This window comes from Bordetella sputigena (assembly GCF_965137885.1).
GTDB lineage: Bacteria > Pseudomonadota > Gammaproteobacteria > Burkholderiales > Burkholderiaceae_B > Bordetella_C > Bordetella_C sputigena.
Genome location: NZ_CBCSCA010000020.1, coordinates 1 through 57419, shown reverse-complemented (window position 1 = coordinate 57419; position 57419 = coordinate 1). Strand labels below are relative to the sequence as shown.

The window sequence follows — 57419 nt, the reverse complement described above, 5'->3', positions numbered from 1 at the left end:
CCAGCGGCAAGGCAAGCCCGGAAGCGCGCGCGCCCGGCGCCGATTCCGCCATGCCGGGCACCGTATCGCCGGCATCGCGCGAAGCGCCGCCTACCCTGTTGCCGGGGGACAAAGGCGCTCCTCGGCCCTAGTGCATGCCGGCGACGACCTCACGCCGCGCCGGTAAGCCGGCTCGCTGCCCCCAAAAGGGGGCTTTATTTCCCTTTGAGGCGGCCCAAAGCAAAAAAAGCGCGCCGTTTCAGCGGCGCGCTTCATTCTTCACCAGAGCCGCCGCGTGCCTTTACGGCGGCACGGCCATCTCTTCCAGGGCGCGGATACCGTCCAACGCGGCATCGGTGGGCGTACGGAATACGAACTGGGATTGAATCACCTGGGGCACCGTCGTCTTACCCGTGTCGACGACTTCGACTTCCCAGCGGAAGCCCCCCTGCATGGTGGGCGCCAGCCATAGCGTCGCCCGGGAGTGGGGGGTTTCCTTCGTCAAGATCTTCATTGCATTCCGATCCCCGCCGACGTGTGGTCAGGCTAGATGTGCCACGGTGGCGATTTCTTCCTTGCGTTGCTGCATTTTCTTGGCAATGCCGCGCAGGTCGACGTTCAACACCACCAGCTTGGGAAAGAGTTCGCCTTCCTCTTCTTCGATGTGGTGGCTGATGTAGTCGCCCAGCACTGATACGCGGGCGTGGAACAACGGATCGTCGCTGGTCATGCCCTGGATCTGCGCGATCAGGTTGCGTGCCACGCCGTGTTCGACGACGGCCTTGTCCAGCAGGCGGCCGAAGGCGGCCGGATTCTGAGCACGGACGTAGGGATAGAACAATTCTTCTTCGATCTGAGCCAGGACGGTCAGAGTCATGCAGGCTTCGTGGGCGATCGACTCGCGGATTTCCGGATCGGCCGTTTTCCCGAAGTCCTTGAAGAGCTTCTTGATCGTGGCGTGATCGTCCAGCATCAGGGTCAGGGCATCGCGTTGCGCGAGAGGGATTTCCGCCTTATTCATACTATTCTCCTGGTTCACGGGGGGCCGCAATGGCGCGGCGCGGCATCAAAGCAAGCACCGTGCCCGGGATCGCTTCGAATCTAACGTTTCTGGCCCGAACGATTGTCCACGGGCGGCGCTCCGGGGGTCTGCCGGCCCGGATCCCTGACGTCGGCCGCGTCGACGCCCGGGGGAAATGTCTTTTCCGCCGTGGAGTTAGGATCGATCGGGCGGTTCTGCAGCGAGCGCGCGGGTGGCTCTGAACGGGGTCCTGTGTCGGGACGTAAAACTGCGTGATCTTGTGCGTCGCCGCTGTGGTCGGTGGCGGCCTTTTCGGCGGGGCGCCGCTCTGTGTCGCGCTGCGTCGTCATGGGATGCTCCTGGCATATCGCGGTGGTGGATCTGGCCTTAGCGCAGGCCCCGTGCCTGTCCGTCCGTGCGTCCTGTTGGCAAGAATTGCGCATCATGGATGAGTACGGCGTCCTCAGCGCTTACCGGTCCGCCCGCGACCAACCGGCGCTGGCGTTCCACTTCTTCCGGTATGCACTTGCGGCGGCGCAGGATCCAGGGCGTGCCGGCCAGCGCCGCGCGCAGCACGCGGAAGGCCTCGCCACGCGGGCGGCAGGCGCGCAGCACGGCGCGCGTTTCGGCCAAGGCGGCACGCGCGGGCAGGCGCAGCCACGCCGTCCAGATGGCGTTGCGGCTGAGCAGGCGCACCCGGCCCGGCCGGTCACGGTTGGGCGATGGGTGATGCCACGTAGCAATATGCCCGGCATAGAGCATGTCCCATCCCAGCGTCGCGAGGTCCAGCGTCAGCAGCGCTTCTTCGCCGCCGATGAAGTAGCGAGGCTCGTAGCCGCCGGCCTGCAGATAGGCCTGGCGCCTGACGATACAGGCGCCGGCCATGAAGCCCAGCAGACGCATGGTACCCAGGGGACCCGGACCCAGCGGGCTGCGCGCCATGATCTCGCACGTCGGGTCCGGTCTGCCTTCAGGGCCGACGCGCACGCAGGCGCTGATAATGCCGGCGCGCGGCGCGGCGTCGAGCAGGCGCTCGGCTTCCGCCAGGGCGCCGCTTTCCCAGCAGGTGTCGTCATCGCAGAAGGCGACATAGGGCGTGGTGGCGGCCGCGACGCCAAGATTGCGGCCGGCGGCGCCCAGGTTGCCGGGCGCTCGCACCAGTGTCACGGAGGGAAACGCCGCGGTCACGGCATCCGCGGTGCCATCGCGCGAGCCGTTGTCCACCACGATGACCGGAATGCCGGGGTGCCGCCGGAGCAATCGGCCCAAGTTGCCGAGCAGCTCTTCGCGCCGCTCGTACGTCAGGACGACGATGGACACGCGGGAGGATGTTGCGTTCATGGCCGTGGCGGTGTCGTGGCCGGCCGCGCCGGGCCAGCGCTGGTGCGCTGCCCCTCGGCTGGCCGCTCCCCGGTCGGCTGCCCGGTACCTGGGTTTCCCCCTGCCGCCCCTACGGATTCGGGGGCCTGCTTGATCGATTCGCTCAATAGCCAATACCGCTCGGGCGCCGTCGTGTCGCCTTCGTTGCGCGTGATGCCCAGTTCCGGCATCTGGCTGCCATAGGCCGACATGGCGGTCGCCTTGCGGTGCGCGTTCGTATTGGCGAACGCCACGGGCGTCAAACTGATGCCGCGGGTATAGAACTGCACCAGCCTGGCGTGGAGCAGCCCCGGCTTGGTGCGGTACAGCGCGTCTTCGTAGGCGATCCAGCGCCGGGCGGGCCGGGCGGTGAACATGTGCAGGACGGCGTCGGACACCAGCGTGTGGTCGGAATGGAAGAGGCCCAGCGGAAACAGCACCGTGCGGGCGCCGGCTTTCTCCAGCGCGGTGTCCAGGGCTTGCGCCACCTTATCCACCTTGGGCGTGGCGCGCGCCATGGCGCGCAGGTACTGGTCATCCAGGAAAGGCATCCGCACGGGATGGGCCTTGAGCAGATGCAGGGCCTTGTCGTCCTCCGCCAGGCGCCACTTCATGGCCGAGGTGCCGTCGCCGAAACCGCAGCGGCGGTCCCAGTCCGTCAGCGGCGCCGACGCGTCCGGCACCCCGGCGAACACGGTGATGACGGTGCTGCCGGGCGCGCCTGCCAGCACGGCGCCGCAGCCGGCAACCGCGTCGTCCAGATGCGGCGATATCGCCGCGATCGATCCAGGATCATCGATGGGTTGCACCATGGCCTCCCGCGCGTCGCGCGCCTACAGCGGGACATCGGCACGCGCCGGCGCCCGCACGATATCGGCGTTCACGAACTGGCTGAAATAGCGGATCGTGTGACGCAGCCCCTCATCCACCGGCACGCTGGGCGCCCAGCCGAGCTCCCGCGCCGCCAGGCCGATATCGGGGCAGCGCTGGGTCGGATCGTCGGGCGGCAGCGGCTGGAAGTCCAGCGGCACGTGGGTACCCGCCAGTCGCTGGATGCGCTGGGCGATGTCCAGCACCGTCAGCTCCTGCGGATTGCCCAGATTGATCGGGCCGGTCACATCATCCGGGCTTTCCATCAGACGTTCCAGGGCGTCCACCATATCGTCGACATAGCAGAACGCGCGCGTCTGGCTGCCGTCGCCGTAGATCGTGATGGGTTGCCCTTGCAATGCCTGCAGGATGAAGTTCGAAACGATACGGCCGTCGTTCGGCGCCATGCTCGGACCATAGGTGTTGAAGATGCGCGCGATCTTTATCTTCACGCCATACACGCGCGCGTAGTCGTGGAACAGGGTCTCCGCGCAGCGTTTGCCTTCGTCATAGCAGGATCGTATTCCGATCGGATTGACGTGGCCCCAGTAGCTTTCGCGCTGTGGATGCACCTGCGGGTCGCCGTAGACCTCGCTGGTCGATGCCTGCAGGATGCGCGCGCGCGTCCTGCGAGCGAGCTCCAGCATGTTCATCGCGCCCAGCACGCAGGTGCGCAGCGTATGCACCGGCTGGTTCTGGTAATGGATGGGCGAAGCAGGGCAGGCCAGGTTGTAGATGCGGTCGACCTCGGTCTCGAAGGGATCGACGACGTCATGGGTGACCAGGGTGAAACGGGGATTGGTCTTCATGGGCTCGACGTGCTGCACCTGGCCGGTATAGAAATTGTCCAGGCAGATGACGGTATGCCCCTTGTCGAGCAGCCGCGCGCACAGATGCGAGCCGATGAAGCCGGCGCCGCCCGAAACGAGCACGCGCAAAGGACGAGAACGAGCCTGGATCATTGCGTATCTCCCATTAGCCTTGCGAACAGGGCTGTCCAATCCCCCACGAAGCGGTCCATGCCGTAGCGCTCCAGTGCCGTTTTTCTTGCTTCCGCGCCCCAGTCGGCGGCCAGGCGCGGTTCATCTATCAGGGCCTTCATAACATCGATGAGCTGCTCCGGATCGGTATCGATATAGCCGTTGCGGCCATTGACGATGACCCGCGCCAGCTCGGTGGCCGCGAAGCCCACCACCGGCAAACCGGCCATCATGGCCTCGATCAGGGCCAGGCCCAGGCTGGTGTAGCGGATAGGGCTGTAGAAGAAGCGGTAGCGCGATACGAAGGCGCCCACCTCCATATTGGGGATCTCGCCCAGTCCGCCCATGGATGGCGAGTCCATGCCGATCAGGTCCAGCGGCACCTGTTCGCGCGCCTGCTCGAACAGGTCCGCGCCCATGCGGCGGCCGCGCCGGCGCAGGTGATTGATGACGGTGATGCCGCGCGCCACGCTGCCGGCTTGCGGATCGATGCGCGGCGCGGGAACGCCATGCTCGATGACGGCCGTGCGCACCGTGCCGTTGTTCCAGGCCGCGCGGTTGTAGTGCGTGACGTGTACCAGGATGCCGCGCTCATGCCGGAATCCGTGCCCGGTGTCCGTGGGATGCGGCATGGGCGGATCGTGTTCGATGTAGGCGCAGGGCAGCGCAAGCTGCGCCGGCGACAACAGCCGTTCGCGTTCCTCGTAGATGGCGCGCGATTGGTACACCACGCAATCGAATTGCGCGTCGCGGATCGCGTCGGCGTCGATCTCGCGCACGTGCGCGCCCCACGGGATGCGGTTGCCCAGCGCGCCGTAGCCGGGCGGGCTGCCCGCGCGCACCGGCACGATGAATTCGTGAGGCACGCGCGTCAGCGCGTACAGGTAGTTGCCGTGCACGTGCCAGGTCAGGATGCGCAGTGGGCGCGACGGGTCGGAACTACGCGGCATGGCTGGTCCTTGCTTCCAACAGGCTGAGCTTTTCGTCGACGGCGCGCATGACCGCGTCGACCGATACATTCAGGGCGCAGACGTGGCCGATAGGGCAGGTTTCGTGCGCGCAGGGGCGGCAGGACGGATAGTCGGCCAGGACGGTGTGGCGCGCCTGGTCCAGCGGCGCCCAGCGCCTTGTGTCGCTGCCGCAGGCCACGATCACGCTGGGCGTGCCCACCGCGGCGGCGATGTGCGACACGCCGGTGTCGTTGCATACCAGCAGCGGCGCGCGCGACAGCAGCGCGGCCAGGCCGCCCAGCGACGTACGGGCCGTCAGGTCGACGGCGTGCGGCCCCGCCGCTCGCAGGACTTCCGTCGTCAGCGCGCGCTCTCCGGCGCTGCCCGTTACGGCGACACGCCAGCCCAGCCCGGCCAGCCCGGCCAGCCTGGCCGCCACCGCGCCGTAACGGGCAGCGGGCCAGCGGCGTGATCGCAGCCGCGCGCCCGGGTGGATGAAGATGGTGCGTTCCGGCGCGAAGCCGGCTTCGGCGGCGATGCGCCCGGCGTCCGCGTGGTCTTCCGCGGTCAAGGGCATTTCCAATGCGTCGCCATGCACCGGCACGCCCATGAATTGCATCAGCGCGGTATAGCGCAACGGTTCGGGCAGGTCGTCCGGCCAGGGCATGAGGCGGCCCGGCCGCGCCATGCCGGCATGCGGCACGAAGCCAGCATGCGCGCGCGCGCCCAGCGAACGTACGATGGGTAGCGACATCGTGCCGCTGCCGTGCATCTGCACGGCAAGGTCGAACTCGCGCGCCTGCGCTTCGCGATAGAACGCCGGCAGCGCTTCGGGCCGCGCCGCCTGTTCCGGAAAGCCCGGAATACCGGGAAAGGGCAGCAGCTCGTTGAAGTAGCGGTAATAGCGCCGCACGAACGGCCGCGCATTGTCGAGCCCGATCAAGGTAATGTGGGCCTCCGGGCAGTGCTGGCGCAGGGCGCGCAGCGCCGGGATGGCGCACAGCATGTCGCCGAGCTGCAGCGCGCGGAAAACGGCGATGCGGCGTGGCCGTGGATGCCAGAGATCGTCCATCATGGAAAGCCCGCCTTGTAGCGCAGCGACCCGACGATGCGCCAGAAAATCGACAGCGGTGGAATCGCGGCGGACGTCATGAAGATCTCCGCGATATGGTCGGGCGTGCGCCGCGTACCGCGCAGGCGGCGCAGGCTGAACCAGCCCGTCAACGCCAGCCAGGCCAGCAATGCGGCGCAGCCCGCCGCGAACCAGCCCACGGCGAGGGCGGCGACCGCCAGCAGCAGCATGGCGGTCACGGAAAGATAGAACCACGGCGGATGCGGCCGGATCCGCTCCCGATACAAGCGCGGATGCTTCTTGTACAGCAGGGTATCGAACACAATTTTGCGCTGCATGCCTATGCCGACGCCGAAGGCGCCCGGGCGGATCGGATGCACGACAATGGCCTGCGGCGCGCGCGCGATGCGCAGGCCGTGTTCCATCAGGGAAAAATGCAGGTCCGAGTCCTCGCGCCAGGCCAGCTGGAAGCGCGGGTCGAAGCCGCCCACCCGTTCCAGGGCGCCACGCCGCAGGAAGACATTCGCCGTGGCGAACTCGGCATCCTGCAGGCGGCTGGCGTCCAGCTCGTAGTCCGTGGGATTGGGCGGCAGCGGCATGATGATGCGGCCCGACAGCGCATCCACATCGGGCGCGAAAGCCGCGAGGCCGGCGGCCAGCCAGGCGGGGTCGGGCACCGTATCGTCATCGGTAAACGCAATCAGCTCCGCCCGCGCGCGCCGCCATCCGGCGTTGCGCGCCCCCGCCGGTCCCTGCGTGCCCGTGACGGGAACGTAATGCACCGCCGGCCCGCCGGCCACGGGCATCATTTTGCGCACCACTTGATAAGCGGCATCGCTGGGGCCGTCGTCGCAGACGATGATCTCGTAATCGTTCGGGTTCAGCGTCTGGCGCAGCAGGGCGCCCAGGCAACGTTCGAGCAGATCGGGGCGGCGGTAGGTCGGGACCACCACGGAGATCCGCGGTCGGGATTGAGCAATCATCGGTTCATCCTGATCATTGGTCCTGGTCGGTCTGGTGTTTTGCGGTTGTGCCGGCGGGCACCGTTCAGACCGGCTTCTCCACCACATAGCTGCCGATCACCAGCGCATCCAGCGGCGACGTCCAGAACGATTCCAGCGCGTCGCGCGGCGAGCAGACCACCGGCAGGCCGCGCGTGTTGAACGAGGTGTTCACCAGCACGGGCACGCCGGTGCGGCGTTCGAAGGCGGCCAGCAGGTCGTAGTACAGCGCGTGCTGATCGCGGCGGACCGTTTGCACGCGCGCCGTGCCGTCGATGTGCTTGACCGCGGGTATCTGCCGTTCGCGATGCGGCAGCACGTCGTAGACGAACAGCATGAAGGGCGCGCAGATGCCCGTTTCGCCGCGCGCGTCGAACCATTCGTGCGCGCGCTCTTCCATGACGACGGGCGCCACCGGGCGGAAATCCTCGCGGTCCTTCAGGCCGTTCAGCCGTGCCTGCATGGCGCTATCGCGCGGCGATGCCAGGATGGAGCGCGCCCCCAGCGCGCGCGGGCCGAATTCCATGCGACCCTGGAACCAGCCCAGGATTTTTTCCTGGGCCAGCAGTTCCGCGGCTTCTTCCGCCACATTGTCCAGCCGCCGGTACGCCAGGCGCGAGCGGTCGAGCAGGCGCTCGATGTCTTCGTCGGCATACTCGGGGCCCAGATAGGCGTGCTGCATGGTCCAGCGCCGGCCCGGCGACTCGCGGCGTTCGTAGTCCACCCATAGCGCCGCGCCCAGCGAGGTACCGGCATCGCCCGCGGCCGGCTGCACCCATACGGAGTCGAACGGGCCCTCCGCCGCGATGCGCGCGTTCATCACGCAGTTCAACGCCACGCCGCCGGCCATGCTCAGATGCCGCGCCCCGGTCTGTTCGTGCAGCCATTTGCTCATGTGCAGGGCGGTGTCTTCCAGCACCTGCTGCAGCGAATGCGCGATATTCATGTGGCGCTGCTCGAAGGGCGTGCCGCGCTTGCGCGCCGGACCGAACTGGCTGGTCAGGTTCACCGGCTCGATCGCGTAGCCGCCTTCCTTGTCCAGCCGTACGATCTTGCGGAACAGGTCCACGTATTCGGGCTTGCCGTAGGAGGCCAGCGCCATCACCTTGTATTCGTCCGAGGACCGCAGAAAGCCCAGGTAGTCGGTGACGTCCTCGTAAAGCAGTCCCAGCGAGTGCGGCAGATCGATCTGCTTGATGCGCCGATAGCGTCCGTTCGAGAAATAGCCATAGCTGGTGGTGGCCCGCTCGCCGCGGCCGTCCATGGTCAGCACGGCGCACTCCTCGCAGGGGGCCGCCAGGAAGGCGCTGGCCTCGTGCGACAGATGGTGCTCCACATACTGCCAGCGGCCCAGCAACTGTTCCAGCGTCAGCCCCTCGAAGCGCGTGCGCAAGTGATGCGGGGCGCCGCCTATCAGCTGCCGCGGCGCGTTCACGATATAGGACAGGAACAGCGGATCCCAGGGCGACTGGCCGTCCGGTCCGCGCGGTTGCCGCGAAGGCTCCAGCGGCAGCGTGATGGTTTCGGGCAGCGAGCGGCCGCTCGCGAGCAAGGCCGGGTCGAAGGAATAGGCCACGTGATCGACGTCGTACAGCGTGATGCCGGCGTGGGCCAGGCAGTAGTCGATGGCGTGATAGGGCAGTTGCCATGCGGTGAAGGGCACGGGACGCTTGCCGTGCTTGATGCGGGTGAAGCGTTCTTCTTCCGCGGCCGCCAGCACCTCGCCATCGCGTACCAGCGTGGCGGAACAATCGTGGAAGGCGGCGTTGATGCCCAATGTGTACATGACGTTGTCCTTTTCGTTGCCTGTGCGTTGTCGCGGGCTGCCTGCTTTGCTTCAGGCAGCCTTGATCATGATGGGCGGCCGTGTGCCCGCCTGGCTTTCCAGCAGTTCGAATGCCGCCTGCGCCACCTGCGACGGGTCGACCGCGCTGAGGCAGGCGTGATGGCCCAGCGGACAAACGCTGCGATAGCAGTACTTGCAGGGAACGTCGCGGTACAGCAGGCGATGCGGCACTTCCCACGGGGTATGTTGCGGATTGGTCAGCGCATAGAGATCCACGATGGGCGTACCCAGGGCGGCGGCGATATGCACCGGACCGCTGTTGTTGGACACCAGCAAGCCGGCGCGCGCAATCAGCGCGCCGAATTCACCCAGCGTCAGCGCCCCCGCCAGGTTCACCAGCCGGCGCGGATCGCAGCTGCGCGCCACGACTTCGTCCACCAGCGCTTTCTCGTCGGGCGATCCGGTCAGGATCACGCATTCGCCGGCGCCGGCCAGCATGTCGATGGCTTGCGCGAACAAGGCAGCCGGATAGCGGCGGGATTCGGCGGTCGCGCCGCAGTGGGCGAGCACCCAGCCATGCGGCAGCGATACGCCATGCGACCGCAGCGCCCGGTCCAGGCCCGCGTGGTCCGCGTCGTGGACTTTGAACGACAGGTGCGTGTCGGCCGCGTGCGCCCCGATGGTCGAGACCAGGTCCAGCTGGCGCCGCACTTCGTGACGCGGCTCGGGCAGGGGCTCGATTTCCCGCGCCCAGTCGCTGATCAGGTGATACGGGTTTTCGCGGCTATAGGCCAGTACGCGCGGAATGCCGGCGGCATGGCACATCAGGGCCGCGGGCAGGGCGCTCTGGCTATAGACCGTAAAGATGACCGCGCCGTCGAAGCGGCGCTCGCGCAGCCGCTCCACCGTCGCGTGGAAGGTCGCGGGCGGGCTGCCGGCGGTCTTGACCCAGGCCGCCTCGTAGACGATCAAGTCGTCGATTTCGGACACGTGGGGCGCGATTGCCGCGCCCGAGCGCGACGCCAGCAGCGTCAGGCGCCGATCCGGTCGCGCGGCTTTAAGCGCGCGCAGGGCCGGGGTGGTCATCAGCACGTCGCCCATGTTGTCGAGACGTATGCAAAGCAGATTGCGGGCCTCATGCCAGCCTTGCGCCGCGGCGGCGGACGCCGTGCCGCCGTCGAAGCTCGATGAAGCGGTCATGCCGTCTCCTTCCCGCGCAGCGGCGCGCAGCGCAGTTTCTGGGCGATCAGGCGCGCCGCCATGAACATGTCGGGCAGCGTTTCGTCCGGCGTGCGCCAGCGTCCGCGCACCCACTCGGTTTCATGGCCGTTGTCCAGCAGTACCGTGTGACAGCCCGCGCGGGCCCCGGCCTCGACGTCGTTGAGGATGTCGCCCACGAACCATGAAGCGTGCAGATCGATGCCGTGGTCGGCCGCCGCCCGGCGCAAGAGTCCGGGCATGGGCTTGCGGCAGATGCACGACACGGCATATGCGGGCTGCGTGCCGTCCGGATGGTGCGGGCAGTAGTAGAAGTCCGCCAGTTGCGCTCCCTGGGTGCGGAACATGGCTTCCAGGCGCCGGCGCATGGGATCCAGGGCCGCTTCGTCGAAGCGGCCCATCGCCACGCCGGACTGGTTGCTGACGACGATCAGCGGATGGCCCAGCTGGCCCAGCAGCGTAACGCCTTCGCGCGCGCCGGGCGCCCACACCATCCGCGACGGATCGACGTTATAGGGAACGTCGACCAGCAGCGTGCCGTCCTTGTCCAGGAAGATGGCGGGCTTCATGGCCAGGAGGTCTCGCGCATGGGCAGTACCATCACTTCCGGGATGACGGTCTCTTCCGGCTGGGTCAACACGAAGCGCACCGCCCGCGCCACATTGGCCGGATCCTGCAGCGTGCCGGCGTCGATATCGGGAAAGCGATCCAGCAGGAAAGGCGTGCGCATGCCGCCGGCGATGACCGCGGACACCTTGATGCCCTTGGGGCGCAGTTCGGCATGCAGGGCATGGGACAGGCCCATGAGGCCGTACTTGGTGGAGTGGTACACCGACGCATTGGGCCAGGCGCGCCGGGCCGCGGTCGACGCGATATTGACGATGTGGCCGCCCTTGCCCAGGTGCTCCATGCCGTACTTGCAGACCATGAACGGACCCGTCAGGTTGGTGCGGACCACCCGCTCCCAGGCGGCCACGCTGAGTTCTTCCAGCGGCGCCGTCACATCGACCCCCGCATTGTTGATCAGGATGTCGAGCCGGCCGTAGCGTTCGGCCGTCTGCCGCAGCGCATCGCGCACCTGCTGCTCGTTGCCGACGTCCAGATGCAAGGCCAGCCCGCGTTCGCCCGGCAGCGACCGGGCGACACGTTCGGCGGCGTCGACGTCGTAGTCCGCCACCACGACGTCGACGCCGTCCGCGGCCAGGGCTTCGCAGATGGCCTTGCCCAGGCCGCTGCCGCCGCCGGTGACGATGGCCACGCGGCCGGACAGGGTCGATGTATCGGTATCACGCATTCAATCTGCTCCTCAGGCAATGGCGCGAGCCGCGGCTTCCGCGGGCGCCGGGACGACGTCGGGCACGGTGGCCGGCGCCATGATTTCTTCGAAGACGTCCAGCAGTTGGCGGCTGACGCCTTGCCAGGTGAAGTGCTTGCGCGCCCGTTGCAGGCCGGCTTCGCCCATGCGATGGCGCAGCAGGCTGTCGCGCGCCAGCATGGCCAGGCGGTCGGCCAGCGCATCCGGGTCCTTGGGCGGGACCAGCCAGCCGGTCTCGCCGTGCCGCACCGAAAACCGGATGCCCCCGGTATCGGAACCCACCACCGGCCGCGCGCAGGCCATCGCTTCCAATGGCGTGATGCCGAAGGGCTCGTACCACGGCGTGGTCACGAAGACATCGCTGGCGCAGTAATAGGCGCGGAGCTGCAGCCGATCGCGCCGGCCGGTGAACTCCACGTGCCGCAGCACGCCTTCTTCGCGCGCGATGGCGCGCAGGCGGGCCAGCTCGGGCGTGGCGTCTTCCGAAGGCGTGGCGCTATTGCCGCCCACCACGCACAGGCGGGCATCGACGCCGTGGCGATGCCGCAGGCGGCTCAAGGCGCGTATCACGTTGTCGACGCCCTTGCGCGGGACCATGCGGCCGAGCTGCAGCAGCGTGAAGCGGTTGTCGTTCCATCCGAGTTCGGCGCGCGCGCGCGTCCGGTCCATGGGCATCATCTCGGCGGGGTCGTAGCCGCAGGGCACGATGGACATGCGGCCGGGATCGGCGCCGTACAGCTCCACCATGTCCCGCTTGTCCTGCGGGCATTCCGCGATGATGCGGTCGGCGCGCGCGATGATGTCGTCCTCGATGTCGAAGCGGCATTCCGGGAACAGATCGGCTTCTTTCTGGAACCTGCGGCGCACGCGGCCAAGCGCATGAAAAGTGACCGCGATGGGAATGCCGCATGCGCGCGCGGCCGGCAGCGCGGCCAGCGCCGACATGAAGAAGTTGGCGTGCACGATGTCGTAGCGCCGCGGCTGGCCGCGGAAGTAGCGCAGCAGGAAATCGCCGAAGGCGTCCATGTAGGGCAGCAGCTGTTCCTTGGGGATGTCGCGCGCCGGCCCGGCGGGAACGTGGATGACCCGGACGTTGTCTTCCCAGGTCACCTCCGCCGGCAGCCGCTGGCTGTCGGCTCGCGTGAATACGTCCACCTGGTGGCCCAGCCGCGCGAAGTGTCTGGCGATCTGCGCGACGTAGATGTTCTGTCCGCCGCTATCGACGCTGCCCGCAAGCGCCAATGGCGATGCGTGTTCACTCACGATGGCGATTCTTCGCATAGTTCTCTCCATACCGGTCGACGTGTTGGCCGCTCATTCGAGAACTAAGCTACGAGTCACACGTATTGATCCACGTGTGAATTCCAGGCTCATCCTCTGCTCGGGCAGCGCTGGACTGCAAGCTACGTGCCGGTATGTCCGCACGCGTGTAACGGTTCTCCTGTAACGGTTCAAGGATGAGAACGCGAGGTCGCGCCACCGTTGGGCAGCCCTTACAAGCGATGGAACTTCTCGCTCATGAGCTTCGCGGTCGTGTTGACCAAAGCATCGACATCGGCGGGTCGCGCGCAATGGGTCTGATATCCCGCCATCAATGCGCGCAGCCTTCCTTCCGATGCGGAGTGCCCGGATATCGCGATGGCGGGAATCCGGTTGGCCAGGCCGACGCCGCGCGCGGCCTCGAGCTGTCGCACCGCGCCCACCATCGCGTACCCGTCCATATCGTCGAGCGTGACGTCGCATAGCAGCGCATCCGGCCAGGCGTCCGCGGGCGCGTCCCGCAGCACGTCGAGCAGCGCGCCGCCGGTCTTGAAATGCCGCACGGTGGCGCCCGCGCGTTGCAGGGCGCCGCCCACGCGGGCGCGCTCTTCTTCGCTGTCGTCCACCAGGAATATGCGCGCGCCGTGCAGCGATGCCTGTTGCACCGGCCCGACGAACGGCAGCGCGGGCGCGCTGGGCGCGCGCAGCGGCATCTCCAGCCAGTAGGTCCGGCCGGGACCCATGGGCGATGTATCGCTGCCGAAGCGTCCGCCGAATTTCTCGATGTCGGCCCGTGCATGCGTGGCGTCCAGCGGAGGCCGGTCGGCCAGCACGGCGTTCATCTGATCCGCGACGTCGAGCGCCGCGGCGTCGGCGGGCGGCAGCCGCCCGTCGGTGACAGCCAGCCGCGCGCTATCCTGCGCGCGGCGCAGGCTCAGTTCGATGCGGCCGCCGGCCGGCGTGGCCGCGATGGCGTTCAGGCACATGTCCCAGACGGTCTGCTGCAGCACGCCGGGGTCGCCCGTCACCCGCGCGTTCTCCATGCTCAGTTCGGTGTAGAGATGGATGCCTTTTTCGTCGATGACCTGGCGTATGCCATCCAGGACGCCGGCGACCAGCGCCGCCAGGTTGACGGGCTGCATGGACTGTCGCGAACCGGTCTTCTCCAATTCGTTCTGCTGCCGCTGCAAGGTCCACATCTGCGCATACATGCCATCCAGGGCCAGCAGCTCCGCATGCTTGCCGCGTTCGACGATGCGGCCGTGTTCCAGCACGACGATCTCATCGGCATCGACCACGGTGGACAGGCGATGCGCGATGATCAGGGTGGTGCGGCCTTGGGATATCCGGTCGAGCTCGGTCTGGATCGCGCGTTCGGTGCGCGTATCCAGCGCGGATGTCGCTTCGTCGAATAGCACGATGGGAGGATTCTTGAGGATGGCCCGGGCGATGGCGATGCGCTGCCGTTCGCCGCCCGACAGCTTGACGCCGCGTTCGCCGACCACCGTGTCGTATTGCGCCGGCAGGCTTTGCACGAAGTCGTGCAGGCGCGCGCCCTTGGCCGCCTCGATAATGTCCGCCAGCGATGCGCCCTGCCGGCCGTAGCCGATGTTGTACGCGATGGTGTCGTTGAAGAGCATCGTATCCTGGGGCACGATGCCCAGGTAGCGGCGCAGGCTGGTGGGGTCCACCGTGCGAATATCGACGCCGTCCACGGTGATGCGGCCGGACTCCGGCTCGTAGAAGCGGAAGAGCAGGCGGCCCAGTGTCGATTTGCCGGAGCCGCTGCCGCCCACCACGGCCAATGTGCCGCCCGGCGGAATATGCAGGCTGACGTCCCAGAGTATCTGCCTGCCCGGTTCGTAGCTGAAGTTGACGTTCTCGAAGCGCAGCTCGCCGCGTGACGGCTGGAAGGCCGGCGCCGCGACCGCGGGATCGCTTTCCGGCGGCAGCCGCAGCAGGGAGCAGACCTGTTCCGCGTTGATCATCGCCTCCTTGGTCTGGCGGAACACCAGTCCCAGCGTATTGAGCGGCAGGCATATCTGGATGATGTACGCGTTCACCAGCACGAGGTCGCCCACCGTCATCGCGCGACCGGTGACCTGCACGCCCGCCAGCAGCATCACCGCGCCCACCCCCAATGCGATCACCGCGCTCTGCGAAATATGCAGCGTCGACAGCGCGCGTTGGTTATCGATGCCCACGGCGCGCCAGCGGTCCAGCAGTTCGCGCAGGCGCCGGGATTCGGCGGCCTCGTTGGTGTAGACCTTGACCGACTCGTAGTTGAGCAGGCTGTCGACCATGCGTCCACCCGCGGCCGAGTCCAGCTCGTTGATCATGCGCTGGTAGAAGATGCGCCGCTTGGTCAGCACATAGGTGACGGTGGCGTAGACGACGAATGTCGCGGCGACGATGCCAGCGAACCGCAGGTCGTAGGCGCCGACCAGGATCACCACCACCGATCCGATTTCCACCAATGTGGGCAGCAGTGTGAACAGCGCGGTGCCCATCAGGAAGCCGATGCCATTGGTGCCGCGCTCGACGTCGCGCGCCAGCGTGCCGGTCTGGCGATTGGCATGAAAGCGCGCGCCCAGCCGGTGCAGATGTTCAAAGATGCGCAGATTGAAGTCCGCCACCGTGGCCTGGGCGACGGGGGAGAAGACAATGTCGCGCAGTTCCGTGAACAGCCCGCCGGCAAAGCGCAGCAGCGTATAGCCGATGAGCAGGAATACGGGCAACACCAATTCCGGTCCGGGCAGGCTCAGCTGGTCCACCACCATTTTCAGGGCGACAGGGACGGCCACCGCGAAGGCCTTCGCCAGGATCAGCAGCGCCAGGGCCGCCCCGGCGCGTTTGCGGTATTTCCAGAGCGACCGCCCCAAAGTATGTAGGACTTCTGCCCGGGCGTAGCGGGGTGCCTCGTCTTTCATGCCTGCTCCCAAGGATGAGATGACAGGCGCGACGCGGGCAAGGCTTGTGCCTCCGGATGGGAACCCCCGGCGCGCGATGTTCCTTATGGGCTTTCCTCCAGCGACGGGAGCTCGTATGAAAATCACCCCAAGTCCGACCGACGGCGCCATGGACGCGGCAGAGTCCTCCGCTTTGGCGCTACAGGCGCCATCCGCCACGGATGACGACGTTGCCAGAATCGATCTGGAGCGGGGACTGACGCATGCGGTCTGGGCGCTGCGCGATGTGGCTTACGATCGTCTGGCGCTGGAGGCATTCGCCATTGCCATCTTGAAAGACGCGGGGGTGGCGGGCAGGGGCGCATGGGCCGGCGCGGACGCGCCGCTCGCGGCGGACCCCTTGCACCAGGCGCTGGCGCGGTTCCTGCGGCCGCTGCTCCATTCCGCGGCCGAGCCCGCGCGGGACATGGACGCCGTGCACAAGGCGGAACGGTTGCTGGAGGACCGCCGAGCCCTGGGCCGACGGCTCGAGACCATCGACCCCTGCGCCACAGTGCTGGAAGTGCCGCCCGCGCGCAGCCTGTATCGCAACCTGCCCGCCATCCCGGCGGTGAGCTGGATAGCGGAGCCCAGGCATCCGCCCGCCGTGGTCGCGCTATGGTCCGGCCAGATGGCACGGCGCCTGGCGGATGGCACATGGTTTACGCCGGCGCCGGGCGCCGCGCTGTTGCGTTTTCTGGATCGCAGCCTGCGTACCGATGCGGAGGCGCTTCCTGCCGCCTTGCTCCAGCCATTCCGGGAGCTGGCGCGCTTGGGCCTCCTGGACTGCGTCGCCGGCAAGCCGGGCTTGCCCACGCTCGATGGAATAGGCATAAGCCTGGAGCGAGGACTGGTCCCGTTCCATTGCTTCCGGCAGTGGGTTGCCACCTGCGCCGCCGAACTGTCGCTGGCGCCTTCGGGCGCGGCCGGGGTCGCGGACGGTGTCGTGGATCCGGCTTCGCCGCGAGCGTATTGGGAGATCACGCTAGGCGCATTGTTCTCGCCGTTGGCGCGCAATCTGCTGGGGCGCGGGCCGGGCATGCTGGAGGCACTGTGTGCGTGGGTAGGCATCGACGCGCGCACGCGCGGCGTCCATGCTCCGGGCGATGCCTTCGTCGACGGCCCCTTGCCTGGTTGTGCCACGCGCGTTGCGCATCTGCTGGCGTCGATCCGGGAAGACGAATTGCCGTCGCGGCCCGACGCGATCGAAGCGCCGGACGTGATCCCTTATCTCGCCTATGGCTACGTGCCGCTCGGCGGCATCGCTTGCATGTTGTCCGCCGCCGGCACCGTCGAGTGGCACGCGATGGAAGAGGTCATGGAGTCCATGACCATTCTGTATCGCACCACCATAATGGCGCTGGAGTCGCCGGCCAGCAGCGACGCCGCGCTGGCCGAACAGCGCTTCGCCTTTTATTTCGGTCCCGAGCCCCGGTTGCGCGCCCAGTGGGAGAGCATCCAGGAGCTGGGACGCCTCCATGCCGAGCATCTGCTGCTGGCGCAAAGATACTTCGAGGCCGTCAAGCATCATCCCCGGCTGACGTCCTGGACGATGGCGGTGTCTCGCCGGAGCAATGGCGACCCATTCCTGGACTGGCGCGCCGTGCCCGCGGCCGCGCTTTACGCGTCCTGGCGGACCAGGCTCATCGACATCGATGATCGCGTCTGGATCGCCAGATTGATGATGCAGGGTTTCGACGAAGCAGCCGCGCGCGACCTCGTATCGTGGGGCATGGACCGGGATAGCCCGGCGCCGCTTGCCCGCCTCGATGGGATGGTCGATTACGATGCGGCGCTGCCTGCTAAGGAGCGCTACGAAAGGCTGTCGGCATGGTCGGGCCACGGAGCCATCGAGGACCTCGCGGGATTGCTGGACGACGGGATGAAGGCGGCCGTGGGGCGCTGGCTGCGCGATCCGCGAGTGAGCGGCGCGACGCTGGCCCTGGTCCCGGCCATGATCCGTACCGGGCTCGGTCCTGCCCAGATCGACGATCTGCTTTACGGCGATCCGCCTTTGAGCGCCGATGTGCTGGCGGATATCTTCAATGCCGACGCCGGCGTCCCGCGGCTCGTTTACCACGGCCTGATGTCCCTGGACGAACTGTGGCGAAAGCTGGCCGATCAACGCTGCTTGCCATTTTCCACGGAGGCGTCGCCGGCGGTGCCGGCGAGCGCGGGGATTTCGGCCCCGCGTGCCGCCATCGCCAGTGTGCTTGCCGGCCTGCGTAGCGCCCTGCATGCCCTGGAAACAGTGCGAAGCCTGACCGCGCCGGGCAGCGAACATGCCCACCGCTGCGAGGCCTTGCGGCAGGCGTGGCAGGATGCCGCGACGCGGCTGGAGGGCATGCTCGCGCATACGCTGGAAGACGACATCGGTCGGGATCCCCGAGGATTCGAAAACGCGTTCCTGCATTTGCGTGAACAGTTGGGCCGGAGCATGCGGGCCTTGACTGGCGGACCCGGTGCTTATGGTGCCTATGGTCCTTATGGTCCTTATGGTCCTCATGTGGGCGACGGCGTTTTCCGCGTGTAGTCCTTGCTCCGTCCAACGCGCCCTATGTCCGAACTCCGCCGTCTCCGAACGGGGGCGTGGCGGTGGGAACCGTCGCCGGGGCATGTTCCTAATGGGCTTTTCCAATGTATGGAAACCTCATGCCGGACATCCTCGACTCTTCCGCGGTCCATGCGCCATCGTGTTCCTCGATGGCGCCGATTCCTCCTGACGCACCGGCCGGTCCGTGCAACCCGGGGCTCGACCAGGGACTGATGCAATCGGTCAGGCAGGTGCGCGACGCCGCTTTCGACCAGGCGACTCTGCAGGCTTTTGCCCTTTCGTTGTTGAGCGGCGCGCCAGGCGCCTTGGGCGATACCGGCGCCATGGCGCTGGCGGAACTGCTGCGGCCCTGTCCGGAGCCGCCACATGAAACCTCGTATCCCGCCGGGCGTTATGGGCCTATCCCCAGCGAGCTGATTCACGCCATAGGCGGCGACGAACTGCTGAGCGAACTCAGGCCACGGCGGCCAACGGAGCCGGGCGCATCCAGCCTGCCTTACGCCGACGCGCTCAGACTTCAGCTTATCGATACGCGCGGCTTGTGGCGCGACCATGTTTCCTGCGACCGGGGCGAAGGCGAACCCAGGTACGAGCCGGAACCCAGCCTGTCCTTGCTGCGGTTCGTCAAATCGCGGCTGGATCGCAATCCCGCGCTCGACAAGCGCGGCTTCTTTCTGCCGTTTCGGCAGTTGGCGGAACGCGGCATGCGCGTTATCGACGCGCAGGCGCGCCTGGAGGCCTTGCCATGCCTGCTGGGCGATGGCCTTGAAAGCGGCCTGATTCCGTACGAGGATTTCGCGCAATGGGCGCAGGCCTGCGCGCGCGACGTTCCGCCCGCGACGTCGGCGCAGCTCGAGCCCGGACCGCAGAATTACGCGGCCGGCGGCACGCGCGACTATTGGGATCTGACCTTGATCGCGCTGTTCTCGCCCATCGCCCTGGGCCTGTTGCAGCACAAGCGCGTATCGCTGGATACCTTGATGGCCTGGACGGGTCTGGATGCGCGTTTGCGCGCTACGGAGAAGACGCCCGCGCCGAAAACGGCAACTCGTACAACCTGCCTGCTGGCGTCGACGGCGGTGAATCGTGCCACCCATTGTCCCGGCGCCCTGGTGCATCCCGAGGTGATCCCGCGCCTGGCCGAGGCCGCGGTCGCCTCGCAGCACGCCATGCTGCTGCTGGCGTCCGCGGGCGTCGTCGACAGCGAGGTCCTGAGGGACGAGATCGCTTCCGTCGCTGCGTTCTACCGCGAGAACACCGTCGAGCGGCAAGGCATGGTCGTCGCGCGCGATTACTCCCAGTACTATCTGCGCCCGCAGCAATGGGGCCATGATTCCCCGCTCGCGGCGTTGATGGAAGCATCGCGGCGGCGCCTGGACCCCTATTGGCACCTTGGGAAGACCAGGAGCCACGCCCGCCTGGACGGCTGGCGCGTGAGCGTCGATACCGGGCCGGATGGGTCGGCGCGCCTGATGTGGTCATCACGCCCCGCGCGGGAATTGTTCTCCGCATGGCAACGCGAGCGGATTCCGGTAGCGGAGCAGATCATGCTGAGCCGCGTCATGATGCAGGGATTCGACCAGGCCTGGGCCCGCGAGGCGGTCCTGTCCGGCACCGTCCCGCCGGCGCGGGTGCGGGCCTGGTTCAAGGATGCGGAGCGGACCGACCTCAGCGCATTCCTGGATGACGCCATGCGGAATGCCGTGATGCGCTGGCTGCGGGATGACGGTATCGACGCCGATTTGTTATGGACGGGGCCGGCGATGATACAAAGCCGCCTGGACGTCGATCGCATCGACCGCATCCTGCACGCCGAATCCGCCGTGTTGCTGCCCATGGCGCCGCTGCTGTTCGATCCCGCCAACGATGTCCCGGCCAGGGTCCACTACGGCCTGGTATCGCCGTCGGATGTGGCGCGCCGGATCGACGACGGGTCCGCGCTGGCCTACGCCAACGCGTTGAAGGCCGCGCCCATCGCCGGCCTGGAAGCAATTTCGCCGCTGCGCCGCGCCCTTGCGGACACCGTGGAACATCTGCGCCGCGCGGTCGTGCTCGTCGAGCGCATGCGGCCGGCGCTTCCACCGGATGGCCCCCATGCCCGGGACTGCGCGGCCCTGGTGCAGGCGTGGCGCGATGCGGTCGGCCGTCTCGACAGCGTGCTGCGGCCTTCCCTGGAGGAGGATCTGGCCGAAGACGCCGCGCGCATCGACGACGAACTGTCACGGCTGAGGCAAGATGTGGCGGCCGGACTGCCCGGTCCGGCCGGTGCCGTGCCGACGGCGGACCGGCGCCTATGGGGATGAACGCGGCCGTCCCGGCTTAGTTCGTTTGGAGGAGCGCCAGCGGGCCTCTACGCCAAGCGCCGGAATTGTGGGCATGCTGCGATGCGTCTAAGGTAATTGCATTGCAGCTCCCATGCCGCCATGTCCGTGACGACGACCCGGCCGCCGCGCGCCGATCCCGCCTCCTTGGGTGATGACTATCCCAGGCCCACGCCCGGGCAGGCATCGCGTTTCCTGGCGCAGGCCACTTTCGGCCCCACACCCGCGGAAATCGATCGCGTGGTGCGCATGGGCTATGCGGCATGGCTGGACGAGCAGCTGGACATGCCGCCTTCGCAGACGCACTTCGACTGGCTGCTTTCGATACGTGCCGATAACGAGGCCAACAAGGGCAACGGTATCAATGCGCCGCTGGAGTCCACGCTGTGGCGCAAATTCATCGCCGCGCCCGATCAGGTCCGCACCCGGGCAGCCTTTGCGCTATCGGAGATCTTCGTGGTGGGCGTGTCGGCGATCACGACGAATTGGCCGCTGTTCGGCGCGGCGTCATTCATGGACACGCTGGCGGAACATGGCCTGGGTGATTTCCGTACGCTGCTGGGCGCCGTCACGCTGAATGTCTCGATGGGATGCATGCTGACGTATCGCGGCAACCGCAAGGAAGATCCGCGCACCGGCCGTGAGCCTGACGAGAACTATGCGCGCGAGGTCATGCAGCTGTTCACCATCGGCCTGTACCAGCTGAATGCCGATGGCACGATCAGGCTGGACAACGGCAAGCCGATCGAAACATATAACAATGACGATGTGCGCGGCCTGGCCAAGGTGTTCACCGGCTGGGACCTGAACGGCAGCGAAGAGAACGTGGCGTTCCATCGCCGCCCCATGGCGCTGAATCCCGCCTTGCACTCCATGACGGAAAAGCGCTTTCTGGGCGCGGTGATCCCCGCGGGGACCGGCGGCGTGGCATCGATGAACAAGGCGCTGGACGTGCTGTGCAACCATCCCAACGTGGGTCCGTTCATCGGCACGCAGCTGATCCAGCGGCTGGTCACCAGCAATCCCAGCCCGGCCTATGTAGGCCGCGTGGCGGCGGTGTTCGCCGACGACGGCCGCGGCCGGCGCGGCAATCTGCGCGCGGTGGTCAGGGCGGTGCTGCTGGATCCGGAGGCCCGCTTCCCCGATCTGGCGTCGCCGACCTGGGGCAAGGTGCGTGAGCCCATCGTGCGCTTCGCCGCCTGGGCGCGCGCCTTCGGAGCGAGCTCGACCAACGGCAAGTGGGCCATGCCGGATACCACCGACAACACCATACGGCTGGCGCAGAGTCCCATGCGGTCGGCATCGGTGTTCAACTTCTTTCGTCCCCGCTATACCCCGCCGGGCAGTCCGGTCGCGGAGCGCGGCATGGTGGCGCCCGAACTACAGATCACCGATGAAACCAGCGTGGCGGGTTATTTGAATTTCGTCGCGATCTATGTCGATCGCGGCTGGGAAGATCTGCAGACCGCCTACGCCGCGGAGGTCGCGGTGGCGGGCGACACGCGGGCCCTGGTCGATCGCATCGTGCTATTGATGGCCGGCGATGCCTACGATCGCGGCACCGCCGGCGAGATCGCGCGCGCGGTGGCGTCCATCCCCGCCGAGCGCCCGCTGGACCGCGTGCGCGCCGCGATTACGCTGGTGGCGGCCACGCCCGACTATCTGGTGCAGCGATGACGACGTCCGCTTCTCGCCGCGAGTTCGTGCGCCGCGTATCGGCGATCGGCGCGGCCGGTGTCGCGGGCGCGGCGCTGCCGCTGGCCGTGCGCCTGGCCGCGGCGGGCGAGGCCGCCGCGCAGGCCGCGCCCGGCGCGGACGACGATTACAAGGCCCTGGTCTGCGTCTTCCTGTACGGCGGCAATGATCCCTACAACACCGTCGTGCCCTATGACGTCGACAGCCATGGTCGCTACTTCCGCACGCGATCCGATATCGCGCTGGCGCGCGACAAGCTGGACGGCACGGTGCTGCGCGCCGCGGCGCGCAAGGATGGCGGCGCGGCGGGCGACGGTGCCGGCGGCCGCGTCTACGCCCTGGCGCCGGCGCTTGCGCCGCTCACGCCCCTGTTCGAGCGCGGCGTCCTGGCGGTGCAGTTGAACGTAGGGCCCATGGTGGTGCCCACCACCAAGGCCGAATACATAGGCGGGCGCGTGCCCATGCCCCCCAAGCTGTTTTCCCACAACGACCAGCAATCGTATTGGCAAGGCCTGGCGCCGGAGGGCGCGGCCTCGGGTTGGGCGGGCCGCCTGGCGGACCTGTTCGCCGCCGGCAACGGCAACAGCACCTTCGCCAACGTCACGGCGGGCGGTACGGCGCTGCTGCTGTCGGGCCGCCACGTGTCCGCCTACCGCGTCAGCCCGGCGGGCTCGACGCCCATCGAACTGCTGCAGCGGGACACCTACGGGTCCACGGCCTGTACCGACCTGCTGCGTACGCTGCTGACCCGTCCCGGGCCGCATCTGTTCCAGCAGCAGATCGCCGCCACGCTCGCGCGCTCCATCCGCGCCGATGCGCAACTGCGCGCGGCGCTGGACGGCGTGTCCGTACCGGGCGGTTTCGGCACGCCGCTGGGGGCGCAGTTGAAGATCGTCGCCCGCATGATTGCCGCGCGGCAGGCGCTGGGCGTCAAGCGCCAGGTGTTCTTCGTGTCGCAGAACGGCTATGACAACCATGATGGTCTGAACGGCACGCACCCCGGCCTGCTGCGCGAGCTCGGCGGCGCGCTCGCGGACTTTCAGCAGGCCATGGCGGCGCTGGGCATCGAAGACCGTGTCACCACCTTCACCGCCTCCGAATTCGGCCGCACCCTGGTATCCAACGGCGACGGCTCGGATCACGGCTGGGGCGGCCATCACTTCGTCCTGGGCGGCGCGGTGCGCGGTGGCCGCTTCTACGGGACGCAGCCGGAATGGGATATACAGGGTCCCGGATACGTCGATCATGGGCGACTGCTACCCAGTACTTCCGTCGAGGAGTTCGGCGCGACGCTGGGCGCCTGGTTCGGCGCCGGCAATGGCGCCCTGGATGACGTGTTCCCCCATCTGCGCAATTTCGGCACCCGTGACGTCGGTTTCCTGCGGCGGGCGTAAGGCGTGGCCGCGCGGGCCGCGGATGCCGCCCCGCGCGCGGCGTCCCCCCGCGAACCGCCTTACGCCGCGCGGCGGGTCTGCCGCATCCGATGTGGCGTCCAGGGCGGCCCGCCCCGCCATGCGCATTAATGCTCCCCTCGATGTACTAAGGCGTCCAGGGAGAAGACAGCGCGCGCCGCCGTGCCCCAATATCGGGGGCCGGGGGAGAGACCGGGCGGCGCGACGGGTGACGGCGCGCCTGCGTACAGGGGCCGCGGCAGCGCGGCAGGCCACCGCACACGCAGATCACCATGACGACACAATGGCGAACCAGCGCGGAAAACGATGGGCCACGATGGCTGTTCCCGGCCGCCATGGCTCTGCTACTGGCGCTGGCGGCAGGCTCGGGACGGGCCTGGGCGGGCGAGACCTACCGCTACAAGGATCCCTTCGGCAACTGGCGCAGCATGACCGTGGACAAGGGCATGGCCAAGTACTACCAGCGGGCACAGGCGCGCGCGGCCGCCCGTTGCGCGACGTGCGCGCCGCGCCTGCGGGTCAGCGGGCCGGCCGGCGCGCCGGCCACCGCCGCGGCGGTGCAGGCCGACGCGGCGCGCGTCGCCGCGCTCAGCACGCATCGCGGCCTGGACGATTATCGTGGCGTCATCGCCAAGGCGGCGGCCGATTACGGCCTGGACAGCGCCTTGCTGGGCGCGGTCATCGCCATCGAATCGGGATTCCGCAAGGACGCCCGCTCGCCCAAGGGCGCGCTGGGGCTGATGCAGCTGATGCCCGGCACGGCCGCGGCCTTGCTGGCCGATCCTGACATCGAACGCGCGCTGGTGGATCCGGCGACCAATGTGCGGGCCGGCTCGCGCCATCTGCGCAGCCTGATCGACCAATATCCGGGACGGCTGGATCTGGCGCTGGCGGCCTACAACGCGGGACAGGGCGCGGTGCAGAAATACGATGGCATCCCTCCCTATGCCGAGACCCAGCAGTACGTGCGCGACGTGATCGCCCTGTATGCCCGCTACAAGGCGGGCTGGTAATGCCGGGATTCAAGGCCTGGCCACGAGGCTGGCGCCGCGCCGGGCGCGGCGGAGGCCGATCGGGCAGGCGGACCCGTGGGCAAGATGGGGGATAGCCAATCCGCCCGCGATATGCTCCCATGGAAGGCTTGAATCATGGGTATCCGCGGAGTTGGCATGCACGGTTTCTGGACCTTGGTTTCGGCGATGGGCGAGTCGCGGCTGGTGTTGCCGGCGGCGCTGATCGCGATGTTGTTCCTCGCGATGTCGCAACGGCCGCCGTTGTTCAACTGGCTGTGGGCATTCGGTATCGCCGGGGCCGCCGTACTGGTATCCAAGCTGGCCTTCCTGGGCTGGGGCATAGGTTGGGCGGCCATCGACTTCACCGGTTTCAGCGGCCATTCCATGGTATCGGCGGCGGTCTATCCGGTGCTGGGCTACGCGCTGGGCAACCGCCATTCGCGCCGCATGGCGACGTGGCTGGCGTGGACGGGCGCGGCGTTCGCGGTGCTGGTGGGCATCTCGCGGCTGGCGCTGGGCGCGCATTCGGTTTCGGAAGTCATACTGGGCCTGGCGGTGGGGGCGATGGTGTCCGGCGTCGTGCTGGCGCGCTGGCCCGTCGGGCGCCTGGGATTGCGCATGGGCGCGGTCGCGCTGGCTTTCCTCTTGTCCGCGGCCGCCAGCTACTCGGTCGCGCCCAAGGTACGTACCCATGATGTGGTGGTCGCCCTGGCCCTGGCGTTGTCGGGGCAGGACGCGCCTTTCACGCGCGATCATCTGCATCGCGGCGTATCTTCCGGGGTATGAGGCGGTGTTGCCGCGGGGCATGACGCGACGTGCGCGGTAGGGGCGCGGCCCGCGGCACGATGGGCCCGCGACGGGGGCATCAGCCGGGACGCCACGCTCGGTTGCTGACGAAAGGCTGAATATTTGGCGTTGAATGGGATGTCATAATCTCGCTCCATTGCCGACCCTTCGTCCGTTTTTTCGCCATGCCGCTTGCCATCGGTGCGTTCATTGTCCCGCTCATCGTGGCTTGCGCGTTGTTCATGGAAAACGTCGACGCGACGGTGCTGGTGACGGCGCTGCCGTCATTGGCGCGCGACCTGGGCGAAGATCCGATCACCTTGAAGCTGGCCGTGACGAGCTATGTCGTCGGCCTGGGTGTCTTCATCCCCATCTGCGGCTGGGTCGCCGATCGCTTCGGCCCGCGCAGCGTATTTCGCGCCGCCATCGGCGTGTTCGTGGTGGGCTCGCTGCTGTGCGCCGCCGCCGATTCCCTGTTCACCTTCGTGCTGGCGCGCTTCGTGCAAGGCGTGGGCGGCGCCATGATGGTCCCGGTGGGGCGCATCATCATCTTCCGTTCGGTGGCGCGCGCCGATTTCGTGCGCGCCGTGAACTACCTGACCGTGCCCGCGCTGCTGGGGCCCGTGGTGGGGCCGCTGCTGGGCGGCTTCATCACCACCTATCTGCACTGGCGCCTGATGTTCTTCATCAACGTGCCCATCGGCCTGCTGGGCATCTATCTGACCAACCGCTATATCGACGACGTGCGCGACACCGAGCCGGGGCATCTGGATTGGCCCGGCTTCGTGCTGTCGGCGGGCGGCGCATCGCTATTCATGCTGGGCATGTCGCTGGTCGGCAGCGACGTCGTCAGCGACCGCGCGACGGCGGTCATGTGCGCGCTGGGGATCGTGCTCTCGGGCTTGTACGTGCTGTATGCGCGGCGTGCGAAGAACCCTTTGCTGGACTTGCGGTTTCTGCGCATCCCGACTTTCCACACCAGCGTGATGGGCGGCTCGCTGTTCCGCATCGGCCTGGGCGCGGTGCCTTTCCTGCTGCCGCTGGCGCTGCAGGAGGGCCTGGGCATGACGCCGTTCGAGGCCGGCACCATCACGTGCGCGTCGGCCTTCGGCGCGCTGTTCATGAAAACCCTGGCGCAGCCGCTGCTGCGGCGCTTCGGCTTCCGTCCCGTGCTGATGGCGAATGCCGCCTTGTCCGGGCTGGCGCTGGCCAGCTATGGCGTGTTCCATCCCGAGATGTCGCGCGCGGCAATCTGGGTCATCGTTTTGTTCGGCGGCATTTTCCCGTCGCTGCAATTCACCGCCTTGAACGCGCTGGCCTATGCGGAAATCGATAGCGGCGACGTCGGGCGCGCGACCAGCGTGGCCAGCGTGATCCAGCAGATGTCGCTGGGACTGGGCGTGACCGTGGCGGGAATTGTGTTGCAACTTTCCCATTATGTGCAGGGCCATGCGCAGATCGTGTGGACGGATTTCTGGCCGGCGTTCCTGGTGCTGGGACTGTTTTCCGCCGCTTCCATACCCGTGACGGCGCGCATGCCGCGGGGGGCGGGTAAAGAGTTGACGCGCGGGCGTTGATGCCGCCGGCTTGTCCGGCCCGTCATCGTTGCTCGGCGCGGGTCCTTACAGGAAGGACTTGGCCTGCTGCAATACCACGTCGCAGGCCTGCTGGGCGATGGTCTTCTTCAGGCCGCCGCCGCTAAGGTCGACGCTATTGCCGGAGCCTGTCTGCAGTATGCCCATGGCGCCCGACAGATAGCCGCTGTCCTTCTGCGCGGGTTGGCCGTTCGCGCCGCCCAGCTTGCCGAGCAGGCGGTCCTTCAGGGAACTGGCGTTGCCATCGGGCAGGTATTTGTTCTTGACGCAGTACTCCAGGATGCCGGCGGCATTGCCCAGGCTGGCGGACGTCAATCCGCCGGCATCGGGCGTCGATCCTCCGCCGAAACCGCCCAGGCCGTCCAGCGCCCCTTTCAGGCCCAGGCCCTGGGCCGACGCCGGCCCGGCCGCCACGGCCGTCAGCATGCCGGAGAGCGCGGCGGCAAGCGCATGGTTGCGTATCTTCATTGCTATCACTCCTGTTTGAACTCCTATGAGGTAGGACATGTCGTGGATCCCGGGATAATCGGGCGATAATGTCGGCGCCGGCGCGCCATGGGCCGCGTGTCGCGCGAACCCCGCACGCATCGGCGTACTGATGCGGCCGCTCCGCAGCCGGCGTAAGAATAGGCGGGTGGGGAGCCATTCCAGGTAACGATAGGTGCCATAACCCTAGCCATCATGACGATACGTATCTTGCTTTCCCGCGGTACCGCCGAACGTTTGCGCGAGCCTATCGCACAGGTGATGAATGGCCGTCCCTACGAATTGCGCATCGCCGAGCCGACGCTGGGCCATGCGCATGACGACGTGGACATCGCTTTCATCTCGCGCGAAGTGACCGGCGCGTCGACCAAGCACGTGATGATGGAGTCCTTGCAGGCCTTCTACGAATCGCTGCGCGCATCGCCCGGCCTGCGCTGGGTGCACGTGCATTCGGCGGGTCTGGACCGGCCGATCTTTCCGGAACTGAAGGCGCGTGGCGTGGCGGTCACCCCATCGGCTGGCGCGAACTCCGAGCCGGTCATGCAGACGGCATTGGCCGGTCTGCTGACATTGAACCGCCGCCTGCACGTGCTGCGGGATGCCCAGCGCCAGGGCCGCTGGCTGTCGGCCACCGAACTGGAGGTGCCGCGCGACCTGTCGGGGCAGACGGCGGTGATCGTCGGCTGGGGCGGCATAGGCCAGCGCCTGGGCGCCGTGCTGCGGCTGTTGGGCGTGAACGTCGCGGTGGTGCGCAGCAGCGCCGAGCCGGTGGACGCCGATACCGAGACGGTGGCGTTCGAGGATATCGGCAAGCTTTTGCCGCGGGCGGATTGGCTGATCCTGGCCTGCCCCTTGAGCGACCGTACGCGCGGCCTGATCGATGGCAAGGCGCTGGCCATGCTGCCCGCCGGCGCGCACCTGATCAACGTGGCGCGCGGCGAGGTCGTCGTGGAAGCCGACCTGATCGAGGCCTTGCGCGGCGGGCACCTGGGCGGCGCCTATCTGGACGTCTACGAACACGAGCCGCTGGATGCCGGCTCGCCGCTCTGGCATATGCCCAACGTCATTGCCACGCCGCATGCGGCGGGCCATTCCGACGGCAACGCGAAGCGCGTCGATGCGATCTGGCTGCGCAAGCTGGAGGAATGGGTGGCGGAGAACGGTCAGGCGCCGCAGCCCGCGGGATTCACTCCTGCAGCGTGATGCCGGTTTCCTGGATGACTTTGGCGAACTTCGCTGTTTCCGCGCGCCGGAAGGTGTCGAAGTCGCCGCGCGACGATGGCGCGGGTTCGGCGCCCTGGTCCTTCAGCGCTTGCAGCAGGCGTGGATCTTTCATGGCTTGCAGCGCCGCGCCATTGAGCTTGTCGAGGATGGGCGCCGGCGTCGCGCCCGGGGCGAACAGGCCGAACCAGTTGACGACCTCATAGCCCGCAAGCCGCGGCGTTTCCGACAGTGCCGGTACGTCGGGCAAGGCTTCGACGCGATGCGACGAGGTCACCGCGATGGGACGCACCTGGCCGCTCTTGATGAAGGGCATCGCCGCCGCCACGCTGGTGAACGTCATCGTCACGTGCCGCGCCACCACGTCGGCGATCTGCTGCGCGGCGCCCTTGTAGGGAATATGGCGAACGTCGATGTCCGCCATGCGATCGAGCAGCTCACCCGAGACATGCTGCAGATTGCCTATCCCGCTGGAAGAGAACGTCAGCTTGCCCGGTTGCGATTTTGCGTAGGCCAATAGTTCGGCCGGCGTTTTCACCGGAACGGAGGGGTTTACCACCAGCACGTTGGGAATCCGGGCGACCAGCGTCACGGAGGCCAGCTCGCGCTCCGGGTTGAACATCATCTTTTCCTTGTACAGCGATGGGTTCACCACGATCTCGCCCGCTGCCGACAGCAGGATGGTATAGCCGTCCGGCTTGGCCTTGGAAACATAGTTGGCGCCTATCATGCCGCTGGCGCCCGGCTTGTTTTCGACGATGATCGATTGGCCCAGCGTGTCGTGCAGGCGCTCGGCCATCAGGTGCGCGATCAGGTCCACGCCGCCGCCGGCGGTGTAGGGCACGATCAGGCGGATCGGCATGGCGGGATACGGATCCGCCGCCTGGACGGCGAGCGGCACGGAAAGCAGCGCGGCGATGCCCAGTGCGGCACGCAGGCGTGGGGTCGGGTATTTCATCTCGGGTCTCCTCGTGTTTTCTAATTCAATGCGGGACATCGTCGGGCCCGTGGCGAGTCATCGCCACGGGCGGTAGGGGCCGGCGCCGACGCTGGGCGCGGCTCAATCGCCAAATACCATGCAGACGGGGCTGCCCGTCGCCGCGGCGACGCCGGCATCGGCCAGTGCGCCGGTGTCGGGGTCGACCTGGAATGCCATGATGGTGTCGCTGTCTTCGTTGGCCGCGTATAGATGGCGGCCAGTCGGATCCAGGGTAAAGAAGCGCGGCGTGCGGCCGCCGGTGGCGTAGGCGCGCACGAAACGCAGGCGCCCGCTGGCGGCGTCGATGGTGAACAGGGCGATGCTGTCGGCGCCGCGGTTCGAGGCATATAGATGGCGGCCCGTCGCATCGACGGCGATCGCGGCGGCGCGGCTGTTGCCCGTGTAGCTGTCCGGCAGTGTCGACAGCACCTGGAACGGCGCCAGGCCGCCCGTGGCCGCGTCATGGCGATATGCCGTCACGGTGGAGTCCAGCTCATTCACCGCATAGGCCCAGGGCGCGGCGGGATGGAAGGCGATATGGCGCGGGCCGGCGCCTTCGCGCGTCGCCACGAAAGGCGCCGCCGCCGGCGTCAGCCTGCCATCCAGGAAGCGGAAGCTGAAAATACGGTCCAGCCCCTTGTCGGGGACGATCACGTGCCGGCCGCCGGGGGCGTAGGGATTGAAGTGCGGCTTGGCGTGCTTCTGCTCGATACGGTGCGGGCCGGGGTCGCCTGGCAGAGCGACAAGCTGGCTGACCGGCAGCAGTTGGCCGTCCTCGGCCAGCGGCAGCACCGCCAGCGTGCCGGTCGCATGGTTGGATACGACGATGTGCCGTCCGTCGGGCGCCACGGCCAGGTGTACGGGGTTGCGGCCTTCGGTGCTTTGCCGGTTCAGGAAGCCCAATCGGCCGGAGCCCGGATCGATGCGGAAGGCGCTGATCTCGCTGGCGTCGCCATGCACGGCGTACAGCACGCGGCCATGCCCTGATGTCCGCGCGCGGCCCAGCGCCAGATAGGAAGGATTGAACAGGCCATCGACCTCCTGCACCAGACGCAGCGTTCCGGTGCCCGGATCGCGATGCCAGGCTGTGATGCCGCGCCCGCGCGCATTCCGCTCGCGGGAGGTGCGGCAGCCCGCATAGACATCGGCCTTCATGCGCGCGTCTCCCCGAAGGCCATCTTGCGCACCACGTAGGGCAGCACGCCGCCATGCGTCAGATAGCGAATCTCCTGTTCCGCGTCCAGGCGCAGGGAGACCGGCAGATCGTGCGGCGGCGGAGGGGACGGCGTATCACCCTGTGCATCGACCGGGGCAGCGACCGGCGCGGCGCCCGCGCGCCGGATGCGCAGCGTCAGCAGGTTGTCGCCCAACTTCAGCTGGTCCAGGCCCAGCAGGTCGAAACGCTCGCTGCCGTCCAGGCGCAGCAGCTCCGCATGCGCGTCGCCTGTGAAGGTCAGCGGCAGCACGCCCATGCCGATCAGATTGCTGCGGTGAATCCGCTCGAAACTGCGCGCCACCACCGCGCGCACGCCCAGCAGCGCCTGCGCCTTGGCCGCCCAGTCGCGGCTGGAGCCGGCGCCGTAGTTCCAGCCGGCGAAGACCAGCAGCGGGATGCCGCGCGCCGCATAGGTGGCCGCGGCCTCGTAGACGGGCAGGATCTCGCGGCGATCCGCATCCCAGGCCCAGGCGCCTTCGCCGCCCTTATCGCCGACAAGGCGGTTGCGCACCGCCTTGTTGGTATAGGCGCCGCGCAGCATGACCTCGTGGTTGCTGCGGCGCGTGGAATATTGATTCAGGTCTTCCCGCGCTTCGCCACGGGCCAGCAGCCACTGTCCGGCCGCGCTGGAGGCGGGTATGGTCCCGGCCGGCGAGATATGGTCGGTCGTTACGTTGTCGCCGAACACCATCAAGGCCCGGGCGTCGCGCAACGCGGCCAGCGGCGCGGCGGTGGGCGTGACGGATTGCAGATAGCGCGGGCGGCGCAGATAGGTCGAGCCGGGATCCCAGGCATAGCGCACGCTGGCTGGCGCGGACAGTGCCCGCCATTGCGGTGTGCCGGCCCAGATGGTGGCCACGCGTTGCCGGAACAGTTCGGGCCGCAGCACGCGGCCGGCCAGCGCCGCGACGTCTTCGTCGGTGGGCATGAGGTCGCGCAGCCAGACCGGCTGGCCGTATGCGTCGAGGCCCAGCGGGTCCCGCTCCAGGTCGAGATGGATGTTCCCCGCTATGGCATAGGCCACGACCAGCGCCGGCGAGGCCAGGTAGCCGGCGGGCAGCCTGGGATTGACGCGGCCTTCGAAGTTGCGATTGCCGGACAGTACCGCCACGCCGCGCAGGCCCTGGTCCACCATGGTTTCCCCCGCGGCGGCCAGGCCGCCGGAGTTGCCGATACAGGTCATGCAGCCGTAGCCGACCAGGCCGAAGCCCAAGGCTTCCAGGTCGCGCAACAGGCCGGCGTCTGCCAGGTAATCGCCCACCGTGCGCGACCCCGGCGATAGCGATGTCTTGACCCAGGGCTTGCGTTGCAAGCCGCGCTCGCGCGCGCGGCGCGCCAGCAGGCCCGCCTGCAGCATCAGCAGGGGATTGGCCGTATTGGTGCAGCTGGTGATGGCCGCCACCAGTACCGCGCCGTCCGTCGGCGCGTTCGCCGTGGCCGATGGGTCCGCGGGCCGGTCAGCCGCCTTCGGCGCCGGCGCGCCCAGCCGTTCGGTAAAGGACACGCCGGCGCGCGCCAGCGGCTGGCGTTCGTGCGGCTGGTGCGGCCCCGCCACGCTGCGCTGGACGGATGCCAGGTCCAGCGGAATCACGGTATCGAAGCAGGGCTCCGGCAAGCCGTCGCGCCGCCACAGCCCCTGGGCCCGCAGATAGACCCGCGCGCGTTCGCGCTGCGCCTCCGTGCGCCCCGACAGCGCCAGGAAATCCATGGCTTCGTCATCGAAGGGAAAGAACATGATCGTGGCGCCGTACTCCGGCGCCATATTGGCCACCGTGGCGCGCGCCGCCCAGCCCAGTGTCGACAATCCAGGCCCGCAGAATTCGACGAATTTGCCCACCACGCCATGCGCGCGCAGTCGCTGCGCCAGTGTCAGCGCCAGGTCGGTGGCGGTGACCCCCTGCGCCAGCCGGCCGCTCAGACGTATGCCGACCACCTCGGGATAGGCGATGGGTACCGGTTCGCCCAGCAGCGCCGCCTGGCTCTCCAGGCCGCCTATCCCCCAGGCCAGCACGCCGATACCGTTGATCATCGGCGTGTGGCTATCGGTGGCCACCATATCGTCCGGATGCAGCAGGGCCTGGCCGTCCTGCGTGCGCGCCGTGCACACGACCTCGGCCAGGGCTTCCATATTCATCTGGTGGATGATGCCGGTGCCGGGCGGAATGACCTTGAAGTTGTCCAGGCTCTGCTCGGCCCAGCGGATGAAGCGATAGCGCTCGCCATTGCGCCGGAAGTCGATGTCCAGGTTCGCCTGAACCGCGTCCGGTTCGTCATAGTGTTCCACGATGACCGAATGGTCGATCGTCAGGACAGCGGGAATCAGCGGATTGACCCGCGCCGGATCGCCGCCCAGCTCCGCGACCGCGTCGCGCATGCCCGCGAAATCGGCCAGCGCGGGCAGGCAGGTCGTGTCGTGGAACATCAGCCGGTTGGGGTAGAAGGGCACCTCGCAGGACGGGCCGCGCCCTTCGGCGCGGGCCAGTACCGCGGGCAGCGCCTCCGGCTGGCAGCGGGCGACGTTCTCGATCAGCAGGCGGATCGAGTAGGGCAGGGCGGACAGGCGGTCCGCCGGCAGGATGCGGCGCAGCGCGACATAGGCATAGTCCTGCCCGTTGACGGCCAGGCGGTCGAGCAGTGCGGGATCGGGGCGGTTCATGCGTGGATCGTAAGCGCCGCGCGCCGCCGGGAAAATTGATCCTTCGCCAAACGAGCGTTTCCCGCGGGAGAACGATGACGGGCCGACGCCGGACAGGCCGATATGGCGTCGCTCGCCAGTCGGGCGCTCTACCCCCGCAAATACCCCACCAGCGAGCGCGCCGTCGGCGGCAGCGTTTCCAAAGCGCGCACGCCGATCAGCAGGCTGCGGCGGGCCCACGGCTCCGCCAGGGTCAGCGCGCGCAATTTTCCGCCGCGCAGGTACGGCGCGGCCACCGCCCGCGGCAGCACCGCAATCCCCAACTGCGCTTCCACCAGCTTGCACATGCAATCGAAGCCGCTGATGCGTATGCGCGGCCGCAGCGGCTTGCCGCGCTTCTTGGCTTCCGCCGTCAGTAAAGCATGTACCGAGCTATCCAGATGCGGTCCGACCAATTCGTGGTCCAGGACGGTGTCGAAGCGCACCTTCTGCCGCCGGGCCAGTACATGCGTCGCCGGCACGACGACCACCAGTTCGTCCCGCCGGTAGGGGAACACCTGCAGGCCATGCGCCGGCGTCTGTTCGGCGAAGATGCCCAGATCGGCGTGGCCATCGGCGACCGCCCGCACCACCGCCGTGCCCACGCGCTCCTCGATGTCGAACTTGATCTGCGGGTAGTCGTTGGCGAAGCGTTCGATATCCCCGGGCAGGAACTGCGCCAGGGCCGACGTGATCGCGTGGATGCGCACGTGCCCCTTCACCCCCGCGGCATAGCCCGCCAGTTCTTCGTCCATCAGGGCCAGCGTGTGCCGCATCTGGCGCGCATAGTGCAACAGGGACTGGCCCGCGGGCGTCAGGTCGACGCCGCGCGCATAGCGCACCAGCAGGGGCGAGCCCGCCCGCGCCTCCAGTTCGGCGATGCGTTTGCTGATGGCCGATACGGCCAGGTGCTTGCGTTGCGCCGCCTTGGTCAGGTTCTTGTCCTCGGCGACGGCGATGAACAAATCCAGGCTGGTCAGGTCATATCGCATGATCGGTATATTTGGCTGCGCGCGTCGGCGCCATCTTCCGCTTCGCCGGTCTTCTGCTAGGCTGGAAGCGCCCCTTTTGCGCGAGCAACGCCGGCAGGGCGCATAATTGCACGACTTCGTCTAACTCAGGATTTCACGACCGCCGCGATGAAAGCGCAACCGCTAAGATTCGATCGCAACGTCATCGAGGATGTCCTGGCCGGCAGGAAGGTCCAGGCGCGTCGCATACTCAAGCCGCAGCCGCCGGACAACACTGTCAGCTGGCTGCGGGAAATCGGCCCGGCCGGCAAATGGATGGCGGTGGAAGACCCATTGCCTCCGCCTTCGCGCCGGCGGGTGCGGCGCATGGTGTGCCCATATGGTGAACCGGGCCAGACCATACGGATGTACGACGATGCCGGTGCCGCCTTCGCGGAAGCCACCCTGGTCGGCGTCCGTATCCAGCGCTTGCAGGACATCAGCGAAGCCGACGTCATCGCGGAAGGCTGCGCCGAAGGCGAGAGCCTGCGTGGCGGCTTCCTGCCCGGCATGCCCTTGAAGTCGATATTCGCGCTGGCATGGTGCGAAACCAACGGCGCGCGGGCCTGGGCGGTGAATCCCTGGGTATGGGCCCTGGAATTCCGCGTTACGCAGGCTTTGCCGTACGACCGCCGGCCGGCGCCGGCGGACGACCCGTGGCCTGAAAGCGCGTCGCAAGAAAGTCTATGAAGGTGCGCACCCGCGCCGACAGATGCCGGCGGCCGGGGTAGTACACGAACAGGTCGGCCGAAGGCAGGGTGTACGCGGGCAGCAGGCGGCGCAGCCGGCCGGTTTCCAGGTATTTCGCCACGTCCCACTCCGAGCGGATCAGGATTCCGTGGCCGTCCAGCGCCCAGCCCAGCACGATGTCCCCATCGTTGCTGGCCAGCGTGCCGCCGACCTTGATCGCCTGCGTTTCGCGATTGCGGGTGAAACGCCACACGCCATAGGCTTCGTCGTTCTGCCGGTGGATGATGCAGCGGTGCGCCGCCAGGTCGGCGGGCCGCTGCGGCACGCCATGCCGGGCCAGGTAGGCGGGCGAGGCGCACAGGAAGCGGCGATTGGTCTGCAGCCGGCGCGCGCTGAGCCGGCTGTCCGGCAGCGCGCCGAAGCGCACCGCCAGGTCCAGGCCTTGTTCCACCAGGTCCACCGGGCGGTCCGTGACCTCCAGCCGGACTTCGACATCCGGATGCAGCCTGGCGTAGTCCGATACCAGGGGTGCGATCACGGTGCGGCCGAAACCCAGGGTGGCGTTCACCCGCAGCACTCCGCGGGGTTCGGCGCGGCTGCTGGTGACCTGGTCCTCCATCTCGCGGATATCGGCCAGGATGCGGCTGGCGTGGCGCAGATAGGTCTCGCCTTCGCTGGTCAGGCTGGTGCGCCGCGTCGTGCGGTTCACCAGGCGCACGCCCAGACGCTGTTCCAGCTGGGCCAGCCGCTTGGTGGCGGCCGGCGGCGTCATGTCGAGCTCGCGCGCGGTTGCCGACAGATTGCCGTGCTTGGCCAACAGGACGAAAAACATCAGTTCGGAAGCGGTATCGGTTTTCATGGATGGGATTGCGGCGGGGCGCCGCGCTTATCCGGCATAGGCCGGGCCGGGCGACGAGACCCGCTGTGGGCGTGGCGTGCGGTATTCACTGAAAGTTAACAACAATATTCCGCCAGGTGAATAAAAACCGCCGGGCGCTTGGTTAACCTGTCGGGACCCGCAGCCCCGGCCGGGCAGTGCGCCAACGACAGGAGACTCCCGTGAAAATCGTCGAAATCCGCGAACAGACCAAGCCCATCAGCTCGCCCATCCGCAACGCCTATATCGACTTCAGCAAAATGACGCTGAGCCTGGCCGCGGTCATCACCGACGTGATTCGCGATGGCAAGCCCGTCGTCGGCTACGGCTTCAATTCCAACGGCCGCTATGGCCAAGGCATGCTGATGCGCGAGCGCTTCATCCCGCGCGTGCTTTCCGCCGAGCCCGACACGCTGCTGGACGCCTCGGGCCAGAACCTGGACCCGCACAAGATCTGGGACCGCATGTTCATCAACGAAAAGCCGGGCGGCCACGGCGAGCGTTCCGTGGCCATGGGCACCCTGGACATGGCAATCTGGGACGCGGTCGCCAAGATCGCCGGCAAGCCCCTGTTCCAGTTGCTGGCGGAGCGCTACGGCGACGGCAAACCCGATCGCAAGGTATTCGTCTACGCGGCGGGCGGCTATTACTACCCCGGCAAGGGCCTGGAAAGCCTGCAGGACGAAATGCGCGGCTATCTGGACCGCGGCTATTCCGTGGTCAAGATGAAGATAGGCGGCGCATCGCTGGACGAGGACCTGCGCCGCATCGACGCCGTGCTCGACGTGCTGCAGGACGGCCAGCGCCTGTGCGTCGACGCCAACGGCCGCTTCGACCTGAAGACCGCCGTGGCCTATGCCAAGGCGCTCTCCCGGTACGACCTGTTCTGGTACGAAGAAGCCGGCGATCCCCTGGACTACGAACTGCAGGCCGAATTGGCGCATCACTACGAAAAGCCCATGGCCACCGGCGAGAACCTGTTCTCCATGCAGGACGCCCGCAACCTGATCCGCTACGGCGGCATGCGGCCCGACCGCGACTGGCTGCAATTCGACTGCGCGCTCAGCTATGGACTGGTCGAGTACCTGCGCACGCTGGACATGCTGAAAAGCTACGGCTGGTCGCCCAGCCGCTGCATCCCGCACGGCGGACACCAGATGTCCTTGAACATCGCCGCCGGGCTGGGGCTGGGCGGGAACGAGTCATATCCGGATCTGTTCCAGCCCTATGGCGGCTTCCCGGATGGCGTACGCGTGGAAAACAGCCACATCGTCATGCCGGATCTGCCTGGCATCGGCTTCGAGGGTAAGGCTGATCTGTACGCGGAGATGCGCCAATTGTCGGCGTGAGGGCAGGTTGGCCGCGAGACGGCGGGGCGGCGCTCGGGCAGGGCGGCCAGGGGGCAGCCCAGGCGAACCGCCGCGGCGGACGCCTTGCATCGGCGACGCCGGCTATTGTCCCGCCGCGTCCCGATCCAGATACCACAGCAGCTCCCCCTGCGGCCGAACGCGGCCGGAGGGTACTCCCGGGTCATGTGCCCGCGCCCGGCTGACGGCGGTGCGTTTCTTGTCTCCCGCCGCCAGGAACACCACGGCGGCGGCGCTGTCCAGCGCCGGCAGGGTCAGCGATATGCGGGGTTCGGCCTTGACGCCGACCACCGCGATCGTCCAGTCGCGGGTCTCCTCGATATGCGGCGTGCCGGGAAACAGCGAGGCCGTATGGCCGTCGTCGCCGATGCCGAGCAGATTTACATCGAACAGCGGCCGGCCGGCTTCCAATTGCGCCGATCCGTAGTAGTCGCGCAGCGTGTCCGCATAGCGCGCGGCGGCGGACTCCGGCGTGCCGTCCGCAGGCACGGGATGCACGTTTTCCGGCGGAATCGGTACATGATCGATCATCGCCAGGCGGGCCATGCGGTAATTGCTTTGGGGATCGTCGTACGGCACGAAACGCTCGTCCCCCCAGAACAGATGCACGCGCGACCAGTCGATGCGCCGGCCGCGCGCCGGTTCGGCCAGCAGCTCGTACAAGGGTTTCGGGGTGCTGCCGCCCGACAGGGCCAGCGCGAAGCGTCCTCCGGTGGCCGCGATGCGCGCGGTCAGCCAGTCGGCCAGGTGCTCGACCAGGCTATCGGTGTTCTCGAATATGCAGCTCTGTTCTTTGTCCATCGCTAGCTCCTTGGCGTCATGAGGCGCGCCGTCCATAGCGCGCGCCGGCTTATGCCGCGGGAAGAATGAAACGGTGCACCGCCGCCGCCAGGCCATCGTCGGCATTGCTGGCGGTGGTTACCGTGGCCTGCGCCCGCACTTGGGCCGACGCCTGCCCCATGGCGATGGAAAAGCCCGCCCGCTGGAACATGGGCACGTCGTTGTCGCCGTCGCCGATGACGGCGGTCTCGGCCAGCGACACGCCCATGTGACGCGCCAGGGCCTCCACCGCATCGCCCTTGTTGGCACGGGCGTGATTGACGTCCAGGTAGTACACCTGCGACCGCGAGGCATGCGCGCCGGGCGCGATGCGCGGGTTGATTTCCTGCTCCAGCCGGACCAGGCCCGCACCATCCGCGCTGGCCGCGACGATCTTGCCGATGCGGTCCAGATAGGGGTCGAAGCTGTCGACCAGCGTGCCATCGAAGCCCAGCGTGTGCCGCTCCAACGGCACGTAGGGACCGTCCGGATCGCGCAGCAGCCATTTGTCGTCGGCGAATACCCAGGTTTCCACCGGCTGGGCGGAGAACATGTCCAGCGCGATACGCGCGTTCTCGACAGACAGCGGATGCGATTCGATCGTACGGCCGCCGGTGTCGACGATGGCGCCGCCATTGAATGCCGCGGTGGGCGTGTCCAGATCCAGCATCCGGATCAGCGGCAGCATGCCGCGCGGCGGACGGCTGCTGACCAGGGTGAAGGCGATGCCGGCGCCGCGCAACGCGCGGATGGCGGCGAGGGTGGCGGCGCTGATCTGCTTGTCCGGACGGACCAGCGTGCCGTCGACGTCCGACACCAGCAAGCGGATGCCGGGCCGCGTCGAGGATGCCGCGGCGCCAGCGCCACGCGGATCGCCGTCCGCGGCGCCCGCGCCTACTTCAGGCTGTGCCATGCCCGCCCGTCCCGCCGCAGCAGTTCGTCGGCGGCATCGGGGCCGTCCGTGCCCGCCGGATACATATGCACGTCCTTGCAGTCCTGCCAGGCATCCAGGAAAGGCTGCACCGCGCGCCAGCCGTTTTCGATGTTGTCCGCCCGCTGGAACAGCGTCTGGTCGCCGGTCATGCAGTCGTACAGCAGCGTCTCATAGCCCGTGGATGGCTGCATCTTGAAGAAATCCGAATACGCGAACCCCATCTGGATGTTGTCGATCTCCAGCGTGGTGCCGGGCTTCTTGGCCTGGAAGTCGAACCACATGCCCTCGTCCGGCTGGATCTGGATGATCAGGTAGTTGGGCCGCATGCGGTGCACGTGCGTATCGCGGAAGGGCGACATCGGCGCGGGCTTGAAGCAGATGGCGATCTGCGTATTGCGCACGCCCAGCCGTTTGCCGGTGCGCAGATAGAAGGGCACGCCGGCCCAGCGCCAGTTGTCCACCCACAGCTTGAGCGCGACGAAGGTTTCCGTGCAGCTGTCCGGGGCCACGCGGTTTTCCTCGCGATAGCCGGGCACGCGCGTGCCGCCGATCTCGCCGCTGGAGTACTGGCCGCGCACCGAATTGCGCCGCGCCTCTTCCGGCGACTGCGGCCGGATGGCCGCGACCACCTTGGCTTTTTCGCTGCGCACGGCATCCGCGCCGAAGGCCGCGGGCGGCTCCATGGCCACCATGGCCAGCAGCTGGAACAGGTGATTGGGCACCATGTCGCGCAGCGCGCCGGTACGTTCGTAGAAGTTGCCGCGCTGCTCCACGCCCACTGTTTCGGCGGCGGTGATCTGCACGTGGTCGACGTAGTGATTGTTCCAGAACGCTTCGAACAGCCCGTTGGAGAAGCGGCTGACCAGGATGTTCTGTACCGTCTCCTTGCCCAGGTAGTGGTCGATGCGGTAGACCTGTTTTTCATCCATCACCGCCAGGATGCCGGCGTTCAGGTCCTGCGCGGTCTTCAGATCGGAGCCGAAGGGTTTTTCGACGATGACGCGGCGGAACTGGTCGTCGCCTTCCTCGAGCAGGCCGGCGTGCGCCAGCCGCGTGATGACCTCGCAGAAAAAGCGCGGCGCGGTCGCCAGGTAGAACACGGCGTTGCGCGTGCCGGAGGCTTCGATGCGTTGCCTGATGGCCTGGTAGGTGCCGTCATCCAGGAAGTCGCCTTCCAGGTAGGTGATGCGCTGCGCCAGGCGATCCCAGAGCTGGCCGTCCAGCGCCGGCTCGCCGCCTTCGGTCTTGCCGCGCTTGGCCGACATTTCCTGCATGAAGTCGGCCAGCTTGCCGCGGTATTCCTCGTCGCTGACCTTGTTGTGGTCGACGCCGACGATGTGCAGCGCGTCACCCACCAGGCCGTCGCGCGTCAGGTTGTACAGCGACGGCACCAGCAGCCGCTTGACCAGGTCGCCATGGGCGCCAAACAGAAAAAGGGTAGCCGGCGGCGCCATCTGCGACCGCGGAGAGCGGTTTGTCGATTGCGCGGCCGTCATTATTTTTTCTCCTCGACGTGGCCGCCGAAGCCGAAGCGCATGGCCGACAGCATCTTGTCGCCGAAGGTGGCGTCCTGACGCGAACGGAAGCGGGCGAACAGGGCGCTGGCCAGCACCGGGGCGGGCACGGCCTGCTCGACGGCGGCATCGATGGTCCAGCGGCCTTCGCCGCTATCGGCCACGTCGCCGGAAAAGCCCGCCAGCTTGGGGTCCTTGGCCAGCGCGATGGCGGTCAGGTCCAGCAGCCACGACGACACCACGCTGCCGCGGCGCCAGACTTCCGCGACGTCGGCCACTTCGATGTTCAGTCGCTGGTCTTCCGGCAACTGCTCCGAGCCCTTGGTCTTCAGGATGTCGAAGCCTTCGGCGTAGGCCTGCATGATGCCGTACTCGATACCGTTGTGGACCATCTTGACGAAGTGGCCCGAGCCGGCCGGACCGGCATGGATGTAGCCCTGTTCGGCGCGCGGATCGCGGCCTTCGCGGCCCGGCGTACGGGGAATGTCGCCCAGTCCTGGCGCCAGGCAGGAAAAGATCGGGTCCAGGTGCTTCACCACCTTGTCTTCGCCGCCGATCATCATGCAGTAGCCGCGCTCCAGGCCCCAGATGCCGCCGGAGGTGCCGACGTCCACGTACTCGATCTGGCGCGCGGCCAGGGCCTTGGCGCGGCGGATGTCGTCCTTGTACATGGTGTTGCCGCCGTCGATGATGATGTCGCCCGGCTCCATCAGGCCCGCCAGCGTATCGATCATGTGCTCGGTGACCGCGCCCGCCGGCAGCATGACCCAGACCGCGCGCGGCTTGGCCAGCTTGGAGATCAGGGCTTCCACATTGTCGACCCCGGTCGCGCCTTCGGACTGCAGCTCTTTCACCTTGTCCAGGCTGCGGTTGTACACGATGACTTCGTGCTTGTTCCGCATCAGGCGGCGCGCGATGTTGGCGCCCATGCGCCCGAGTCCAATCAATCCGAGTTGCATAGCAAAATCTCCGCGAAAATAAACCGGCGCGGCGGCTGGCCGCGCCCGGTCCGGAAAACCAGGGCCTGCTCGCCCCGGATCAGTTTGTCACCTGCTTGACGGCCTTGGCCAGGCGGGCCAGGCCGCTTTCGACGTCGCCGCCCTTGATGTGCACGCGCAGATAGCGCCGGCCGCGCTCGGCCAGCACCTGCAGGTCGCCGGAAGCCTGCGCCGCCTGCACCGTGCCGAAGCTGATCCTGCGCCCCGGGATGGGCAGATCGCGCGCCGGGTCGGCGGTGATCTGCAGGAAGACGCCGCTGTTCGGGCCGCCCTTGTAGGCCTGGCCGGTGGAATGCAGGAAGCGCGGCCCGAAGCCGCCGACCGTGGCGACCTTGCGGCGGTCGCGCACCGTGGCGCGCAGGCTGGCGATCTGCCGTTCGTGCGCGGCGTTGCGCGCGACGTAGGCCAGCACGGCGGCATAGTCACCCTGGTCCAGACGCGCCAGGTGGGCGCCCAGCACGCCTTCGACGGTGCCGTCCGCCGCCAGCGACTTGTCGCCGTAGAAGGCCAGCTCGCCGTCTTCGGCGATGGGCGTTTCGGCCGGCAGCTGGCCGGTTTTCTCGTAGGCGTCGGTCAGGGCGCGCGTCTTGACCTTGCTGGCTTCGACGTCGGGCTGGTCGAAAGGATCGATGCCGATGACCGCGCCGGCAATGGCGGTGGCCACTTCCCAGCGGAAGAATTCCTGGCCGATGGCGGCCGGGCGCGGCAGCGTGATGCGGATGACCGGCTGCCCTGCCGCGGCCAGGGCCTGCACCTTGGCGTCGAGCTGCGCGGTGTCGTCCTCGGCGCAGCGCAGATAGGCGAACAGGCGATCCTGGCCGTAGACGTCCGGCGCGCCTATGGGTTCCAGGTCCACCGGCACGATGCCCTTGCCGTGCTTGCCGGTGGACTCGGCCAGCAGCTGTTCCAGCCAGGAGCCGATGCTGGCGACCGCCGGCGAGGCGAAGATGGTGACCTTGTCGCGGCCGGCGCGGGCGGCTTCGCCCAGGATGGCGCCCAGGCGCACGCCCGGGTTGACCGCCGGCGGCGACGACGGCCCGCAGGCGCGCACCATGGGCTGCGTGGTTTCCAGGAAGTGCGCGACGTTATGGCCCATGACGCCCAGCGGCACCAGGCCGAACACCGACAGCACCGAATAACGGCCGCCAATGGTCGGATCGCCGTGGAAGATGGCGCGATAGCCGGCCTGCCTGGCGGCCGCTTCCAGCTTCGAACCCGGATCGGTGATGGCGATGAAATGCTTGCCGGCGTTTTCCTGGCCCACCGCCGCCGCGGTGGCGGCGTGGAAGTGCGCGTTGAGAATTTCCGGCTCCAGCGTGGAGCCCGATTTACTGGACACGATGAACAGCGTGCGCGCGATGTCGATGCCGCGTTCCACGGCGCAGATTTCTTCCGGATTGGTGGAATCCAGCGCGTGCAGGGCCAGGCCCTGGCCCGATTCGCCCATCGTCTGCGCCAGCACTTCCGGCCCCAGGCTGGAGCCGCCCATGCCGAGCAGCACGGCGTGCGTGTAGCGTTCGGCCTGCAGGTCGCGCGCCAAGGCGGCGACGGCCTGGGCATCGACCTGCTTGCCCTGGCCGGCGGCCAGCCAGCCCACCCAGCGGTCTTCCTGCTGACCGGTCCACATGGACCCGTCGTGCCGCCACAGGCGGCGCGCCCAGCCGTCGGCGCGCGCGCGGTCCAGGCATTTGTCGACGGCTTCGGCCAGCGGCTTGGGCAGTTCGTAGGCCACGCCATTGATCTGCTCGCCCAGATAGCTCAAGCGTTTGGCCGCCACCGCGCCGAGAAGGGCGTCGAAAGCGTCGGAAAATTGCTTGGTGCCGTCTTCCACCAGTTCGCGGGTGACCCCGTCCAGGTCCAGTCCCAGTTTCTGCGCGTCTTCCAACTGCCGGCGCGCTTCGTCGACGTCGCGCGTGAGCGTGGTCTCGACGGTGCCGCTTTCACGGAAGGCATCCATGGTGCCGGACGGCATGGTGTTGACGGTGTCCGGCCCGATCAGTTCGTCGATATAGAGGGTAGCGGGATAAGCGGGATTCTTGGTGCCCGTGGAGGCCCACAGCAGGCGCTGCGGGTGCGCGCCTTTCTGCGCCAGCGCCTTCCAGCGATCCTCGCCTATCAGTCCAAGGTAGTCCTGGTAGGCCAGCTTGGCGTTGGCGATGGCGATCTTGCCCTTGAGCGCGTTCAGGCGCTCGGCATCGGCGCCCGGCTTTTTCAGGGCTTCGTCGATGTTCTTGTCGATGCGGGTATCGATGCGGCTGATGAAGAAGCTGGCCACGCTGGCCAGCCTGTCGACCGGCTTGCCCGCCTTGGCGCGGGCTTCCAGGCCTTCGATATAGGCCAGGGCGACGGCGCGATAGGCGTCGCGCGAGAACAGCAGCGTGACGTTGACGTTGATCCCGTCTTCGATCAACTGGCGGATGGCCGGCACGCCTTGCGGGGTGCCGGGCACCTTGATCATCAGGTTGGGACGGTCCACGGCCCGCCACAGGCGGCGCGCTTCGTTCAGCGTGCCTTCGGTGTCGTAGGCCAGGTAGGGCGAGACTTCCAGGCTGACGTAGCCGTCCTTGCCGTTCAGGCGGTCGTACACCGGCCGCAGCGCGTCGGCGGCGTTCTGGATATCGCGCACCGCCAATTGTTCGTACACGTCGCCCGGTTCGGCGTCGGCCTGGTACAGGATGGCGTGCAGCTGCTCGTCGTAGGATTCCCCATGGCCCATTGCTTTTTCGAAGATGGAGGGGTTGGATGTGACGCCGGTCAGGCTGTCTTCGCGCACCAGTTTTTCGAGTCCGCCCTGCGCCAGGAATTCACGGCTAAGGAAGTCCAGCCATATGGCCTGTCCGGCTTCCGCCAGCCGGACCAGCGGGTTTTTTGTCGTTTGGTTCATTGCGTACTCCTTTTCTCTTGAACCTGCTCGCGCGCGGCGCGAACCACATTTTCCACCGTGAAGCCGAATTTCGCCTGCAGCTTGGCGATGGGCGCGGAAGCGCCGAAGGTGCGCATGGCAATGGTTTTGCCTTTCGCGCCGACGTAGCGGTCCCAGCCCATGTAGCCGGCCTGCTCGACGGCCACGCGGGCGGTCACGTCCGGCGGCAGCACGCTGTCGCGATAGGCCTGGTCCTGCTCTTCGAACAGATCCCAGCTGGGCATGGATACCACGCGCGCCGCGACGCCGTCGGCGCGCAGTTGATCATAGGCCTGCAGGCACAGGGAGACTTCGCTGCCGGTCGCCATCAGGATGACTTGCGGCTGTTGCGGGGCGCAGTCGGCCAGGACGTAGGCGCCACGCCGCAGGTCGGCGGCGGGGGCATACTTCGAGCGGTCGAGGGTGGGCAGGGGCTGGCGGGTCAACACCAGCGCGGTGGGGCGGTTGGTCTGCTGCAGCGCGACCTTCCAGGCCTCCACGGTTTCATTGGCGTCGCAGGGACGCAGCACGCGCATGCCCGGGATGCCGCGCAACTGCGCCATCTGTTCCACCGGCTGGTGGGTGGGGCCGTCTTCGCCCACGCCGATGGAGTCGTGGGTGAAAACGAAGATCACCGGCAATTCCATCAGCGCCGCCAGCCGGATCGGCGGCTTCATGTAATCGCTGAAGATCAGGAAAGTGGCGGTATAGGGACGCACGTGCGACAGCGCCATGCCGTTGGCGATGGCCCCCATGGCGTGCTCGCGCACGCCGAAGTGCATATTGCGGCCGCCATAGTCGTCACGCTCGAAGCTGCCGGCGCCGTCGAAGGTCAACTTGGTCTTGGTGGACGGCGCCAGGTCGGCGGCGCCGCCCATCAGCAGGGGAATGTGCTTGGCGAAGGCGTTCAAGGCCTTGCCGCCGGAGTCGCGGGTCGCCAGGCCCTTGGCGTCCGGCGGGAAGACCGGCGCTTCGCTGTCCCAGCCCTCGGGCAGCTGGCCCTGGCGCATGCGGTGCAGCTCTTCATGCTTGGCGGGGTCCTGGGCCTTCAACTGCTCCAGGGTTTTGTTCCATTGCGCGTAGGCCGGCTGGGCGCGCGCGGCCAGGGCGTCGCGCAGGCGGTCGCGGACTTCGTCGGGCACCAGGAACTGCGCGTCCTCCGGCCAGCCATAGGCCTTCTTGGTCAGGCGCACTTCTTCTTCGCCCAGCGCTTCGCCGTGGGCGGCGGCGGTGTTGTGCTTGTTGGGGGCGCCGAAGCCGATCACGCTGTCGACCACGATCAGCGTGGGGCGGTCGGTGGTGGCCTGGAACTGGCGCAGCGCGGCGGCCAGCGCCATGCGGTCGTTGGCGTCGGTGACGTGCAGCGTGTTCCAGCCATAGGCGGCGAAGCGCGCGGCGACGTTCTCGCTGAAGGCCAGGTCGGTATGGCCTTCGATGCTGATGGTGTTGTTGTCGTAGATCCAGCACAGGTTGGACAGGCCCAGGTGGCCGGCGATGGAGGCCGCCTCGCCCGATACGCCTTCCATCATGTCGCCGTCGCCGCAGATCACGTAGACGTTGTAGTCGAAGACCTCGCGTCCCGGCGCGTTGAAGCGCTGCGCCAGGTGGCGCTGGGCGATGGCCATGCCCACGCTGTTGGCGCAGCCCTGGCCCAGCGGGCCGGTGGTGGTTTCCACGCCGGTGGTCATGCGGTATTCGGGATGGCCGGGCGTTTTGGAATCGAGCTGGCGGAACTGTTTGATGTCATCCAGGCTGACGGCCGGCTTGCCGCTGGGCTTGCCGTCGGCATCGATCTCGATCACGCCGCCCAGATGCAGCAGGCCGTACAGCAGCATGGAGGCATGGCCGGCCGACAGCACGAAGCGGTCGCGGTTGGGCCAGTCGGGATGCGCGGGGTCGTAGCGCAGGAAATCGTGCCATAGCGTATAGGCGACGGGCGCCAGCGCCATGGGAGTGCCGGGATGGCCGGAATTGGCTTTCTGGACCGCGTCCATGGCCAGGGTGCGCAACGTATCGATGCACAGCAGGTCCAGCTTTTCGTCACTGCGCGCGGGATCGGGGGACGGTGGGGTATTCATGAGACCTCTCTCTGGCGGAAACGCGGACAAACCGGCTTCGGGAGCAATCGTCATGCCCGTATGGCCGCCGGTGGACCAGGGGCGTCTTGCGCGTCGGCGGCCTGGCGCGGGGCCGTCGCGGTGGTGTGCTCAAGGGCTGTTCATGGGGACCCGCTCATGGGCGGCGCGCCTTGCGCCACAGGGCGGCGCCGCCTTCCAGGCCGGCGTCGTTGGAGCCGATCTTGATATGGCTATCGGCGGGGAAATCCAGGCGCGCGGCATTGCCGCCGCCGATGTAGATGCGATCCGGCATGAACAGTACTTCGATCAGTTCGATCGCCCGCCGGACCCGTCGGTTCCATTGTTTTTTGCCTAGCGTTTTGCGTTTGGCTTCGCCCAGGTATTCGTCGTAGGTTTTGTCTTTATGTATGGGATGGTGGGCCAGCTCCATATGCGGCATGAGTTCGCCGTCGCGGAACAGCGCCGTTCCCACGCCGGTACCCAGCGTCATCACGAATTCCAGGCCGCGGCCGCTGACCAGGCCCAGGCCCTGCATGTCGGCGTCGTTCAGGAGATGGGCGGGCTTGTTGCCGAAGGTGCGCGAGATCGCCTGGCGCAGCGCGAAGCCGGCCCACAGGCTGGTGTCCAGGTTCGGCGCCGTCAGGACTCTGCCTTCGCGCACCACGCCGGGGAAGCCGATGGAGATGCGGTCGAATTCGGGCAGCCCCGCCACCATGCGCTTGAGGTTTTCCAGCAGGACCTTGGGCGGGCAGGGATGGGGGGTGGGCACGCGGACGCGCTCGGCCAGCATCTGACCTTTGTCGTTGATGACGGCGGCCTTGAGGCCGGTTCCGCCGATGTCGATGGCCAGTATGCCGGGCTTCATGCGTCATGTGCTCCTGGGACAATGAGCCGCGCGGAAAATCCGCGCGGCTCTGCCGTAAGGTACACCAAGAGTTTGACGGATGGTATCGGCGCCCCTGGCTAGCCGGGGCGCCTGGCACGCCGCGCCCAGCACGCCGCGCCCGGCCGGGCGCACCGAGCAGGCCGCGCCTGGCCGCGGGCGCCCGGCCCGAGGCGGCCGGCGGCGTGGCCGCCGTGGTCCGGGCGTTGAAGACGCGTTTACTTCAGGATAGCGACGCCATCGGCGGCGCGCACGCCGCGGCCTTCTTCCTGGACGAACAGCGGGTTGATTTCCGCTTCCACCAAGCGGTCGCCCAGTTGCACCGCCATGGCCGCGAAATTCAACACCGCGTCTTCCAGGGCCTGGACGTCGGCCTTGGGCCGGCCGCGATAGCCGTCCAGCAGCGACCAGGACTTGAGCGAGCGCAGCATGTCGCGCACGGTGGCGCGGTCCACCGGCAGCAGGCGCAGCGCGGTGTCCTGGAACAGTTCGGCGGTGACACCGCCCAGTCCCACCAGCAGGGTCGGCCCCAGCTGCGGATCCCGATGCACGCCCACGATCATTTCCACGCCGGCCGCCATCTCCTGCAGCAGATAGCCTTCCGGCTCGATGCCGGTGCGCTGCCGCACGCGCGCCGCCATGGCCTCGATCGCCTCGCCGACGGCCTGCGGCGCGACGCCGACCGCGACGCCGCCGGCTTCGGTCTTGTGCGTGATGCGGCTGGACAGGACCTTGAGCACCACGGGGCGGTCGAAGGTCCGCGCCTCGCGCTGGCCCTCGGCCGCGTCCGCCACGGCGCGTTCGCCGACCGACGGGACGCCGTAGCTGGCGAACAGGGCGCGCGCCTGGGCTTCGTTCAGGGAGCCGGAGGGCAGGCCGGCGGGGTTGACACCCGGCGCGCCGCCGGCGGCATGCGCCGCCGCATCGCCTCCGGCGTTCGCCGCGTTCGCGGCACTCGCGCCGCCAGTGGCGGCCGCGGCGCCCTGGGCCGCTGCGCCGCTCCCGGTGCCCGCGTCGGCGGCGACTGACCCGGCGTTCTCGCGCGCCGTGCGCGCCAGCATGGCCGACAGCACCGCCGCGAAGCTTTCCGGCGCCGTAAACGCCGGTGCGCCGGCACGATTGACGTTGGCCAGCACCGCCGGCGCGTAGGGGCTCACGTACGCCAGCACCGGCTTGTCGCTCTGGTCCAGCGATGCGGCGATGGCGCCCGCCGCCAGCGCCGGCTGCGCCAGCGCGGACGATCCGACGATGGTGATGACCGCATCGTAATCGGGGCTATCGAGCAGCGTGGCGATGGTACTGCGCAGCAGCTCCGGCTGCAGTCCCGCCAACGTGACATCGATGGGGTTGCGGTCCAGAACGATCTGGTCATTTTTTTGCAGATCGCGCAGCCGCGCCGCGGTCTCGGGGCCGGGCGGCGGGGTTTCGAACCCGGCCACGCCCAGGCTGTCGGCCACCAGCGTGCCGGCGCCGCCGGTCGACGTCAGGATGGCGATGCGCTTGCCGCGCAGCGGCCGGCGCGTGGCCAGCGCGGCCGGGATATCGAGCAGGTCGGCGAAGGTCTGGGCGCGGATGGCGCCCACCTGGTTGAACAGCGCGTCGTAGACGCGGTCCTCGCCGGCCAGCGCGCCGGTATGCGAAGCCGCGGAGCGCGCCCCGGATTCGGAGCGGCCGACCTTGTAGACGACGACCGGCTTGCCGGCGCGGGCTGCCTTCAACGCGGCCTGGCGGAATTTTTCGGGATTGCGCAGGCCTTCCATGTACAACGCAATGACCTGCGTGGCCGGATCGTCGGCCAGATGGTCGACGAAGTCGGCCGCTTCCAGGTCGACCTCGTTGCCGGTGGAAACGAGTTTGGAGAAACCCAGGCCGGCCGCCGCCGCGCGCGACAGCAGCGAACCCAGGATGCCGCCGCTTTGCGACACCACGGCGATGCCGCCACCCTGCAACGCGTCCATTTCCAGCGCGCCGCTGGCGCACAGCATGATGCGATCGGTCAGGTTGACCAGGCCGATCGTGTTCGGCCCCAGCAGCCGCATGCCGCCCGCGGCTTCCTTCAGCGCCTGCTGGCGGCGCGCGCCGCTTTCGCCGGTTTCGCCGAAGCCGCTGGCCAGCACGATGGCGGCCGGCGTACCGCGCCGCGACAGCGCGCCCACGGCCTCGATGGCGCGGTCCGGCGCCACCAGCACCAGGCCGACGTCCGGCACGCCCGGCAGGCTGTCGATGTCGGGATAGCAGGTCAATCCACCGACCTGGTCGGCGCGCGGGTTGACGGGATAGATCGTGCCGCCGTAGCCGTGCTTCTGCAGATAGGCGACGGGGCGGCCGGCGGTCTTGCTGGCGTCCGCGGAGGCGCCGATGACGGCGATGCTGCGCGGATGGAGCAGGGTATGGATGGCGTTCATGGGTCAGCCTGCCTCAGCTCTTTTTCGCGGATTTATCCAGGAAGGCCTGCACCGATGCCTGGTGTTGTTCGGTGGTGTAGCAAATGGCCTGGGCCTGGCTGCCCATCTGGAAGACCTGTTCCGCGGTCAGTTCGAAGGTCTGGTTCAGGATGGCCTTGCTCAGGGCCAGCGCGGCGCTCGATCCGGCGCTGAGCGCGCGCGCCCAATCGCAAGCCTGCCGCAGCAACTCATCGGCCGGGGCGACGCGGTCGGCCATGCCCAGGGCGTGGGCTTCTTCCGCCGTTACGGTGCGGCCGCTGTAGATCAGCTCCTTGGCCCGTTGCAGGCCGACGCGGCGCGGCAGGAAATACATGCCGCCGCCATCGGGTATCAGGCCGCGCAGGATATAGGTCATGGCGAAGGTCGCGCTGTCGGCCGCCATCACGAAATCGCAGCACAGGGCCAGGTCGCATCCCAGCCCTGTCGCGGCGCCGTTCACCGCGGCGATGGTGGGCTTGGTCAGGTTGTGCAGGGCGGATATTGCGTGGTGGGTGCGCTGCTGGCGGCTCCAGCCGTTGAAGGCGACCTGGCCGGCCGGCGCCGCCATGCGCTCGCGCATGCCGCGGATGTCGCCGCCGGCGCAGAAGGCCTTGCCGGCGCCGGTCAGCACCAGCGCGCGGATGGCGTTGTCGCGCGTCACCTGGTCGAGCATGGCGATGAAGTCCTGGCGCATCTCATCGTCGATGGCGTTGCGGACTTCCGGGCGGTTCAGCGTGATGACGGCGATGCCGTCATCGACCTGCATTTGTAGGGTGGGATTCGACATGATCTCTTCTGTGCGAGCCGCGGCTCATAGTCGGGTTGAATAAGGGGAAAGGCGCTATTGTTCGGCGATGCCGGCGTCCTTGATGATCTTGTCCCAGCGCCGCGCTTCACCGCGAACGAAGGTGTCCAGCTGCGCCGGCTCGCCGACATTGATCACCAGCCCTTCTTCCTCCACATTGCGGCGGAAGCCGGGGCCTTGCACGGCGACCTTCAGCGCGGCATTCAGCCGGGCGATCACATCGGGCGGCGTGCCGGCGGGGGCATAGATGCCGTACCAGCTTTCCACCACGTAGCCCGGCACGCCGGCCTCGGCCACGGTCGGCCAGTCCGGGTGCGAGGGCGAGCGCTGCGCCGACGTCACGGCCAGCGCGCGCAATTGGCCGTTCTTCACCAGCTGCGCCACACTGGAAACCGTGGAAAACATCATGTCGATCTGGCCGCCCATCAGGTCGGTCAGCGCCGGGCCGGACCCGCGGTAGGGCACGTGCACGATATCGACCTTGGCCAGGCTCTTGAACATCTCGCCGGCCAGGTGGGCGGAGGTGCCGTTGCCGTAGGAACCGAAGGTCAGCTTGCCGGGATGCGAGCGCGCATAGGCCAGCAGCTCCTGCACCGTTTTGAACGGCGCCTTCGGCGACACCACCAGCACGTTGGGCGAGCGGCCGATCAGCGCCACCGGCGCAAAGGCCTCGAAGGTGGAGTAGGGCAGCTTCTTGTGCAGCGCCGGGTTGACGGCGTGGGCGAAGGTGGCCAGCAGCAGCGTGTAGCCGTCGGCCTGCGCCTTGGCGACCGCTTCGGTGCCGATGATGGTGCTGCCGCCGCCGCGGTTTTCCACGACCACCGTCTGGCCCAGGTCCTGCGTCATGCCCTCGGCCAACTGGCGGCCCACCAGGTCGGTGCCGCCGCCCGGAGGAAAGGGCACGATCAGACGGATGGGGCGTTCGGGATAGGCCGCGCGCGCGGCGGGGGATGCCAGGCCGAACAAGGCAAGGCAGCTGGCGGCGAACGCAAGCGCGCCGCGCCGGGAAATGGACAAGCAGGAAGTCATGAGTGTCTCCAAAACGCGCCCGCCTGTAAGCAACGTGGATGTGGCCGGTCAGGTGTTGCCGGCCGGATGCGGCCGGCCGGGTGCGGCAGGCCTGGCTCGGCTGGCCCTGTGCCGACTGCCAGGCACGGCGGCTCGGGTCGCGGCTGACCAGGCGCGGCCGGGGNCCGGGCGCGCGGGGCGGGCGCGATCGTCTTTTGCGATGCGGCCAGTTTAGGTGACAATGTCGCGCGCAGCTCGCAAGCATTTCCACCTGATGGAAATGCTTGCGGCCTGGCCCCGGATGCCTCATGCCGCCTTCCCGTCAGCCCAAATCCGCCCCATCGCCCTCCGCCCGGCCCGCTTCCGCGCCGGCGCGGTCGGCGCGAGGGCGATCGCCCGCCAACCGTTCCCTGGAGCGCGGCATCGCCTTGCTGCGCGCTTTTCGTCCCGGCCTGGAAGTATTGGGCAATGGCGAGCTGGCCGAACGCACCGGCCTGTCACGCGCCACCGTCAGCCGCCTGTCGCAGACGCTGGTGCGGACGGGTTTCCTGGAATATGAGCCGGCGCTGCGCGCGTATCGCCTGGGGGCGCCGGTGCTCAGCCTGGCGCATGCGATGCGCAGCGGTTCGCCCATCATGAAAGTGGCCGCGCCATGGATGCGCGAGCTGGCGCAGGCGCGCCGCATCAACGTCGGCATCGCGGTGGCCGATGGCGACGATATGGTGTACCTGGAATCGGTCCGCTACAGCCGCAAGGTGTCCTTGCGCAGCGTGGTGGCCGGGCAGCGCGTGCCTATCGAATTGACGTCGCTGGGCCGCGCCTACCTGGCCGCGCTGCCGGACGCGGCGCGACGGGCGTGGACCGCCGCCATGATGGAAAGGCGGCCCGGCCACGGCCAGTCGCTGGCCGACGAAATCGAATCAGCGTGCGCCGGCGTGCGTGCGACGGGTTACTGCGTCGCGGCCTGGCAGCCCGGCGTAGTGGCGCTTTCGACACCGCTGGTATTGGGCAATGGCGCCATCTATGCCTTGAATGTCAGCCTGGCGACCGCCGAACCGGCCGCCGCCGTGGCCGCGTCGCTGGCCGAGGACCTGCTCGACCTGAAGCGCCGTATCCTGGCCGCGCTGGAGCAGCGGGCAGGGGGCTAAGCCCGGCGCCCTACGACCGCGGCGCCCCCCGCCAACCCCACGCCAGCTAAAACACCGCCGGACCGGCACGGGAACGCTCCGGCCCGGCGGCGTCTTCAGGCGCGCCCCGGCGCCACTTGCGCGCTCAAGGTCTGTCCCAGGAAACGCGCGCTCAGGTCCGTCTTTCCGGGGGCGATATCGAAAGGCTTGGCAACGGCCCCCGTCGTGACCACGTCGCCGGCCCGCAGCGTCAGCCCGTGATAGCAGGCATGATCGAACAGATAACGCAGCATCTGCGTCGGGTCGATACCGTCATCGCCGCTCAGTCCCGTGCCCAGCGTCTGTCCGTCGGCCTGCACCGCCGCCGTGGCGACGCCGCGCTGGATGGCGGCGGCGTCGATTTGCGGTCCCAGGATGGAGGCCTCGAAGCCCACGCTATCACCCACGAAACTGGGCCAGCCCACCGCCCGCCGGTTGATGAAGCGCGACAGCACCAGCTCGAAAGCGATATGCGTCGACGACACGGCCTGCATCGGATCGGCCGGCGCCGCGCCCGGCGCGATATCCCGGCCCAGGATGAAGGCGATTTCGAACTCCACGGTGATCGGCGCCTGGCACAGTACCTGTACCGTCGCGCCATTGTCGTAGCGATGGCCGGCCAGCACGCGGCCGACCAGCGGCCGCTCCGTGCCCGCGGCCTGCATGGCGGCGACGCTGCCCACGCCCAGCTTCCAGCCGGCTTCGCGGTCGCCCGTCTCCGCGGCGTAGGTCTTGATGAAAGCCTCCTGCAGCGCGTAGCCCTCGGCCAGGTTGCGCGGGCGGATATCGGCGGGAATCTCGCTTATCTGGCGGCCCTCGCGCCACGTCCGCGTCAGCAATGCGGCGGCCGGGGCCGGATCAAAAACGTCGGTCACAATGAACTCCTCCTACGGTGATGGCTGCCGTCATGCATCGTTATCGGCTGCGCGGGCCGCGCTGACGGTCGGCCTCCATCTTAATCCTGTCCCGATTTCCGGCACGTCGCGTCCGAGCCACGCCGGCCGCGCTTTATTCGATGGCCGTGAGGAAATGAAGGTGAGATGCAATATCATTAGCATTTTTCAAAAGACGCCAACCCGACGCGCCCGCCATCACGGCCACGGGCGCCGGCAAGGCGCTCCACCCGATGAGCCACATCCTGACCCCCGATACAGCCGCCTCGCGCCGCGCCGATCCCGCCCATGCCGCCGCCCATCGCCGCGGCGTCTTCCTGAAATGGCTGCGCAAGGCCCATAGCTGGATCGGCCTCTGGGGGGCCGTACTGGGCCTGCTGTTCGGATTGACGGGATTCTTCCAGAATCACCGCGCCGTCATGAAGATCAACACGGGCGCGCCGCAGGTCTCCAATGTGCAATTGCCGCTGCCCGTGCCCGCGCCCGCCACGCCCCAGGAAATGGCCGCCTGGCTGCAGGCGGAACTCAAGCTGCCCAAGCCGGCCGAACGCATCCAGCGCGATCCCGCCAGGCCGGTGGCCTGGGGCGACAAGGCCGTCGTGCAGCCGGAACACTGGCAGGTGGCCTTCCGTTCGCCCAAGACCATCGTCCAGGCGGAGTACTGGGCCGGAGCGGGGCAGGTCAGCGTGCGCCGCATGGAGCCGGGCCTGCTCGCCACCCTGGAGAACCTGCATCGCGCCAATGGCGTTACGGCGGCCTGGGTCCTGATCGCCGATACCATCGCCGGCGGGATGGTGCTGCTGTCCATCACCGGCGTGCTGCTGTGGACCGGCCTGAACCGCCGCCGCACCGTGGGCGCCGGCATCCTGGCGGTTTCCATCGTGGCGACCCTTTGGATCGCCGCCAGTACTGTCTAGGCGGCGGAGTCGCGACGGCGCAAGCGCCACAGCGAAGTCACTTCCTTGACGCGCGCCGCGTGCAAGGGATCGTCCGGATCGGCCGCCTTGCCATGCACGGGCCTGGTATCCAGCTTCCCCGCCACGGCCAGCCCCGCCGCTTCTATCCATTGCAGCAGCTCGTCACGCGTGCGCAGCCGCAGATGTTCCGCCAGGTCGGAAAGTATCAGCCAGCCTTCGCCGCCGTCGGCCAGGTGCGCCGCCAGGCCCCCCAGGAAACCGCGCAGCATGCGCGAATCCGGGTCGTAGACCGCATATTCCACCGGTGCGGTAGCGCGGGCCGGCACCCACGGCGGATTGCACACCACCAGCTGGGCCTGTCCTGGCGGGAACAGATCCACGCGTTCCAGGCGCACCTGATCCAGCAGCCCCAGGCGGTCCAGGTTTTCCCGCGCGCAGGCCAGGGCGCGCGGGTCCTGGTCGGTCGCCACCACCCGCCGCACGCCGCGCCGCGCCAGCAGCGCCGCGACCACGCCGGTGCCCGTGCCGATGTCAAAGGCCACGTCCACGTCGCGGCCCGCCGGCCCCGGCAGGGGCGCCCGCGCCACCAGCTCCAGGTATTCGCCCCGCACCGGCGAATAAACACCGTAATGCGGATAAATGCGCGCGCCCAGGGCGGCGATCTCCACGCCTTTTTCACGCCATTGCCGCGCGCCGACCACACCCAGCAATTCGCGCAGCGATGCGACATAGGGCCGCCCGGCATCGCCGTACACGTCGCGGCAGGCCTGTGCCACGTCCGGCGCGCGCCGTAGCGGCACCACGTGCCCGGCGTCGAACGGAATCAGCAGCATGCCCAGCGCGCGGGCCCGTTGGGCGCGCGCCTGCCGGTGCAGATGGAATGCTTCGGGAAAATCCGCCGCCCGCTTTTTCGCCGCCGGACGCCGGTCGATGCGCCGCGCCAGGGCTTGCAGCAACTGCCGGGCGTTCTGGAAGTCGCCGCGCCACAGCAGCGCGGTGCCCTCGCAGGCCAGCCGATACGCGGTATCCGCGTTCATGCCGTCGTCCGCGAGCACCACCCGCCGCGGCGGCGGGGCGCCGCTTTCCGAACGCCATTCCGCGTGACGATCGACGCCGTTCTCCGTCCAGGACACCTGGAGCGGCTCAGGTAGAGCAGGGGAGTTCATCGTGTGCGCTGTTCGCGACAGGTCCGCGAGCGGGCCTGGATGATGGGACTGGCCGCACGGTCGTGTTGCGCCGGCGGAATAACTTGATATTTTACGTGCCGGCAGCGAACTTTCCGGCGGCGGGCCGCTCCAATCCGCGGCGCGTATGTCAAAATTCAGGGCGCTTTCACCCGATACTGCGAGATCCTTTTGAATCGTTTGTCTTTTGCCTGCGGCGCCGTGCTCGCCGCCTGCCTCGCGTTCGTTGCCCCCGCCCAGGCCCAGGGCCAGGCCGCCCGCCCCACCCACAACGATCCGATCTTCGTCCTCAATTCCCTGGATGCCAACGTCAGTGTGATCGACCCGGTCACCTACAAGGAGATCCGCCGCCTGCCTACCGGCAAGGAACCGCATCACCTGTATTTCTCGCCGGACCAGAAGTCCTTGATCGTGGCCAATTCGGTCGGCAATTCGCTCACGCTGATGGATCCGCGCACCGGCCAGATCCAACGCACCATCACGGACATCGTCGATCCGTACCAGCTGCGCTTCTCGCCCGACATGAAGTGGTTCGTCACGGCGGCCAACCGCCTCGACCACATCGACATCTACCGATACACCCCGGACGCCAACGGCTTCAACCTCAAGCTGATGAAGCGCGTGCCGGCCGGCAAGACGCCCAGCCATATCGGCATCGACAGCAAGAGCACCACGGCCTACGTATCGCTGCAGGACAGCGACGAAGTCGTGGCCATCGACCTGGCCACGCAGGAAAAGCGCTGGACGCTGCCGGTGGGCAAGACCCCGGCGGACGTCTACATCGTTCCCGGCGACAAGGTCATGCTGGTCGCCCTGACCGGCGACAGCTACGTCGAAGCGTACGACCTGACCAGCCCCGGCAAGCCCAAGCTGATCACGCGCATCAAGACCAACGCCGGCGCCCATGCCTTCCGCATCCAGGGCGATGGCCAGCACATCTTCGTCAGCAACCGCGCCGCCAACACCATCAGCCGCATCGACTTCAAGAACCTGAAGGTGGTGGCGGAATACCCGGCGCCGGGCGGCCCGGACTGCATGGACCTGATGGCCGACGGCAAGACCCTGCTGGTCACCTCGCGCTGGGCGCGCAAGCTGACCTTCATCGACATCGACAAGAAGGAAGTCGTGCGGCAGATCAATGTGGGCCGGTCGCCGCACGGCGTATGGACGCTGGATCATGTCGCGATGCACTAGACGCGCTTCGGCCGCGCNGTGCGGCCTGCTGGCCACGGCCCTGGCC

Annotated in this window: 46 protein-coding genes (1 of these 46 running past the window's edge); 14 read left to right on the top strand and 32 right to left on the bottom strand. The window is 68.0% G+C overall.

All coding sequences use genetic code 11. The features are described from left to right. Positions 1-131, top strand: the end of a protein-coding gene (locus tag ACNA0R_RS25970; RefSeq protein WP_415828964.1) for a DUF4142 domain-containing protein. Its footprint begins 511 nt before the window's first position; the window shows 131 of its 642 coding nt (coding positions 512-642); its start codon lies beyond the left edge, outside the window; the stop codon is at positions 129-131. A gap of 149 nt (positions 132-280) precedes the next feature. Here ACNA0R_RS25970 and ACNA0R_RS25965 read toward each other — a convergent pair whose 3' ends face one another. The 14 genes from ACNA0R_RS25965 to ACNA0R_RS25900 all read right to left on the bottom strand — a co-directional run bounded on the left by ACNA0R_RS25965 (position 281) and on the right by ACNA0R_RS25900 (position 15741). After that, a complete protein-coding gene (locus tag ACNA0R_RS25965; protein ID WP_415828963.1) occupies positions 281-493 on the bottom strand; it encodes a hypothetical protein in 213 nt (70 codons plus the stop codon). A 27-nt stretch (positions 494-520) separates the two neighbouring features. Beyond that, complete coding sequence (locus ACNA0R_RS25960) at positions 521-1000, bottom strand: hemerythrin domain-containing protein (protein ID WP_415828962.1); 480 nt, start codon at positions 998-1000, stop codon at positions 521-523. 387 nt (positions 1001-1387) lie between these two features. Next, positions 1388-2341: a glycosyltransferase family 2 protein gene (locus tag ACNA0R_RS25955; protein ID WP_415828961.1), complete on the bottom strand. Its 954-nt coding sequence runs from the start codon at positions 2339-2341 to the stop codon at positions 1388-1390. Beyond that, positions 2338-3171, bottom strand: a complete 834-nt coding sequence (locus ACNA0R_RS25950) for a PIG-L family deacetylase (RefSeq protein ID WP_415828960.1) — start codon at positions 3169-3171, stop codon at positions 2338-2340. The genes ACNA0R_RS25955 and ACNA0R_RS25950 overlap by 4 nt, the downstream gene beginning before the upstream one ends. Before the next feature lie 21 nt (positions 3172-3192). Continuing rightward, entirely contained in the window at positions 3193-4191 is a 999-nt protein-coding gene (locus ACNA0R_RS25945; RefSeq protein ID WP_415828959.1) for a UDP-glucuronic acid decarboxylase family protein, read from the bottom strand. After that, positions 4188-5159 carry a glycosyltransferase family 4 protein gene (locus tag ACNA0R_RS25940; protein ID WP_415828958.1) on the bottom strand — a complete coding sequence of 324 codons (972 nt, stop codon included), beginning with the start codon at positions 5157-5159 and terminating at the stop codon, positions 4188-4190. The genes ACNA0R_RS25945 and ACNA0R_RS25940 overlap by 4 nt, the downstream gene beginning before the upstream one ends. After that, positions 5149-6234, bottom strand: coding sequence for a glycosyltransferase family 9 protein (locus ACNA0R_RS25935; protein ID WP_415828957.1), 1086 nt, complete (start codon positions 6232-6234; stop codon positions 5149-5151). Before ACNA0R_RS25935 ends, ACNA0R_RS25940 begins: the two co-directional genes overlap by 11 nt. Then, complete coding sequence (locus ACNA0R_RS25930) at positions 6231-7214, bottom strand: glycosyltransferase family 2 protein (protein ID WP_415828956.1); 984 nt, start codon at positions 7212-7214, stop codon at positions 6231-6233. The genes ACNA0R_RS25935 and ACNA0R_RS25930 overlap by 4 nt, the downstream gene beginning before the upstream one ends. A gap of 64 nt (positions 7215-7278) precedes the next feature. Then, positions 7279-9018 (bottom strand): carbamoyltransferase family protein, encoded by a 1740-nt coding sequence (locus ACNA0R_RS25925; RefSeq protein ID WP_415828955.1) that lies wholly within the window; start codon positions 9016-9018, stop codon positions 7279-7281. Positions 9019-9069: 51 nt separating this feature from the next. Beyond that, on the bottom strand, positions 9070-10218 hold the full coding sequence (locus ACNA0R_RS25920) for a glycosyltransferase family 9 protein (protein WP_415828954.1): 1149 nt from the start codon (positions 10216-10218) through the stop codon (positions 9070-9072). After that, entirely contained in the window at positions 10215-10805 is a 591-nt protein-coding gene (locus tag ACNA0R_RS25915) for a D-glycero-alpha-D-manno-heptose-1,7-bisphosphate 7-phosphatase (protein ID WP_415828953.1), read from the bottom strand. The genes ACNA0R_RS25920 and ACNA0R_RS25915 overlap by 4 nt, the downstream gene beginning before the upstream one ends. Further along, a complete protein-coding gene (locus ACNA0R_RS25910) occupies positions 10802-11530 on the bottom strand; it encodes an SDR family oxidoreductase (protein ID WP_415828952.1) in 729 nt (242 codons plus the stop codon). The genes ACNA0R_RS25915 and ACNA0R_RS25910 overlap by 4 nt, the downstream gene beginning before the upstream one ends. A gap of 12 nt (positions 11531-11542) precedes the next feature. Further along, on the bottom strand, positions 11543-12832 hold the full coding sequence (locus ACNA0R_RS25905) for a glycosyltransferase family 4 protein (RefSeq protein WP_415828951.1): 1290 nt from the start codon (positions 12830-12832) through the stop codon (positions 11543-11545). Positions 12833-13044: 212 nt separating this feature from the next. After that, positions 13045-15741 (bottom strand): ATP-binding cassette domain-containing protein, encoded by a 2697-nt coding sequence (locus ACNA0R_RS25900; protein WP_415828950.1) that lies wholly within the window; start codon positions 15739-15741, stop codon positions 13045-13047. A gap of 115 nt (positions 15742-15856) precedes the next feature. Between ACNA0R_RS25900 and ACNA0R_RS25895 the strand changes: the two genes are divergently transcribed. The 7 genes from ACNA0R_RS25895 to ACNA0R_RS25865 all read left to right on the top strand — a co-directional run bounded on the left by ACNA0R_RS25895 (position 15857) and on the right by ACNA0R_RS25865 (position 27117). Beyond that, positions 15857-18292, top strand: coding sequence for a hypothetical protein (locus ACNA0R_RS25895; RefSeq protein WP_415828949.1), 2436 nt, complete (start codon positions 15857-15859; stop codon positions 18290-18292). A gap of 119 nt (positions 18293-18411) precedes the next feature. Next, positions 18412-20616 carry a hypothetical protein gene (locus tag ACNA0R_RS25890; protein ID WP_415828948.1) on the top strand — a complete coding sequence of 735 codons (2205 nt, stop codon included), beginning with the start codon at positions 18412-18414 and terminating at the stop codon, positions 20614-20616. A gap of 120 nt (positions 20617-20736) precedes the next feature. Further along, on the top strand, positions 20737-22311 hold the full coding sequence (locus ACNA0R_RS25885; RefSeq protein WP_415828947.1) for a DUF1800 domain-containing protein: 1575 nt from the start codon (positions 20737-20739) through the stop codon (positions 22309-22311). Beyond that, the gene (locus ACNA0R_RS25880) at positions 22308-23723 is read left to right on the top strand and encodes a DUF1501 domain-containing protein (RefSeq protein WP_415828946.1); all 1416 of its coding nucleotides are present in this window, start codon (positions 22308-22310) and stop codon (positions 23721-23723) included. Before ACNA0R_RS25885 ends, ACNA0R_RS25880 begins: the two co-directional genes overlap by 4 nt. Positions 23724-24013: 290 nt before the next feature. Next, positions 24014-24754, top strand: a complete 741-nt coding sequence (locus tag ACNA0R_RS25875) for a lytic transglycosylase domain-containing protein (protein WP_415828945.1) — start codon at positions 24014-24016, stop codon at positions 24752-24754. Between the two features lie 156 nt (positions 24755-24910). After that, positions 24911-25540 (top strand): phosphatase PAP2 family protein, encoded by a 630-nt coding sequence (locus ACNA0R_RS25870; RefSeq protein WP_415828944.1) that lies wholly within the window; start codon positions 24911-24913, stop codon positions 25538-25540. A 185-nt stretch (positions 25541-25725) separates the two neighbouring features. Continuing rightward, the gene (locus ACNA0R_RS25865; RefSeq protein ID WP_415828943.1) at positions 25726-27117 is read left to right on the top strand and encodes an MFS transporter; all 1392 of its coding nucleotides are present in this window, start codon (positions 25726-25728) and stop codon (positions 27115-27117) included. A 45-nt stretch (positions 27118-27162) separates the two neighbouring features. Here ACNA0R_RS25865 and ACNA0R_RS25860 read toward each other — a convergent pair whose 3' ends face one another. After that, positions 27163-27603, bottom strand: a complete 441-nt coding sequence (locus ACNA0R_RS25860) for a DUF2501 domain-containing protein (protein ID WP_415828942.1) — start codon at positions 27601-27603, stop codon at positions 27163-27165. Positions 27604-27816: 213 nt separating this feature from the next. On the opposite strand from ACNA0R_RS25860, the gene ACNA0R_RS25855 reads away from it, so the two are divergent. Next, the gene (locus tag ACNA0R_RS25855; RefSeq protein ID WP_415828941.1) at positions 27817-28824 is read left to right on the top strand and encodes a D-2-hydroxyacid dehydrogenase; all 1008 of its coding nucleotides are present in this window, start codon (positions 27817-27819) and stop codon (positions 28822-28824) included. Here ACNA0R_RS25855 and ACNA0R_RS25850 read toward each other — a convergent pair. The 4 genes from ACNA0R_RS25850 to ACNA0R_RS25835 all read right to left on the bottom strand — a co-directional run bounded on the left by ACNA0R_RS25850 (position 28808) and on the right by ACNA0R_RS25835 (position 34703). Beyond that, complete coding sequence (locus ACNA0R_RS25850; RefSeq protein ID WP_415828940.1) at positions 28808-29800, bottom strand: Bug family tripartite tricarboxylate transporter substrate binding protein; 993 nt, start codon at positions 29798-29800, stop codon at positions 28808-28810. The two genes, ACNA0R_RS25855 and ACNA0R_RS25850, sit on opposite strands and share 17 nt — an antisense overlap. 102 nt (positions 29801-29902) lie before the next feature. Continuing rightward, positions 29903-30976 carry a lactonase family protein gene (locus tag ACNA0R_RS25845; RefSeq protein ID WP_415828939.1) on the bottom strand — a complete coding sequence of 358 codons (1074 nt, stop codon included), beginning with the start codon at positions 30974-30976 and terminating at the stop codon, positions 29903-29905. Beyond that, positions 30973-33693 carry an aconitate hydratase AcnA gene (gene acnA / locus ACNA0R_RS25840; RefSeq protein ID WP_415828938.1) on the bottom strand — a complete coding sequence of 907 codons (2721 nt, stop codon included), beginning with the start codon at positions 33691-33693 and terminating at the stop codon, positions 30973-30975. Before acnA ends, ACNA0R_RS25845 begins: the two co-directional genes overlap by 4 nt. Before the next feature lie 128 nt (positions 33694-33821). Continuing rightward, positions 33822-34703, bottom strand: coding sequence for a LysR substrate-binding domain-containing protein (locus ACNA0R_RS25835; protein ID WP_415828937.1), 882 nt, complete (start codon positions 34701-34703; stop codon positions 33822-33824). A 147-nt stretch (positions 34704-34850) separates the two neighbouring features. Here ACNA0R_RS25835 and ACNA0R_RS25830 point away from each other — a divergent pair, with 147 nt between their 5' ends. Beyond that, positions 34851-35411, top strand: coding sequence for a hypothetical protein (locus tag ACNA0R_RS25830; protein ID WP_415828936.1), 561 nt, complete (start codon positions 34851-34853; stop codon positions 35409-35411). Here ACNA0R_RS25830 and ACNA0R_RS25825 read toward each other — a convergent pair. Continuing rightward, entirely contained in the window at positions 35329-36270 is a 942-nt protein-coding gene (locus ACNA0R_RS25825; protein ID WP_415828935.1) for a LysR family transcriptional regulator, read from the bottom strand. The two genes, ACNA0R_RS25830 and ACNA0R_RS25825, sit on opposite strands and share 83 nt — an antisense overlap. A 200-nt stretch (positions 36271-36470) precedes the next feature. On the opposite strand from ACNA0R_RS25825, the gene ACNA0R_RS25820 reads away from it, so the two are divergent. Further along, positions 36471-37637 (top strand): mandelate racemase/muconate lactonizing enzyme family protein, encoded by a 1167-nt coding sequence (locus ACNA0R_RS25820; RefSeq protein WP_415828934.1) that lies wholly within the window; start codon positions 36471-36473, stop codon positions 37635-37637. 102 nt (positions 37638-37739) lie between these two features. On the opposite strand, the gene pgl is transcribed toward ACNA0R_RS25820, so the two are convergent. From pgl to ACNA0R_RS25770, 10 genes are all read right to left on the bottom strand, one after another. After that, a complete protein-coding gene (pgl, locus tag ACNA0R_RS25815; protein WP_415828933.1) occupies positions 37740-38456 on the bottom strand; it encodes a 6-phosphogluconolactonase in 717 nt (238 codons plus the stop codon). Between the two features lie 49 nt (positions 38457-38505). After that, entirely contained in the window at positions 38506-39387 is an 882-nt protein-coding gene (locus ACNA0R_RS25810; protein ID WP_415828932.1) for an HAD family hydrolase, read from the bottom strand. After that, positions 39369-40904 (bottom strand): glucose-6-phosphate dehydrogenase, encoded by a 1536-nt coding sequence (zwf, locus tag ACNA0R_RS25805; RefSeq protein ID WP_415828931.1) that lies wholly within the window; start codon positions 40902-40904, stop codon positions 39369-39371. The genes ACNA0R_RS25810 and zwf overlap by 19 nt, the downstream gene beginning before the upstream one ends. Beyond that, positions 40904-41881 (bottom strand): phosphogluconate dehydrogenase (NAD(+)-dependent, decarboxylating), encoded by a 978-nt coding sequence (gene gnd, locus ACNA0R_RS25800; protein ID WP_415828930.1) that lies wholly within the window; start codon positions 41879-41881, stop codon positions 40904-40906. Before gnd ends, zwf begins: the two co-directional genes overlap by 1 nt. A 79-nt stretch (positions 41882-41960) precedes the next feature. Further along, entirely contained in the window at positions 41961-44804 is a 2844-nt protein-coding gene (locus ACNA0R_RS25795) for a bifunctional transaldolase/phosoglucose isomerase (RefSeq protein WP_415828929.1), read from the bottom strand. After that, the gene (gene tkt / locus ACNA0R_RS25790; RefSeq protein WP_415828928.1) at positions 44801-46900 is read right to left on the bottom strand and encodes a transketolase; all 2100 of its coding nucleotides are present in this window, start codon (positions 46898-46900) and stop codon (positions 44801-44803) included. The genes ACNA0R_RS25795 and tkt overlap by 4 nt, the downstream gene beginning before the upstream one ends. Positions 46901-47054: 154 nt before the next feature. Continuing rightward, on the bottom strand, positions 47055-47765 hold the full coding sequence (locus tag ACNA0R_RS25785) for an ROK family protein (protein WP_415828927.1): 711 nt from the start codon (positions 47763-47765) through the stop codon (positions 47055-47057). Between the two features lie 236 nt (positions 47766-48001). Further along, positions 48002-50188: an acetate--CoA ligase family protein gene (locus tag ACNA0R_RS25780; RefSeq protein ID WP_415828926.1), complete on the bottom strand. Its 2187-nt coding sequence runs from the start codon at positions 50186-50188 to the stop codon at positions 48002-48004. Between the two features lie 13 nt (positions 50189-50201). After that, positions 50202-50993 (bottom strand): enoyl-CoA hydratase/isomerase family protein, encoded by a 792-nt coding sequence (locus tag ACNA0R_RS25775; RefSeq protein ID WP_415828925.1) that lies wholly within the window; start codon positions 50991-50993, stop codon positions 50202-50204. A gap of 54 nt (positions 50994-51047) precedes the next feature. Continuing rightward, complete coding sequence (locus ACNA0R_RS25770; RefSeq protein ID WP_415828924.1) at positions 51048-52040, bottom strand: Bug family tripartite tricarboxylate transporter substrate binding protein; 993 nt, start codon at positions 52038-52040, stop codon at positions 51048-51050. Between the two features lie 287 nt (positions 52041-52327). On the opposite strand from ACNA0R_RS25770, the gene ACNA0R_RS25765 reads away from it, so the two are divergent. Continuing rightward, positions 52328-53167: an IclR family transcriptional regulator gene (locus ACNA0R_RS25765; RefSeq protein ID WP_415828923.1), complete on the top strand. Its 840-nt coding sequence runs from the start codon at positions 52328-52330 to the stop codon at positions 53165-53167. A gap of 95 nt (positions 53168-53262) precedes the next feature. Here the strand turns inward: ACNA0R_RS25765 and ACNA0R_RS25760 are convergent, their stop codons facing one another. Then, positions 53263-54060, bottom strand: a complete 798-nt coding sequence (locus ACNA0R_RS25760; RefSeq protein WP_415828922.1) for a 2-keto-4-pentenoate hydratase — start codon at positions 54058-54060, stop codon at positions 53263-53265. 251 nt (positions 54061-54311) lie between these two features. Here ACNA0R_RS25760 and ACNA0R_RS25755 point away from each other — a divergent pair, with 251 nt between their 5' ends. Next, entirely contained in the window at positions 54312-54995 is a 684-nt protein-coding gene (locus tag ACNA0R_RS25755) for a PepSY-associated TM helix domain-containing protein (protein WP_415828921.1), read from the top strand. Here the strand turns inward: ACNA0R_RS25755 and ACNA0R_RS25750 are convergent. Beyond that, positions 54992-56161, bottom strand: coding sequence for a methyltransferase (locus tag ACNA0R_RS25750; protein ID WP_415828920.1), 1170 nt, complete (start codon positions 56159-56161; stop codon positions 54992-54994). The two genes, ACNA0R_RS25755 and ACNA0R_RS25750, sit on opposite strands and share 4 nt — an antisense overlap. A 189-nt stretch (positions 56162-56350) precedes the next feature. On the opposite strand from ACNA0R_RS25750, the gene ACNA0R_RS25745 reads away from it, so the two are divergent. After that, the gene (locus ACNA0R_RS25745) at positions 56351-57373 is read left to right on the top strand and encodes a YVTN family beta-propeller repeat protein (protein WP_415828919.1); all 1023 of its coding nucleotides are present in this window, start codon (positions 56351-56353) and stop codon (positions 57371-57373) included. The last annotated feature ends 46 nt before the right edge of the window (positions 57374-57419 follow it).

Coding starts and splice junctions, on each gene's coding strand:
- ACNA0R_RS25930 (WP_415828956.1), bottom strand. CDS start 7,214: ATGATTGCTCAATCCCGACCGCGGATCTCCGTGGTGGTCCCGACCTAC.
- ACNA0R_RS25755 (WP_415828921.1), top strand. CDS start 54,312: ATGAGCCACATCCTGACCCCCGATACAGCCGCCTCGCGCCGCGCCGAT.
- ACNA0R_RS25890 (WP_415828948.1), top strand. CDS start 18,412: ATGCCGGACATCCTCGACTCTTCCGCGGTCCATGCGCCATCGTGTTCC.
- ACNA0R_RS25960 (WP_415828962.1), bottom strand. CDS start 1,000: ATGAATAAGGCGGAAATCCCTCTCGCGCAACGCGATGCCCTGACCCTG.
- ACNA0R_RS25810 (WP_415828932.1), bottom strand. CDS start 39,387: ATGGCACAGCCTGAAGTAGGCGCGGGCGCCGCGGACGGCGATCCGCGT.
- ACNA0R_RS25780 (WP_415828926.1), bottom strand. CDS start 50,188: ATGAACGCCATCCATACCCTGCTCCATCCGCGCAGCATCGCCGTCATC.
- ACNA0R_RS25885 (WP_415828947.1), top strand. CDS start 20,737: ATGTCCGTGACGACGACCCGGCCGCCGCGCGCCGATCCCGCCTCCTTG.
- ACNA0R_RS25915 (WP_415828953.1), bottom strand. CDS start 10,805: ATGAAGCCCGCCATCTTCCTGGACAAGGACGGCACGCTGCTGGTCGAC.
- acnA (WP_415828938.1), bottom strand. CDS start 33,693: ATGAACCGCCCCGATCCCGCACTGCTCGACCGCCTGGCCGTCAACGGG.
- gnd (WP_415828930.1), bottom strand. CDS start 41,881: ATGCAACTCGGATTGATTGGACTCGGGCGCATGGGCGCCAACATCGCG.
- ACNA0R_RS25830 (WP_415828936.1), top strand. CDS start 34,851: ATGAAAGCGCAACCGCTAAGATTCGATCGCAACGTCATCGAGGATGTC.
- ACNA0R_RS25855 (WP_415828941.1), top strand. CDS start 27,817: ATGACGATACGTATCTTGCTTTCCCGCGGTACCGCCGAACGTTTGCGC.
- ACNA0R_RS25785 (WP_415828927.1), bottom strand. CDS start 47,765: ATGAAGCCCGGCATACTGGCCATCGACATCGGCGGAACCGGCCTCAAG.
- ACNA0R_RS25920 (WP_415828954.1), bottom strand. CDS start 10,218: ATGACCGCTTCATCGAGCTTCGACGGCGGCACGGCGTCCGCCGCCGCG.
- ACNA0R_RS25965 (WP_415828963.1), bottom strand. CDS start 493: ATGAAGATCTTGACGAAGGAAACCCCCCACTCCCGGGCGACGCTATGG.
- ACNA0R_RS25895 (WP_415828949.1), top strand. CDS start 15,857: ATGAAAATCACCCCAAGTCCGACCGACGGCGCCATGGACGCGGCAGAG.
- ACNA0R_RS25935 (WP_415828957.1), bottom strand. CDS start 6,234: ATGATGGACGATCTCTGGCATCCACGGCCACGCCGCATCGCCGTTTTC.
- ACNA0R_RS25940 (WP_415828958.1), bottom strand. CDS start 5,159: ATGCCGCGTAGTTCCGACCCGTCGCGCCCACTGCGCATCCTGACCTGG.
- tkt (WP_415828928.1), bottom strand. CDS start 46,900: ATGAATACCCCACCGTCCCCCGATCCCGCGCGCAGTGACGAAAAGCTG.
- ACNA0R_RS25765 (WP_415828923.1), top strand. CDS start 52,328: ATGCCGCCTTCCCGTCAGCCCAAATCCGCCCCATCGCCCTCCGCCCGG.
- ACNA0R_RS25865 (WP_415828943.1), top strand. CDS start 25,726: ATGCCGCTTGCCATCGGTGCGTTCATTGTCCCGCTCATCGTGGCTTGC.
- ACNA0R_RS25945 (WP_415828959.1), bottom strand. CDS start 4,191: ATGATCCAGGCTCGTTCTCGTCCTTTGCGCGTGCTCGTTTCGGGCGGC.
- zwf (WP_415828931.1), bottom strand. CDS start 40,904: ATGACGGCCGCGCAATCGACAAACCGCTCTCCGCGGTCGCAGATGGCG.
- ACNA0R_RS25795 (WP_415828929.1), bottom strand. CDS start 44,804: ATGAACCAAACGACAAAAAACCCGCTGGTCCGGCTGGCGGAAGCCGGA.
- ACNA0R_RS25775 (WP_415828925.1), bottom strand. CDS start 50,993: ATGTCGAATCCCACCCTACAAATGCAGGTCGATGACGGCATCGCCGTC.
- pgl (WP_415828933.1), bottom strand. CDS start 38,456: ATGGACAAAGAACAGAGCTGCATATTCGAGAACACCGATAGCCTGGTC.
- ACNA0R_RS25900 (WP_415828950.1), bottom strand. CDS start 15,741: ATGAAAGACGAGGCACCCCGCTACGCCCGGGCAGAAGTCCTACATACT.
- ACNA0R_RS25750 (WP_415828920.1), bottom strand. CDS start 56,161: ATGAACTCCCCTGCTCTACCTGAGCCGCTCCAGGTGTCCTGGACGGAG.
- ACNA0R_RS25850 (WP_415828940.1), bottom strand. CDS start 29,800: ATGAAATACCCGACCCCACGCCTGCGTGCCGCACTGGGCATCGCCGCG.
- ACNA0R_RS25925 (WP_415828955.1), bottom strand. CDS start 9,018: ATGTACACATTGGGCATCAACGCCGCCTTCCACGATTGTTCCGCCACG.
- ACNA0R_RS25910 (WP_415828952.1), bottom strand. CDS start 11,530: ATGCGTGATACCGATACATCGACCCTGTCCGGCCGCGTGGCCATCGTC.
- ACNA0R_RS25825 (WP_415828935.1), bottom strand. CDS start 36,270: ATGAAAACCGATACCGCTTCCGAACTGATGTTTTTCGTCCTGTTGGCC.
- ACNA0R_RS25835 (WP_415828937.1), bottom strand. CDS start 34,703: ATGCGATATGACCTGACCAGCCTGGATTTGTTCATCGCCGTCGCCGAG.
- ACNA0R_RS25875 (WP_415828945.1), top strand. CDS start 24,014: ATGACGACACAATGGCGAACCAGCGCGGAAAACGATGGGCCACGATGG.
- ACNA0R_RS25845 (WP_415828939.1), bottom strand. CDS start 30,976: ATGAAGGCCGATGTCTATGCGGGCTGCCGCACCTCCCGCGAGCGGAAT.
- ACNA0R_RS25880 (WP_415828946.1), top strand. CDS start 22,308: ATGACGACGTCCGCTTCTCGCCGCGAGTTCGTGCGCCGCGTATCGGCG.
- ACNA0R_RS25860 (WP_415828942.1), bottom strand. CDS start 27,603: ATGAAGATACGCAACCATGCGCTTGCCGCCGCGCTCTCCGGCATGCTG.
- ACNA0R_RS25950 (WP_415828960.1), bottom strand. CDS start 3,171: ATGGTGCAACCCATCGATGATCCTGGATCGATCGCGGCGATATCGCCG.
- ACNA0R_RS25770 (WP_415828924.1), bottom strand. CDS start 52,040: ATGACTTCCTGCTTGTCCATTTCCCGGCGCGGCGCGCTTGCGTTCGCC.
- ACNA0R_RS25955 (WP_415828961.1), bottom strand. CDS start 2,341: ATGAACGCAACATCCTCCCGCGTGTCCATCGTCGTCCTGACGTACGAG.
- ACNA0R_RS25905 (WP_415828951.1), bottom strand. CDS start 12,832: ATGCGAAGAATCGCCATCGTGAGTGAACACGCATCGCCATTGGCGCTT.
- ACNA0R_RS25870 (WP_415828944.1), top strand. CDS start 24,911: ATGCACGGTTTCTGGACCTTGGTTTCGGCGATGGGCGAGTCGCGGCTG.